The following is a 56,043-nucleotide window of genomic DNA, read 5'->3' as shown; positions in this document are numbered from 1 at the left end:
GACGTGAGCTCGCGAACCGCCTCGGGCACCGTGAACCGTCCGGTCTTGCGGTCCCGGGCCCAGTGCGTCAGGAAGTAGGTCGAGTAGCTGGCGTCGCAGATCATCCCGTAGTGCGCGCCGCCGTCGCCGAGACCGAGCACCACGTCGTCGCGGTGCAGCAGTTCGCCGACCGTGTCCAGCGAGTTGTTCTGCAGGTTGCTGGTCGCGACCAACAGCATGGCCCGGCCCTCGTCGTCGAGCAGCCGGTCGTACGCCTCCTCCATCGGGTCCACGCCGCGGGCGCGGGCGCGGGCGCCGATGCTGGTCGACGGGTCGGGCTCGTAGTCGGGGTCCTCGCCGAGCGGAAAGATCCAGTCCCACATCTGAGCCACGTACAGGATCGGATGCCCCTGGCCGGGCTTGTCGGCCAGGATGCGGGCGCGGACCTCGGGCTTGCGCATCTCGGCGACCCGCTCGGCCAGCGGCAGGTGCGCGATCTCGCGGTAGCTGGGGTAGAGGACGAACGGGTTGGCGGTCAGCTGCAGGCCGATGATCAACCCGATCGGGCGCGGCAGCAGCTGCGCGGTGACGCGGACATCGCCGCCGTCGGCGGAGCTGTTGGCCTTCTCGATCATCGTGATGGCGTCCGGCCACGACGGGTCGCCGGAGTTGGCGACGACGAGGGTGAAGGTGACCGGCAACCCGACGTCCTCGGCGACGTCGAACACCGTCTGCAGCACCGGCTGATAGCCGCCCGACGGGATGTCCGGGACGAACTGCAACAACCCGCCGCCGCCGTCCACGACGCCGCGGGCGATCTCCTCGATCTCCTCGCGGGCGGCCTCGTAACTCGGGATGGGCGAACCACTTTCGGTCTTGTGGATGGTCAGCCGCGACGACGCGAAGCCCAGCGCGCCGACCTCGATCGCCTCCTTGGCCAGCTCGCGCATCTTGGCCAGGTCGTCCTCGGTGGCCGGCTCCCGGTCGGCGCCGCGCTGGCCCATCACGTACACCCGCAGCGGCGAGTGCGGCAGATACGCCGCCACGTCGATGTCGCGCTTGCCTGACTCGAGCGCGTCCATGTATTCGGGGAACGTCTCCCACGTCCACGGCAGGCCGTCGGTCATGACGACGCCGGGAATGTCCTCGACACCGGCCATCACGTCGACGAGCACGTCGTGGTCGGACTGCCGGCAGGGCGCGAAGCCGACCCCGCAGTTGCCCATCACCACGGTCGTCACGCCGTGCGCCGAGGACGGCGTCAGGCGTTCCGACCAGATGGACTGGCCGTCGTAATGCGTGTGCAGGTCGACGAAGCCGGGCGTGACCAGCAGCCCGGTGGCGTCGATCTCCCGCGCGGTGGTCGCTCCGTTGACGTTCCCGACGGCCGCGATGACACCGTCTCGCACCGCCACGTCACCGACGAACGGCTCACCGCCCAACCCGTCGACGATGGTGCCGTTGCGGATGATGAGGTCGTAAGTCATCCAAACAATCTACGACCGTCGCGCTGACTCGTGCCAGGATCTTCCCGTGATCGATCACGTGGGCATCAACTGCGCCGACTACGCCAAATCTCAGCGGTTCTACGACGCGGTGCTGGGGACGCTGGGCTTCTCCCGGCAGCTGGATGTCGGTCGCGCCATCGGCTACGGGCGGGCGGGCAAGCCGACGTTCTGGTCTCGGGCGCGCTGGGCGGGCCCAATCGGGAAGTCCACCTGGCTTTCGAGGCGGCCGACGAGAACGCGGTGCGCGCCTTCTACGAGGTGGCCGTCGAATTGGGCGCCGAGCCGCTGCACGCGCCGCGGCTCTGGCCCGAATACCACCCCGGATACTTCGGGGCCTTCGTGCGCGATCCCGACGGCAACAACGTCGAAGCGGTCTTCCACGGGATCCTCCCGTAGTGTCGCGAACATGGCCAGCACCGACGATGCCGCCGTGTTGCAAGAGCTCCTGCGCGACGCTTTCACCCGGCTGATCGAACACGTCGACGAGATCACCGAGGGGCTGACCGACGAGGTGTCCGGCTACCGGCCGGCCCCGGACGCCAACAGCATCGCCTGGCTGCTGTGGCACAGCGCCCGGATACAGGACCTCCAGCTCGCCGATGTCGCCGCCGTCGAGCAGGTGTGGTTCCGCGACGGCTGGGTGGACCGATTCGGGCTGGACCTGCCGCGCGACGACACCGGTTACGGGCACGGGCCCGGCGACGTGGCCAAGGTGAAGGCGCCCGCTGACCTGCTGTCCGGCTACTACCACGCGGTGCACAAGCTCACCTGCGAGTACGTCGCCGGGGTGACCGCCGAGGAACTGGCCCGCGTCGTGGACACCAACTGGGATCCCCCGGTGACAGCCAGCGCGCGATTGGTGAGCATCATCGACGACTGCGCCCAGCACCTCGGTCAGGCCGCGTACGTGCGGGGGATTGCGTAGATTCGCAGGGGTGCGATTCGCGGCGACCGTGCTGTTGTGGCTCATCACCACGCTAGCGCTGGCGCTGGCGATCCCCGCGGCGTGGACGCAGCTGCATGTGGTTGACGCCGACGGCTACGCCGCGCTGGCGCAGCGCGCGGCCACCGACCCGGCCCTGCAGTCCGCCATGGCGGGCGAATTGACCGCTCGGGCAACGACTCTGGTCACCGAGCATGGCGGGGGCCGTTACCCGCTCGACACTGCCGATGTGCGCGAAGCGGCCGGCGCCTTCACCGCCGGCCCGGACTTTCCGCCGCTGTTCGCCCGGGCGAACCGGGCGGCTCACGGCTGGCTGTTCAGCGATCCGGCGGCCGCCGACAACGGCAACCAGTGGGCGGTCGACGTGGCGCCGATGCTCAGGGACCCCTCGATCCAGCCGCTGCTCAACCGACACAACGTGACGGTGCCCGCGAAAATTACTGTCCCGCTGACCGTTTCGGTGCCGCACTCGTTGCGGCAGGGACGGCTGAGCCCGTTGGCCACCTGGTGCCCCTGGGTGAGCGTGGGTGCGGCGGCGCTGTGCGGTGTCTGCGCGCTGCTCACGCTGGCCGCCGCGCGCCGCCGCGGCAAGGCGCTGAGCAGCCTGGGCGTCTCGGCGCTGCTCGTCGGTGCGGCCGGATGGGCGGGCATCGAGGTCGCCGCGCGTTACTTGAATGCCGCGCTCAACCACACCACCGGCAACGTGCGGGCGGTGGCCGAGGTGATGGCCGGGCACGCCGAAGCCGTTCTGCGCCAATGGCTCAACGTCACGTTGCTCGCCGGTGCCGCCTTGGTCGCACTCGGCGTGGTCGTTGCCATGCTGGGCAGCCTCGCGAAGAAGTCGTGAGCCCGCCGGCTAGCCGAACGTGAACGAGAACACCTGCAGGCCCTTGCTGACCTGCATCTCGAACTGATCGCGATGCGCGGTGTCGTCGGCGACGATCCGGTGCAGCGTGGGTGCCCCGCCGATCGGCGTCGTGGTGGTCTTTCCGTCCCGGGTCACGGCGATGGTGCCGGTTCCCCCGACGACGGCGTAGACGTCCTTCGCGGTGTAGTTCAGCCGGACGGCGGAGTCGTCGCCGTCGGCCGTGACCCCCTGGTCGTCGAGCGTCCAGCGACCGCGCAGGGCGAACTTGTCTTCGGCCAGGTTCGGTGGGTAGCTCAGCGTGGCGGGTCCCTGCTTGTAATCCCCTGTGCCGCCGTAGTTTCCGGATTTGCCGACACCCAGGTAGGTCTCGGGTGTGAGCCTGGTCTGCGGGGTCATGTCGGCGGAGTTCGCCGGTGCGGGCAACCGGGCACCGGGATGGGCGTCGACGAGCAGCGTGCGGATCAGCTTCTCGGTGCCGTCGTAGTCGCCCTCGCCGAACTTGGTATGCCGCACTTGCCCGTTCGCGCCGATCAGGTACTCGGCGGGCCAGTACAGGTTCTGGAAGTTGTTCCATGTCGCGTAGTCGTTGTCCAGCGCGATGGGATAGGTGATGTGCAGGTCCGCGGCGCCGCTGGCCACATTGGCGGGCACCCGCTCGAAGGCGTACTCGGGGGTGTGCACCCCGATGACGAGGAGCCCGTTGTCGCGGTACCGGTTGTACCAGTCGATCACGTGCGGTATGGCGCGCTGGCAATTGATGCACGAGTAGGCCCAGAAGTCGATCAGAATCACCTTGCCGCGCACCGATTCCGGGTCCAGCGGTTTGCCGTCGGGGGTGTTGAGCCACCCGGTGACGCCGGTGAGGGCCGGGGCCGGTCCGCACTGCTGCAGTTCGGCGGAACCGCTCGAACAGTCGCTCAGCGCGCCGTCGATGGTGGTGCCGGGGTGGCTCAGCTGCAGCCCGCCCTGGGTCGAGGGCTGCGCGGGGGCCGGGCCCAGGCTGCGCTCGATATCGTTGGCGCCCAACCTGTTCTGCATGGCCGTCGTGTAGTCGGGCACGGCGCGCTGCAGCATCGCCGGCAGGTTGAACACCAGCGCCACGGCCAGCACGATCATCGCGATCCCGCCGGCGATCTGAATTGCGCGCTGCCGTCGGCGGAACGCGGCCACTCGATCGGCGGCGCGCCGCCCGGCCAACGCGAAGGCCAGCAGCGGCAGCGCGTTGCCGAGGGCGAAGGTCGCGGTCAAGACCAGTGCGCCGGGGCCGATCGACGAGGTGCCGCCGGCCACCACGATGGCGGCCAGCACCGGCCCCGCGCACGGCACATACAGGGCACCCAGCGTCAGTCCTAACCCGAAACCATCTGTCCCGGAACCGATTTGGCGTTGCGGAAAATACGCGAACGGCCGCTCGAGCAGGTGCTGGACGGGCGGGAAGATCAGCCCCACGCCGATCAGTATCAGCACCACCAATGCGGCCCACCGGATCGCGTCCTGCGGCAGGTGCAGCGCCGTCAGCAGCGCGGAACCGATCAACGTGGCCAGGCTGAAGCTGCAGACCAGGCCCGCGATCACCAGGTAGGGCCGGGCCGCGGACCTCACGCCGCGCGCGCCGGCTCGTCCGCTGTCCATGCCGGACAACAGCACGACCGGAAGCACCGGCAGGATGCACGGCGAGATACCGGTGATCAGGCCGCCGAGAAACCCGATCAGGGCGATGGTCTGCACGGGCTATTCGAGACGCCGGGTGATGAGCATGGCTACACCTTTACCTGTTTTGGCGCCCGGCTGTGACCCGCGCACAAATCACGGGACGTGCGTTATGCAAATCACACAACGTGCGTTACGCTCAGCCGGTGGCGCAACTAACATTCCAGCGCGCCCGCACCGAGGAAAAGAAGCGTCAACGTGCGGAGGCCCTCGTGGAAGCCGCACGCTCGCTGGCGCTCGAGGCCGGTGTCGCCTCGGTCACGCTGACAGCCGTCGCCAACCGGGCCGGCATTCATTACTCCGCCGTCCGCCGCTACTTCACCTCGCACAAGGAAGTCCTGCTGCGTCTGTCCGCGGAGGGGTGGGTGCGCTGGTCGACCACGGTGTCGGAGAAGCTGGCGGAGCCGGGCCCCAAGTCGCCGTCGCTAATCGCCGAGACACTGGCCAATGCCCTGGCTGAGGACCCGCTGTTTTGCGACCTGCTGGCCAACCTGCACCTGCACCTCGAACACGAGGTGGACGCTGACCGGGTGATCGAGGTCAAACGGATCAGAACCGCCGCCACGCTGTCGCTCGCCGACTCGATCGAGTGCGCACTGCCGGCGCTTGGGCGTCCGGGATCGCTGGACATCTTGCTGGCCGCGTACTCGCTGGCGGCCACGCTGTGGCAGGTCGCCAACCCGCCGGAGCGCCTCAACGATGCCTATGCCGAGCAGCCGGGAGTGGTCCCCCCGGAGTGGAACCTGGATTTTGCAGCCGCCCTCACTCGCTTGCTGACCGCCACGTGCGTCGGGCTCATCTCGGGGTCGCAATGAACGCAGAGGGGAGGCCGGGGGCTGTGGCTTGGCGGACTGCAACGGTGAATACGGGGAGGACTTGGAGCGCTTATGAGGACGATTGAGCCGACGACGGAGCCGCTTATGACGCAGGGCTCCGCGGGTAGGGAGGGCAACGAGGTCGCTCCGCGGCGCGCTGGGAAAAAGGGGCTCTTGGCGCGTTTCTGGCTGGTACTCACGATCGCCGCTGTAATCGCGCTGTCGGGATTCGTCGTGTACCGGCTGCACGGCGTCTTCGGCGTTCACAAGGGTTCGTTCGGTGGTGGCACCTCGGGCGAGGTCCTCGACGAGTTCAACGCCAAGACCATCACGCTTCAGGTCTGGGGCCCACCGGGCAGCACGGCAACCATCAACTACCTCGACGAAAACTCCCACCCTCAGCAGGCCCTCAACGTTCCCTTGCCCTGGAGCAAAGTATTGAGTTCGACGAAGCCCGGCATCCCGGCAAACCTCGTAGCGCAAGGAGACGGTAGTTGGATCGCGTGCCAGTTCGTGGTGAACAAACACGACGGGAGCGGTGACGTCATCAAGACTCCGAACCGATCAGATCCCAGCCAAACCGTGAACGCCTTCGTCTATTGCCTGGACAAGTCCGCATGAGCGAGCCGGGCGAGGTTCCGCCGCGCGTCGACCAGCCGCTTATCCCGCCGTTCCTGCCGCGGATGATACATCGGCTGGCCCTGCCGATCGTCCTGGTGTGGTTGGGCATCGTGTTCGTTACCAACACCGTGGCCCCGCAGCTGGAGGTCGTCTCCAAGCATCAGGCGGTGTCGCAGAGTCCGACGGATGCGCCCTCGTTCCAATCGTTGATGCACGTCGGATCGACGTTCAAGGAATTCAACTCCGATGCCTCGGCCATGATCGTGCTGGAGGGCAACCAGCCGCTGGGGGCCGAAGCGCACCGCTACTACGACGAGATCGTCAAGCGGGTTGAGCGCGACTCCAAGCACGTTCAGCACGTCCAGGATTTCTGGAGTGATCCGCTGACCGCCGCGGGCTCCCAGAGCCACGACCAAAAGGCGGCGTATGTCCAGGTTTATCTTTCCGGCAGAATGGGCGGCAGCCTGGCCTCCGAGTCGACCGAAGCCGTGCGGAAGATTGTGGACTCGGTGCCCGCACCACCCGGGATCAAAGCCTACGTCACCGGGGCGGGTCCACTGATCGCCGATCAGTCCCACGCGGGTGAGAAAGGCATCGCAATAGTCACCATGGTAACGATCCTGGTGATCATCGTGATGCTGTTGTTCGTCTACCGGTCGGTAAGCACCGTAGTGATCATGCTGACCATGGTTTTCATCGAGTTGGCTGCGGCAAGGGGCGTCGTCGCGACGCTGGGAAATTATGGGATCATGGGGCTGTCCACCTTTGCCAACAATATGCTGGTGTTGTTGGCGATCGCTGCCAGCACCGACTACGCGATCTTTATCGTAGGCCGCTACCACGAGGCACGCGGGTTGGGCGAGACGCGTGAACAAGCGTTCTACACCATGTTTCATGGCACTGCGCATGTGGTATTGGGTTCGGGCCTGACCATCGCCGGCGCGATGTACTGCTTGAGTTTCTGCCGGTTGCCATATTTCCAAACCATGGGCGTGCCCTGCGCCGTCGGGATGCTGGTCGCGGTCTTCGCTGCGCTGACCTTGGGCCCGGCGGTGCTCACGATTGCCACTTTCTTCAAGCTGATGGACCCGAAGCGAAAGTTGCAGACGCGGGGCTGGCGCCGAATCGGGACCGCAGTTGTGCGTTGGCCGGCCCCGATCCTGGCGGTCACAATTGGGATCGCCCTCGTCGGTCTGCTCGCGCTGCCCGGGTACAAGACGGACTACGACACCCGCCACTTTCTGCCGCCGGACACTCCCGCCAACGTCGGCTACGCGGCAGCCGACCGGCACTTCGACCAGGCCCGGTTGAATCCAGAGCTGTTGATGATCGAGACCGATCACGACTTGCGTAACCCAGCTGACTTCCTGGTTCTGGAAAAGGTCGCCAAGGCGGTGTTCCACATCCCCGGCATCGGCCGAGTGCAGACCATCACCCGGCCGCTGGGCACGCCGCTCGACCACAGCACCCTCGGGTTTCAGATGAGTGCCCAGGCCGCAGGGCGGATCCAGACCCAGCACTATCAGGACGAGCAGGCGGCGAATCTGCTCAAGCAGGCGGACGAGCTCCGTAAGACGATGGCAACGCTGCATGAGCAGATGCAGGTAACCCAGGATCTCAGCAACACAACACACGAAACCACCAAGCTCACCAAAGAAACCGTGCACATCACGGAAGCGTTGCGCGACGACATCGCCAACTTCGACGACTTCCTGCGGCCGATTCGTAGCTACTTCTACTGGGAGAAGCACTGTTACGACATTCCGGTGTGCTGGGCGCTCCGGTCGGTCTTCAATGCGCTCGACGGGATCGACCAGGTGGCTGAGAACATTGTGAAGCTCAGCGCGAACCTCGACAAGCTAGATCGCATCCAGCCGAAGCTGGTGGCGCTGATACCGCCGCAGATCGAAAGCCAGCAGCGCAACCTCGACACCATCATGTCGAACTACGCGACCACCATGGGTCTCAACGAACAGGCGAGAGCGCAGTCCGACAACGCCACCGCAGAAGGCGACGCCTTCGACAGAGCGAAAAACGACGACACGTTCTACCTGCCGCCGGAGGCGTTCAAGAGCCCGGATTTCGCCCGGGGTCTCAAACAATTCATCTCGCCCGACGGGCACGCCGTCCGGCTGATCATCTCCCACGAGGGCGACCCGGCGAGTCCTGAAGGTATCAAACACATCGACCCAATCAAGCAGGCCGTGCACGAGGCGATCAAGGGCACCCCGTGGGAGGGCGCCAAGGTTTACCTGGGCGGTACCGCCGCAACGTATAAGGACATGCGCGACGGATCCAACATGGACCTGATGATCGCCGGAATCGCCGCGACCACGTTGATTTTCATCATCATGTTGGTCATCACCCGAAGCTTGGTCGCGGCGTTCGTCATAGTCGGAACCGTGTTGCTGTCACTGGGCGCATCGTTCGGGCTCTCCGTGCTGTTATGGCAGTACATCCTAGGCATCCACCTGCACTGGATGGTGCTAGCCATGGCGATCATCCTGCTGTTGGCGGTCGGGTCCGACTATAATCTGCTGCTGATATCGAGGTTCAAAGAAGAGATCCACGCCGGACTCAAGACGGGTATCATCCGCGCCGTGGCCGGTTCGGGTTCGGTGGTGACCTCAGCCGGTCTGGTGTTCGCCGCGACCATGGCGACGTTCGCGTTCAGCCCGTTGCGTGTCATGGCCCAGGTGGGCACCACGATTGCGCTGGGTCTGCTGTTCGACACGTTGATTGTGCGGTCGTTCATGACGCCGTCGCTGGCCACCTTGCTCGGGCGCTGGTTCTGGTGGCCGCAGCACGTGCGTCCACGGCCGGCCAGCACCATGCTGCGACCGTACGGACCGCGCCGCGCCGTGCGCGAACTCATCCTCAACGACGTCGACGAGCACCCGGCGGGCGGAGTGGTACAGCCGCGCTGATCTTCACCTCACGCGAGTGTCGAGATTCCCGCCGGCGTGAAGAACTGCGGATCGGCTTGTGGGCGTGGGTAAATCACTTCGCGGCGAGAAGTGTCGATGCGGCGTCCGCCTTTATGTCGGTGCAACGCCGGCTTTACGCAGTGGCCGAAGCTCGGCGGTCGCGAGACGCACAACCCGCCACCGCAATGAAGACCAGCGGCTCGTGCGCTAATGCAGACCAGGGGGCGACGCACCGGACAACGATCGGTTGCGGGCGCCGTCAGCGCGATTGCCCGGCCTCAGCCTTGGGGCGGGTCGACCCTGCCCTTGACCGGCCCTGGCCACCCAGGTGGACCAGTCGGCTCGGCCCAGTCCCACACCGACATGTCGCCGGGCGGGTATTGGTTGCAGATATCGGTGGCCTTGGCCACCACGCCCTTGTTGTTCCAGAAGATCTTCATGTGGTTGGGCCAGGCCACCCACAGCGGGTCGGACACGGGCGCATAGAAGTTCTCGGAGTAGTTCCGGCGGTCCTGCGGGGACAGCGAGTAGAACCAGTGCGCCTTGTCGATGGTCGCCTGCTGGACGTTCGGGTGGTTGTCGAAGTCGATCATGTAGCGCTGGTAGTACACCGGGCTGGTGTCCCGGGCGGCCGCCAGAATCTGCTCGGCGTCACACGTGGTGTTGATCATCCGGCGGGGGACCGGGAAGTCCTCCGTGGAATCGGCTACCGCGGTCGACGGAAAGATCGCAGCGGTGATACCCAGAGCAAGGAACGCGGCGCCTGCACGCAGGCCAGTACTCAGCCGAGACATAGCAGTTACGGTAGCACTTTTTGTCCGGCCGGGAACAGTTCCCAGCTCACTGCCAGAATTTGGCTAGCGCATCTCAGTATCAGTCGCGATCAGGGACGATGACGTGGCTGGGATCCGGCCGCAGCTCCGGCGGGGCCTGGCTGTAGTCGCCGAACGGACCGTCGCGGCGCTCGATCGCCGCCCGCACACCGTCGGCTTCGGCGGCCTTGATGAAGGCCAGCGCGTCGGGGGTGTTGCGCATCAGGCCGTCGAGGATGCCGCCCAGCGTCTGGGTGGAGGCCAGCCCCATGTTCTCGTAGGCCTGGTTGACGATCAGCTTCTGGGCCTGCAGCTGCGACAACGGAATCTGCGCAAGCTCGGCGGCGACCTCGGCGACCCGCGCCTCCAGCCGCTCGAACGGCACGGCCTCGTTGATCAACTCGACCTCGGCGGCCTGCACGCCGGTGAGCGGGCGGCCGGTCAGCGAGTGCCACTTGGCCTTGGCCAGGCTGAGCCGGTAGAGCCACATCCCGGTCAGGTATGCCCCCCACATCCTGCTGTAGGGCGTGCCGATCACCGCGTCCTCGCTGGCGATGACGAGGTCGGCGCACAGCGCGTAGTCGCTGGCCCCGCCCACGCACCAGCCATGCACCTGGGCGATCACCGGCTTGGACGCCCGCCAGATGGCCATGAATTTCTGGGTGGGCCCGGTCTCGCGGGCGCTGACCATCGCGAAGTCCTTGCCCGGATCCCATTGCCCGTCGGTCATCATGGACTCGCCCCAGTGCTGGAAGCCGCCGCCGAAGTCGTAGCCGCCGGAAAAGGCGCGGCCCGCGCCGCGCAGCACGATGACCTTGACCGCCGGGTCGCGCTCGGCCAGGCCGATGGCGGCCTCGATCTCGTCGGGCATCGGCGGCACGATGGTGTTGAGCTGTTCCGGGCGGTTCAGCGTGATGGTGGCCACCGGGCCGGCCGTCCTGTACAGCAGCGTCTCGAAGTCACGGGTCGGCATAGCGTCCTTACGGGTCGGGCTGACGGTTTTCCGGTGAGGATGCGTAGATGCGCCCGCCGATCTTGAGATACGGCGTGGTGAGGTACGCCGAGAAGGCGATGATGGCGGCAAACACCGCCGCCGAGAGCACGCCGTTCGGCCAGAGCCGGCCCGTCCCGAACGCAAAACAGACGATGCCGATGATCGCGGTCGCCCAGTAGAACCGGCGTCCGGCGCTGCGGTGCTTGACGAACCGGTACCGCGCCTGCGCCGCTGAGGCCAGGATGAAGATCAGCCCGGTCGCCAGCAGGGTGAGTTCGATGCGTTGGATCGCTGACACATCGACGATCCTATGGCCGCGCGAGCATCTGCCATAGGAACGAGTAGGTCAGCGCGGACTTGAACGCCACCTGCTCGTTGTCCGCCGCGCCGGCATGGCCGCCCTCGATGTTCTCGTAGTAGAAGACGGTATGACCGGCCGCCTCGAGTGCGGCCGCCATCTTGCGGGCGTGCCCGGGGTGCACCCGGTCGTCGCGGGTGGAGGTGGTCATCAGCACCGGCGGGTAGCGGCGTGTCGCCGAAATGTTCTGATACGGCGAGTATTCGGAGATGAAGGCCCAGTCGTCGGGGTTGTCGGGGTCGCCGTACTCGGCGACCCAGGAGGCGCCGGCCAGCAGCAGGTGGTAGCGCTTCATGTCCAGCAGGGGCACGCTGCACACCAGCGCGCCGAACCGCTCTGGATACTGCGTGAGCATGATGCCCATCAGCAGGCCCCCGTTGCTGCCGCCCTGCGCCCCGAGCCGCTCGACGCTTGTGATGCCGCGGTCCACCAAATCCGTTGCGACGGAAGCGAAGTCCTCGGCCACCTTGTGTCGGCCCTCCCGCATCGCCTGGGTATGCCAGCCGGGGCCGTATTCGCCGCCGCCGCGAATGTTGGCCAGCACGTACGTTCCGCCGCGGGCCAGCCACAGCCGGCCCAGCACGCCGCTGTAGCCCGGCGTGTTCGACGATTCGAAGCCGCCGTAGCCATAGAGCAGGGTGGGCGCCGGTCCCTCGGAGGCCTGTGGGCCGCCGGGCCGCACCACGAAGTAGGGGATCGACGTGCCGTCCCGCGATGCGACGAAGTTCTGTGTCACCGAGATGTTTTCGGCATCGAAGAACGCCGGCGCGGACTTGATCTGCTCGAGGCGCCCGTCGTCGGTTCCGCGCATCAGCCGCGACGGCGTGTCGAATCCGCTGGAATCCAGGAAGAATTCGTCGCCGGTGTCGTCGGCGGAGACGACTACCGTGTTCGTCGCGGCGGGAATGCCGGCCACCGGCTCGCGCCGCCAGTCACCGGGCGTGACGATCTCCACGCGGCTGGCCACGTCGACCAGCGAGACGATGAGCAGCCGGTCGCGGGTCCACGCGTAGTGGTTCAGCGCGGTGTGCTCGTCGGGTTCGAACACGACCTGCAATTGCGCCGTGCCGGCGAGGAATTCCTCGTATTTCGCGGCCAGCAGCGACCCGGCGGTGTAGGTGGCCTCGCCCACCGACCAGTCGCTGCGCAGCTCGATCAACAGCCACTCGCGGTGCAGGCTCACACTGGCGTCGGTGGGCGCATCGATGCGGATCAGTTCCGACCCGCGCAGCTCGTAGACCTCCTCGTTCCAGAAGTCCAAGGCCCGGCCGATCAGGGTGCGCTCGAAACCGGGGATGCGGCTGGCGCTCGCCACCACGTTGACGTCGGAACGAGATCCCTCGAAGACCGTCTCGGCGTCGGCGAGGGGGGTGCCGCGGCGCCACCGTTTGACCACCCGCGGATAGCCGGAGTCGGTGAGCGAATCGTCGCCGAAGTCGGTGCCGACCAGCACGGTGTCCGGATCGGCCCAGCTCACCTGCGACTTGGCTTCCGGCAGATTGAATCCGTCGTCGACGAATTCCCTTGTCTCCATGTCGAATTCGCGCACGATCGAGGCGTCGGAGCCGCCGCGCGAGAGGCTGACCAACGCGCGGGTGTATTCCGGATAGATGACGCCGGCGCCGGCCCACACCCATTTCTCGCCGTCGGCCCGACCGAGTTCGTCGACGTCGATCAGCACGTCCCACTCCGGGGAGTCGGTGCGGTAGCTGTCCAGTGTGGTGCGCCGCCACAGCCCGCGGGGGTTGGCCGCGTCGCGCCAGAAGTTGTAGAGGTACTCGCCGCGGCGGACCACGTAGGGGATGCGGGCGTCGGTGTCGAGCACCTCGAGCGCCTCGATGCGCATCCGCTCGAAATTCTCGTCACGAAAGCGCGCCAGCGTCGGCTCGTTACGCGCCCGCACCCAGCCCAGCGCCTCCGCGCCGGTGACATCCTCGAGCCACAGGTACGGATCGTCATTGGTTTCGGGGCCGGCCGGTGCTTGCGACGTCATGGAAGCCATTGTGGCGTCGGCGGTAGTGTGAGGTGAATTACACAGCCGAACGAGGGGTGAGAGCAGATGACTGTTTTCGCACGTCCGGGTTCTGCCGGGGCATTGATGTCGTATGAATCCCGCTACGAGAACTTCATCGGCGGGCAGTGGGTTGCGCCGGCCAAGGGGCGTTACTTCGAGAACCCAACCCCGGTCACCGGCCAGACGTTCTGCGAGGTGGCCCGCTCCGATGAGGCCGACATCGACAAGGCGCTCGACGCCGCGCACGCCGCCGCCCCGGGGTGGGGCAAGACCGCGCCGGCGGAACGGGCCGCGATCCTGAACAAGATCGCCGACCGCATCGAGGAGCACACCGCGGCGCTGGCGGTAGCCGAGGTCTGGGACAACGGCAAGCCGATCCGCGAGGCGCTGGCCGCCGACATTCCGTTGGCCGCCGACCACTTCCGCTACTTCGCCGGGGCGCTGCGCGCGCAGGAGGGCTCGCTGAGCCAGATCGACGACGACACCGTGGCCTACCACTTTCACGAGCCGCTCGGGGTGGTCGGACAGATCATCCCGTGGAACTTCCCGATCCTGATGGGGGCCTGGAAGCTGGCGCCGGCGCTGGCGGCCGGCAACGCGGTGGTGCTCAAACCCGCTGAGCAGACACCGGTTTCGGTGCTCTACCTGATGTCGCTGATCGGCGACCTGCTGCCGCCGGGAGTGGTCAACGTGGTCAACGGGTTCGGTGCCGAGGCCGGCAAGCCGCTGGCGTCGAGCAACCGGATCGCCAAGATCGCGTTCACCGGCGAGACCACCACCGGGCGGCTGATCATGCAGTACGCCTCGCAGAACCTCATCCCGGTCACCCTGGAGCTCGGGGGCAAGAGCCCCAACATCTTCTTCTCCGACGTGATGGCCAAGGCCGACGACTACCAGGACAAGGCGCTGGAGGGCTTCACCATGTTCGCCCTGAACCAGGGCGAGGTCTGCACGTGCCCGTCGCGCAGCCTGGTTCAGGCCGACATCTACGACGAGTTCCTCGAGCTGGCCGCGATCCGCACCAAGGCCGTCCGCCAGGGCGATCCGCTGGACAGCGAGACCATGCTGGGCTCGCAGGCGTCCAACGACCAGTTGGAAAAAGTGTTGTCCTACATCGAGATCGGCAAGGACGAGGGCGCCAAGGTGATCACCGGCGGCGAACGCGCCGAGCTCGGCGGTGACCTGTCCGGCGGCTTCTACATGCAGCCCACCATCTTCAGCGGCAACAACAAGATGCGGGTGTTCCAGGAGGAGATCTTCGGGCCGGTGGTCACCGTGACGTCGTTCGCCGATTACGACGACGCCATCTCGATCGCCAACGACACCCTCTATGGGTTGGGGGCCGGGGTGTGGAGCCGCGACGGCAACACCGCGTACCGGGCCGGGCGCGACATCCAGGCCGGCCGGGTGTGGGTGAACTGCTACCACGTCTATCCCGCCCACGCGGCGTTCGGCGGCTACAAGCAGTCCGGCATCGGCCGGGAGAACCACAAGATGATGCTGGACCACTATCAGCAGACGAAGAACCTGCTGGTGTCCTACTCCGAGAAGGCGCAGGGCTTCTTCTGATGGTTTGTCCCGCCGGGGTGGCCATCACCGCCGCGGCCGCCGAGGTGCTGACGCGGCTGCAGGCCACGCACGGCCCGGTGATGTTCCACCAGTCCGGCGGCTGCTGCGACGGGTCGTCGCCGATGTGTTACCCGCTCGGCGATTTCCTGGTCGGTGACCGTGACGTGTTGCTCGGCGTCCTCGACGTCGGGACAGACGGTGTGCCGGTATGGATTTCGGGTCCGCAGTACGCCGCCCACTATCGCGACAAGCACACCCAACTGGTCATCGACGTGGTGCCGGGCCGCGGGGGCGGGTTCAGCCTGGAGGCCCCCGATGGGGTGCGGTTCCTGTCCCGCGGCCGCGTCTTCAGCGACGACGAACAGGCCGCCCTGGCCGCCGCGGCGGTGATCACCGGCGCGGATTACGAACGCGGTGAACGCCCACCGGCCCGGGGCCCGGTGGTGACCGACGCGGCGTTTCGAACCTGCGCCCCGCGCCGGTAGCCGCAGTACAGTCGAGAAAGTGATCCCCCTTCCGCGTCCCTGGGTGTTGGCCAGCGCCATGCTGATCGGCAGTGCGGTCGGACTTTTGGCGGGCGTGGCGTGCACCGTGGCGACGCACGCCGGCGTCCGCCCCGGCCTCGCCATCGCGTCGGTGGTCGGCATCCCCAGCGTCGCCGGGCTGGCGACGATCCTGTTCTCCGGGCGCCGGTGGGTCACGATGCTCGGTGCGTTCCTGCTGTCGGTGGCGCCGGGCTGGTTCGGTGTGCTCGTCGCCCTGCGGGTGACCGCCGGTGGCTGACGACAAGGACGCCTCGAGCCCCGGCACCGAGGCGTTCGTACCGGACTTCTCCGACGACGACTCCGAGCACACCGGCACCCAATCCTGGGTGCCCGATTTCGACGACGACACCGGCGAGCACCCCGCGGTGCCCGTGCCGGAGCCCGCCGCCGCACCGGCGGGCGCGACGCCCACGCCGGAGGCCGGCGAGCAGGAGCCGCCCGAGCCCGCCGGACCGGTGCAACCGATCAACGTGCCCGGCCGATATCTCTACCTCAAATGGTGGAAGCTGGCCCTGGTGCTGCTGGGCGTGTGGTCCGCGGCGGCGGTGATCGGGCTGGGGTTGTTCTATTGGTGGTATCACTCGGCCGACAAGACCGCGGCGCTGTTCGTGGTCCTGGTCTACGTGGTGGTGTGCATCGTCGGCGGGGTGATGCTGGCGATGACCGAAGGCCGGCCGCTGGTCTCGGCGCTCTCGGTGGCGATGATGTCCGGCCCGTTCGCCGCGCTGGTCGCCGCGGCGCCCCTGTACGGCTACTACCACTGCGAACGAATGGGGCACTGTCTCGTCAGCGTCATTCCGTATTGACGGCTCGCCCGGGCGGCCGTCGGGGGCCATGGCCAACTAGGGTGGGCTCGTGACTTCTCACTATGACGTCGTCGTCCTCGGGGCCGGTCCCGGCGGATATGTCGCAGCCATTCGTGCCGCCCAGCTCGGCCTGTCCACCGCGGTGGTCGAACCGAAGTACTGGGGCGGCGTCTGCCTCAACGTCGGGTGCATCCCGTCCAAGGCGCTGCTGCGCAACGCCGAACTCGCCCACATCTTCACCAAAGAGGCCAAGACGTTCGGCATCAGCGGCGAGGCGACCTTCGACTACGGCGCCGCTTTTGACCGCAGCCGCAAAGTGGCCGAGGGCCGCGTCGCCGGCGTGCACTTCCTGATGAAGAAGAACAAGATCACCGAAATCCATGGCTACGGCCGCTTTACCGACGCCAACACGATCTCGGTCGAGCTCAACGAGGGCGGCACGGAGACCGTCACGTTCGACAACGCCATCATCGCCACCGGCAGCAGCACCCGCCTGGTCCCCGGCACGTCACTGTCGGCCAACGTGGTCACCTACGAGGAACTGATCCTGTCCCGGGAGCTGCCGGAGTCGATCATCATCGCCGGCTGCGGGGCGATCGGCATGGAGTTCGGCTATGTGCTGCGCAACTACGGCGTCGACGTGACCGTCGTCGAGTTCCTGGCGCGCGCCCTGCCGAACGAGGACGCCGAGGTCTCCAAGGAAGTCGAGAGGCAGTTCAAGAAGCTGGGCGTCAAAATCCTGACCAACACCAAAGTCGAGTCCATCTCAGACAACGGGTCCGAGGTGACCGTGGTGGTCAGCAAGGACGGGAACTCACAGGAACTCAAAGCCGCAAAAGTGTTGCAGGCCATCGGTTTTGCACCCAACGTCGAGGGGTTCGGCCTCGAGGCGGCCGGCGTCGCGCTGACCGACCGCAAGGCCATCGGGATCACCGACTACATGCGCACCAACATCGAGCACATCTACGCCATCGGCGACGTCACCGGAAAGCTGCAGCTGGCCCACGTCGCCGAGGCCCAGGGCGTGGTGGCTGCCGAAACCATCGCCGGCGCAGAAACTTTGGCGCTCGGTGACTACCGGATGATGCCGCGCGCGACGTTCTGCCAGCCCAACGTCGCCAGCTTCGGGCTCACCGAGGAGCAGGCCCGCGACGAAGGCCACGACGTGGTGGTGGCGAAGTTCCCGTTCACCGCCAACGGCAAGGCCCACGGCGTGGGCGACCCCAGCGGGTTCGTCAAGCTGATCGCCGACGCGAAATACGGTGAGCTGCTTGGCGGACACCTGGTGGGCCACGATGTCTCCGAACTGCTTCCGGAGCTGACGTTGGCCCAGAAGTGGGACCTGACCGCCACCGAGCTCGCCCGCAACGTGCACACCCATCCGACCATGTCCGAGGCGCTGCAGGAATGCTTCCACGGCCTGACCGGGCACATGATCAATTTCTGAGCCACGAGATATGCGCACCGTCGTCCGTCCTGATGCCGTCGCGGGTGCCGCCGGTGGCCTGGCGACCGGTTATGTCCTGTGGCTGCTGGCCATTTCGAACGGCGACAACTCGACCGCGGGCCAGTGGGGCCCCCTGGTGTTGCTGGCATCGGTGGTGCTGGGGATCGTCGCCGCGCTCTGGGGATTGCGGCAGCGCCGGCGTGGCAAGCGGCCGTGGGCGGCGTTCGCGTTCGCGCTGCCGGTGCTTCCCGTGATACTGACGCTGGCCATCCTCGCCGACGTCTACCTGTAGCTAGCGCGGATGGTCCAGCGGAATCTCGAGCGCTGACATGGTCGCGGCCAGGCCATCGTATTGGCTTGCCAGCAAACAGAATTCGATCAGCTGCCGCCGATCCAGATGGGTGGCCAGCGCCCGCCAGGTCTCGGCGGTGACGGTCCGGTCCTTGACGAACTCATCCGTCGCCGCCAGCAGCGCCTGCTGACGCACGGTCAGGCGGGCGTCGACCGGGTCCAGCTGCTGCGGCCATGCGAAGATCGCGGCCTGCAGCTCGGCGTCCAGGCCGGCCGCCCGCGCCATCCGGCGATGGTGCTGCAACTCGTATTCGCAGGTGCGCAGGTGCGCGACCCGCAGGATCACCAGTTCGGTGTCGATGGTCGGAAGCTTGCCGCGCAGCAGCCGGCCCCCGTAGGCCAACCAGGTCCAGAACAGCAGGCGGCGCTGACCCAGGGTGGTGAACAGGTGCATCTCCGGGGCCCGCACGGTGCGCGCACCGAGCTTGGCGATCACCCAGTTGATGGGCCCGAGTTCGCGCAGCCGCCCCGGCGGGATGCGGCCGTCCGACACGGCGTTCATGCGCCGCTCTCCCCCGCAAGCGGGAGGTGCCCCCGCCTCATCGCTTCGCTCTGCATCGTCGTCGGCGGGTTCACGGTTGGGTCACCAGATAGGGGGACACCGTGCTGCGGTGCTCGTCGAGATCCAGTGCGCGGCCGAGCGCGGGGAATGCGCGCTGGGGGCAGTTGTCGCGTTCGCAGACCCGACAGCCCGCGCCGATGGGTGTGGCCACTGTTCCTGGTTCCCCCGAGACGTCGAGTCCCTCCGAGTAGACCAGCCGGTGAGCGTGGCGAAGCTCGCAGCCCAGGCCGATCGCGAAGGTCTTACCCGGCTGACCATACCGGGCCGCGCGCCGTTCCACGGTGCGGGCCACCCACATGTAGTTGCGGCCGTCGGGCATCTGCGCGATCTGCACCAGGATCTTGCCCGGATTGGCGAAGGTCTCGTACACATTCCACAGCGGGCAGGTGCCTCCGCTGGAGGAGAAGTGAAAACCCGTGGCGGACTGACGTTTTGACATGTTCCCGGCGCGGTCGACCCGGACGAACGAGAACGGCACGCCGCGCATCGACGGCCGCTGCAACGTCGAAAGCCGATGCGCGATGGTCTCGTAACTGATCGAGTAGAACGACGACAGCCGCTCGACGTCGTATCGGAAATTCTCCGCGACGTCGTGGAACTGGCGGTAGGGGAGCACGGTGGCCGCGGCGAAGTAGTTGGCCAGCCCCAGCCGGGCCAGGGTGTGTGACTCGTCGCTGGTGAACTTGCCCTCCTCCACCAAAGTGTCGATCAGATCGCCGAACTCGAGGTAGGCCAATTCGGCGGCCATCTTGAACACCTGCTGCCCCAACGACAGGTGGTTGCTGAATTCCAGCGTCTTGGTCGTGGGGTCGAAGCGGTGCAGCACGGTGTCGCCCAGGTCGATCCGCCGGTTGATGTGCACGCCGTGCACCTCGGTGAGCCGGCGGGTCAGCTCGCGGGCCAGATCGCCGTGGTGCAACCGCATCTTGATGGTCAGGTCCTCGGCGGCGGTGTCCAGCTCGTGCAGGTAGTTCTGCCGTTGGTAGAAGTAGTCGCGCACTTCCTCGTGCGGCATGGTGATCGACCCGCTGCCGCTGCCGTCGGAGTACCGCTCCTCGGTGGCCGCCGCGAGCTGCGCCGTGGTGATCCGGTAGCGCCGGTGCAGGTTGACCACCGCGCGGGCCAACGCGGGATGGGCGCTGACCATCTCGGCGACCTCGGTGGGGTCGACGTCGATGTCCAGGTCCCGGTCCATGGTGACCTCGCGCAGCTCGGCGACCAGCCGGGTGTCGTCCTGCGAGGAGAAGAACGTCGCATCCACCCCGAACACCTCGGTGATGCGCAGCAGCACGGCCACCGTCAGCGGGCGAACGTCGTGCTCGATCTGGTTGAGGTAGCTGGGCGAGATCTCCAGCATCTGGGCCAGCGCGGCCTGGGAGAACCCGCGTTCGTTGCGGAGCTGGCGAACGCGTGACCCGACGAACGTTTTGGACACTTCACCGAGGTTACCGGCGATGCGAAGATGCGGTTCGCAGACTTGGCATCCGTGGCAGTCGCGCCGGGATTGGTGTTCGGCGCACCCCGTTGGCATGATGCGACCGGGGCCGCAGGCCTTAGCCTGGGGTGACCACGAGGAGGAAATGGGGAGCGAGGCCGTGAGCCTGGACAAACAACTGATGCCGGTGCCCGACGGTCACCCCGACGTGTTCGACCGCGAATGGCCGCTGCGGGTGGCCGATATCGATCGCACGGGCCGGTTGCGGCTGGACGCGGCCTGCCGGCACATCCAGGACATCGGGCAGGACCAGCTGCGCGAGATGGGCTTCGAGGAGACCCACCCGCTGTGGATCGTCCGCCGCACCATGGTCGATGTGATCCGCCCGATCGAATTCCAGGACATGCTGCGGTGTCGCAGGTGGTGTTCGGGCACCTCGAACCGGTGGTGCGAGATGCGGGTCCGCATCGACGGCCGCAAGGGCGGGCTCATCGAGTCCGAAGCCTTCTGGATCAACATCAACCGCGACACCCAGATGCCCTCGCGCATCTCCGACGACTTCCTGGCCGGCCTGCACAAGACCACCTCCGTCGACCGGCTGCGGTGGAAGTCGTATCTGAAGCCGGGCAGCCGCGACGACGCGGTCGAGATCCACGAGTTTCCGGTCCGGGTCACCGACATCGACCTGTTCGACCACATGAACAACTCCGTGTACTGGAGCGTCATCGAGGACTACCTGGCCTCCCACCTGGAGCTGATGCAGTTGCCGTTGCGCATCACCATCGAGCACGAGGCGCCGGTGGCGCTGGGCGACAAGCTGGAGATCATCTCGCACGTTCACCCGGCAGGATCCACCGAACAATTCGGTCCCGGGCTGGCCGATCGCACTGTTACAACGCTCACATATGCCGTCGGTGACGAGGCGAAAGCCGTCGCCGCGATCTTTGCTCGCTAACAGGACAAGCGTCCCGGTTAAATTGCGCGTGACCTGCGGCTTTGGGGTTACTGACGGGTAGCTTCTGAAACGGTTAAGTTTGTTCGCGACTTCGCAAGCTTCGCAAAATCGGCCCGTCCCGTTGCTTAAATTGGCAACTGAAACGGGTGGACCGGCCCCTATGAGCTGTGCCATCTTCGAGTTAGCACACCAGCGAAGTTGAGCCGCTAGCTACCGCCGGTGAGGCGTCCGCAACTCAGTAGTGAAGATCGTGAAGGAGCATGCCCAATGTCTGTCGTTGGCACCCCCAAGAGCGCCGAACAGATCCAGAAGGACTGGGACACCAACCCGCGTTGGAAGGGTGTCACCCGGACCTACACGGCCGAGGACGTCGTCGCCCTGCAAGGCACCGTAGTCGAGGAGGCCACCCTGGCCCGGCGCGGCGCCGAGGTGCTGTGGGAGCAACTGCACGACCTGGAGTACATCAACGCGCTGGGCGCCCTCACCGGCAACATGGCCGTGCAGCAGGTGCGCGCCGGCCTCAAGGCCATCTACCTGTCGGGTTGGCAGGTTGCCGGTGACGCGAACCTGTCCGGCCACACCTACCCCGACCAGAGCCTGTACCCGGCCAACTCGGTGCCGCAGGTGGTGCGCCGGATCAACAACGCGCTGTTGCGCGCCGACGAGATCGCCAAGGTCGAGGGCGACACCTCGGTGGAGAACTGGCTGGCGCCGATCGTCGCCGACGGTGAGGCCGGCTTCGGTGGTGCCCTCAACGTCTACGAGCTGCAGAAGGCCATGATCGCCGCCGGTGTGGCGGGATCGCACTGGGAGGACCAGCTGGCCTCGGAGAAGAAGTGTGGTCACCTCGGTGGCAAGGTGCTGATCCCGACCCAGCAGCACATCCGGACCCTGACCTCGGCCCGCCTGGCCGCCGACGTGTGCGACGTCCCCACCGTGGTCATCGCCCGCACCGACGCCGAGGCCGCCACGCTGATCACCTCCGACGTCGACGAGCGCGACCAGCCGTTCATCACCGGTGAGCGGACCAAGGAGGGCTTCTACCGGGTCCGCAACGGCCTGGAGCCCTGCATCGCGCGGGCCAAGGCCTACGCTCCGTTCTCCGACCTGATCTGGATGGAGACCGGCACCCCGGACCTCGAGCTGGCCGCCAAGTTCGCCGAGGGCGTCAAGTCCGAGTTCCCCGACCAGATGTTGGCGTACAACTGCTCGCCGTCGTTCAACTGGAAGAAGCACCTCGATGATTCCACCATCGCGAAGTTCCAAAAGGAGCTTGGCGCAATGGGATTCAAGTTCCAGTTCATCACGCTGGCCGGCTTCCACGCCCTGAACTACTCGATGTTCGATCTGGCCTACGGCTACGCCCGCAACCAGATGAGCGCGTACGTCGAGCTGCAGGAGCGCGAGTTCGCCGCCGAGGAGCGCGGTTACACCGCCACCAAGCACCAGCGCGAGGTGGGTGCCGGTTACTTCGACCGCATCGCCACCACGGTGGACCCGACCTCGTCGACCACCGCGCTGACCGGCTCCACCGAAGAGGGCCAGTTTCACTGAGGACGAGCGGGCTTTGGCCCGCGTGGACGAGGTGAAACCGACGGGTTGCGTCACTGAGGACGAGCGGGCTTTGGCCCGCGTGGACGAGGTGAAACCGACGGGTTGCGTCACTGAGCCCTCGGCGCAAGCCGCGCCCGGAAATTGAGATGAAGTAGCGTAGGCCCCGCCCAGCTGATCCTGGGCGGGGCCTATTGCGGTGCAAGACGATACGGGTTACCGGAGAGAACCGGAGAGAGATCAAGTGAGTGACGCAACGATTCAGCGCGTAGGGGTTGTCGGGGCCGGCCAGATGGGATCCGGCATCGCCGAGGTCTCGGTCCGCGCTGGTGTCGACGTGACCGTGTTCGAGACCACCGAGGCCCTCATCACGGCCGGCCGCAACCGCATCATCAAGTCGCTGGAACGGGGCGTCAGCGCCGGCAAGGTGACCGAGCGCGAGCGCGACCGGGCATTGAGCAAGCTCACCTTCACCACGGACTTGGCGGACCTCGCGGACCGCCAACTGGTCATCGAAGCGATCATCGAAGACGACGCCATCAAGGCGCAGGTGTTCGCCGAGCTCGACCGGGTCATCACCGATCCCGACGCGGTGCTGGCCTCCAACACATCCAGCATCCCGATCATGAAGATCGCCGCGGCCACCAAGAACCCGCAACGCGTGCTGGGTCTGCACTTCTTCAACCCGGTTCCGGTGCTGCCGCTGGTCGAGTTGGTCAGCACGTTGGTCACCGACGACGCCGCCGCCGCGCGCACCGAGGAATTCGCGAGCGCGGTTCTGGGCAAGCAGGTGGTGCGTTGCTCCGACCGGTCCGGCTTCGTGGTGAACGCGCTGCTGGTGCCGTACCTGTTGTCGGCAATCCGCATGGTGGAAGCCGGTTTTGCCACGGTCGAAGACGTCGACAAGGCGGTGGTGGCCGGGTTGTCGCACCCGATGGGCCCGCTGCGGCTGTCCGACCTCGTCGGTCTGGACACCTTGAAGCTGATCGCGGACAAGATGTTCGAGGAGTTCAAGGAACCGCACTACGCGCCGCCACCGCTGTTGCTGCGCATGGTGGAGGCGGGCCGGCTCGGCAAAAAGACGGGCCAGGGCTTCTACTCCTACTGAGCTGCCATCGACTTCGGCGACGCGCCCCGACCGGCCGCCGTGCCGTCGGTTAATATGCTCGCGACAAATAGGACGAAAGGGATGTATCGAGGATGACGAAACTGGAGCCCTATTACGAGGAGTCGCAGTCCATCTACGACGTCTCGGACGAATTCTTCGCGTTATTTCTCGACCCCACGATGGGCTACACCTGCGCCTACTTCGAGCGCGATGACATGACTCTCGAAGAGGCGCAAATTGCGAAGTTCGATCTGGCGCTGGGAAAACTGAACCTCGAGCCCGGGATGACGCTGCTGGACATCGGTTGCGGCTGGGGCGGCGCGCTGAATCGGGCAGTCGAGAAGTATGACGTCAATGTCATCGGAATCACGCTGAGCCGCAATCAGTTTGAGTACAGCAAGAACATGCTGGCCGGATTGCCGACGAGTCGCAACATTGAGGTGCGCCTGCAGGGTTGGGAAGAGTTCGAGGACAAGGTCGACCGGATTGTCACGATCGGCGCTTTCGAAGCGTTCAAGATGGAGCGCTATTCGGCATTTTTCGAGCGCGCCTACGACATCCTTCCCGATGACGGACGGATGCTTTTGCACACCATCTTGACCTACACGCAGAAACAGCAATATGAGCGCGGCGTTTCGATCACGATGAACGATATCCGCTTCGCGCGATTTATTGGCCAGGAGATTTTCCCCGGTGGGCAGCTGCCGGCCCAGGAAGACATTTTCAAATTCGGCGAGGCCGCCGGCTTCTCGGTCGAGCGGGTGCAGTTGCTGCAGAAGCATTACGAGCGAACCCTCAACATTTGGGCGGCCAATCTGGAGGCCAACAAGGAAAAGGCGATCGCCCTTCAGTCCCAAGAGGTCTACGACCGGTACATGCACTATCTGACGGGATGCGAGAACTTCTTCCGCAAAGGCATCACCAATGTGGGGCAATTCACGTTGGTCAAGTAACGCGGGACACGTCAGCCCCGAACGGTGAGCCGTTCGGGGCTGATTGCTTTGCTGAGCCGGTTACTTCTCCAACGTGAACTGGTTGACGTCGGTGTACCCCTCGCGGAACAGCTTCGCGCAGCCGGTCAGGTACTTCATGTACCGGTCGTAGACCTCTTGGGACTGGATGGCGATCGCCTGCTCGCGATTGGCCTCGAGTGCCTCGGCCCACAGGTCCAAGGTCCTGGCGTAGTGCAGCTGCAGCGACTGGACGCGGGTCAGGTCGAAGCCCACGGTCACGCCGTATTCGCCGACGGTCTGCGGCGTCGGCAGCCAGCCGCCCGGAAAAATCTCGGCGAGGATGAACTGCGAGAACTGGACGATTTCGTGGGTCAGCTTCATGCCCTTGGCGCGGGCGTCTTTGAACGACGGCCGAACGATGGTGTGCAGCAACATCACTCCGCCGGGGGGCAGCGCCTCGTAGGCCATCTTGAAGAAGCGGCCGTACCGTTGGCGGCCGAAGTGCTCGAACGCCCCGATCGACACGATCCGGTCCACCGGCTCGTGGAACTTCTCCCAGCCCTCGAGCAGCACCCGCCTGGTGCGGGGGGTGTCCAGCTGGTCGAACGACTCCTGCACGTGCTCGGCCTGATTCTCCGACAGGGTCAGGCCGATGACGTTGACGTCGTATTTCTCGATGGCCCGCCGCAGGGTGGCCCCCCAGCCGCAACCGATGTCCAGCAGCGTCATCCCGGGCTCGAGCTTCAACTTTCCCAGCGCCAGATCGATCTTCGCGATCTGCGCCTCTTCGAGCGTCATGTCGTCGCGCTCGAAGTAGGCGCAGCTGTAGGTCTGCGTGGGATCGAGAAACAGTCGAAAGAAATCGTCGGACAAGTCGTAATGGGCTTGCACGTTTCCAAAATGCGGCGTCAGCTGCACGGACATGTCGAACACGAGCCTTTCTATATGCGGGCGGCAGGGACTGACAACCAAATAACCCCGTTTTGTCCCCCGACGCTCCCCTGCATGCTAATACCTGCGACGGTGCAAGTCGCCATGCCAAGGCGCGTCCTACCCTCACACGGAACGGCCGTAATCCCCAAACGGTCTGGCCGCTGCCCGCGCCTCGTTAGGGGCCGGACCCACCCTCGAGCCCGCGGGGCGGCACGATCGGCGACGGGTGGGGCTCCTCGCGGAACTTTTGCAGCGATCCGCCGACCTCGACGATTCCCTTGAGGGCGTTCCAGCTCAGCATGGTCAGATAGTCGATCAACTCGTCGCGGCTCATCCGCGGGTTGGACATCCAGGAGTGGGTGGCCAGTTGCACCCCGCCGACGATCAGATACGCCCATGGTTCCGCGCCGCCGGTGTCCATCCCGGCTTGTTGCATCCGGCGGCGCATCATCACCGCGAGCATGCGGGCGATGATGCGCTCGGAGTCGGCGAGGACCTTGCTCTTGCTGGCCGAGCTGTTGGCCATCACGAATCGGTACGGCTCGGGTTCGTTCGCGACGGTTTCGACGTACACGCGGATGATCTCGCGCGCCAGGTCGAAGCCGTCGAGGTTGGACGTCAGCGCCGCGGCCATGTTCGGAATCAGGGTGGTCTGGGTGAACCGCATCATCACGGCCGTCGTCAGGTCGTTCTTGTCGACGAAATAGCGGTACAGCACCGTCTTGGAGACCCCGATCTCGGCGGCGATCTCATCCATGCTCAGTGCGCCACCCAGTCGGCGAATCGCGTCGATCGTGCCGTCGACCAGTTCGTTACGACGCTCCACTTTGTGTTGATGCCAGCGCCGCTTGCGCCCGTCCATTTTGACGCTCGCAGCCGTGAATTGCTCTGTCACTGTCGCCGATTTCCCATTCCCTAGACGCCCCCGATCTTACGGCGTGAGGGGTCCGGTTTCTTGCCTGGCCGGGCGTCGGTGAGACGTCGCGAACAGTGTCGTCACACCAATTCGCGGGAAAGATAGATGATGGAGTGGTGGCACATCGAGCCTCGGTGCGAGGCGAAGCGTCCGGCCCGCCGGCGGCGAGGCCCGATTCGGCGACGCCGTTGACCGCCGCGCACCCCGGCCGCGCATCGTTGGCCGAATCCTTCGCCGGCGCCGATCCCGAGGCCGACGCGCAGCGCAGGGTGGCGTTGCGCCGGATGAAGATGGTGGCACTGAGTTTTCTGATCGGTGCCACCGGCGTGTTCCTCGCCTGCCGGTGGGCCCAGGCGCACGCCAGCCCGGGGGCCTGGGTGGGATACGCCGGCGCCGCCGCCGAGGCCGGGATGGTGGGCGCCCTGGCGGACTGGTTCGCGGTGACCGCGCTGTTCCGGCACCCGCTGGGCATTCCCATCCCGCACACCGCGATCATCAAACGCAAGAAGGACCAGCTGGGCGAGGGTCTGGGCACCTTTGTGCGGGAGAACTTCCTGTCGCCGGAGGTGGTGGAAACCAAGCTGCGCGACGCCCAGGTGTCCGGCAGGCTGGGGAAGTGGCTCTCGGAGGCCGCCCACGCCGAGCGGGTGGCCAGCGAGACGGCCACGGTGCTGCGGGTGCTCGTCGAACTGCTCCGCGACGAGGACGTCCAGCAGGTGATCGACCGGATGATCGTGCGCCGCATCGCCGAGCCGCAGTGGGGCCCGCCGGTCGGGCGCGTGCTGGCGACGCTGCTCGCCGAGCACCGGCAGGAGGCGCTGATCCAGCTGCTGGCCGACCGGGCCTTTCAGTGGTCGCTGAAGGCCGGCGAGGTCATCCAGCGGGTGGTCGAGCGCGACTCACCTACCTGGTCGCCGCGCTTCGTCGACCACCTCGTCGGCGACCGCATCCACCGCGAGCTGATGGACTTCACCGACAAGGTGCGCCGCAACCCCGACCACGAATTGCGCCGCTCGGCCACCCGCTTCTTGTTCGACTTCGCCGACGACCTGCAGCATGACCCGGACACCATCGCCCGCGCCGACGCGATCAAAGAGCAGCTGATGGCGCGCGACGAGATCGCCAACGCCGCGGCGACCGCGTGGAAGACGCTGAAACGGCTGGTGCTCGAGGGTGTGGACGACCCGTCGAGCACCCTGCGCACGCGGATCGCCGACACCGTCGTGCGCATCGGGGAATCGCTGCGCGACGACGCGGACCTGCGCGACAAGGTCGACAACTGGCTGGTCCGGGCGGCTCAGCATCTGGTCTCGCAGTATGGGGTGGAGATCACAGCGATCATCACCGACACGATCGAGCGTTGGGACGCCGAGGAGGCCAGCCGGCGCATCGAATTGCACGTGGGCCGTGACCTGCAATTTATCCGGATCAACGGGACCGTCGTGGGGTCGCTGGCGGGTTTGGCGATCTATGCCGTCGCGCAGCTCCTGATCTAGCGGATTTTCTAGCAGTGCTAACAAGTGCTTGCAATAGCAAGCACTTGTAGTAATCTGGTCCGCGTCAAGATCAGTCACGACCAGGAGCACGCCATGACACCCGAGGAGAAGCTCTCCGCCAAGGTGTCCAACGCTGCCTCCGACATGGCCTCCGACATCGGCAGTTTCATCCGTAGCCAGCGTGAACTCGCGCAGGTGTCGGTGCGCCAGCTCGCCGAAAAGTCCGGGGTCAGCAATCCCTATCTGAGCCAGGTGGAGCGTGGGTTGCGTAAGCCCTCCGCCGATGTCCTGAACCAGATCGCGAAGGCCCTCCGGGTTTCCGCCGAGGTTCTCTATGTGCGCGCCGGGATTCTCGAGCCCAGCGACAAAAGTCAGGTGCGGGACGCGATCGTCACCGACACTGCGATCACCGAGCGCCAAAAGCAAATTCTGCTCGACATCTATTCATCGTTCACCCAGCAAAACGAATCGATCCCAGAGGAGTGTCCGACCGAATCCGACTGCGAGTGACCCTCCCGCTTGACCCGGCACCGTAACCAACTGCGCTGGGGTTTTGCGCCACAAAGCGGGCGTGCCACATCGCGGTAGCGAGTTGGTGATGTATAGACGACCGGCCGTCGCGGTTACCCCAAGGAAAGGACCTTCGGGTTCCAGCTGAGTTGCGGAACGACCCACCCCACACTGGCGGCCCCAGTTGCGAAGGAGACGTTTGCACCTAACTTCTCGACCAGACAGCTAATAACACCGAATAACGCCGATAGAAGCAATGAAAGGAAAGACCATGGCGGAAAACACGAACATCGAAGACTTGCGGGCCCCGCTGCTCGCTGCGCTGGGCGCGGCCGACCTGGCCCTGGCCACCGTCAACGACCTGATCGCCGGCCTGCGGGAGCGCGCCGAAGAGACCCGCGCCGAAACCCGGACCCGGGTCGAGGAGCGTCGCGCTCGCCTGACCAAGCTGCAGGAGGACCTGCCCGACCAGTTCACCGAGCTGCGCGACAAGTTCACCACCGAGGAGCTGCGCAAGGCGGCCGAGGGCTACCTGGAGGCCGCGACCAGCCGGTACAACGAGCTCGTCGAGCGCGGCGAGGCGGCCCTGCAGCGGCTGCGTAGCCAGACCGCCTTCGAGGACGCGTCCGCGCGCGCCGAGGGCTACGTGGACCAGGCCGTCGAGCTGACGCAGGAAGCGCTCGGCACCGTCGCCTCGCAGACCCGCGCGGTCGGCGAGCGCGCCGCCAAGCTGGTCGGCATCGAGCTGCCCGGCAAGACCGAAGCAGCCACCAAGAAGGCTCAGAAGGCCGTCAACGCGCCGGCCAAGAAGGCCCCCGCCAAGAAGGCTCCGGCCAAGAAGGCTCCGGCCAAGAAGGCCGCCGCCAAGAAGGTCACCCAGAAGTAAGCACGACACTTCACGACGTTCGGCTCCGAGTCACCTCCGGGTGGCTCGGAGTCGACGTTTTGGCGGGTGCCCGCATACGCTTAAGGCGTGAGCCACCTCGTGGGAACCGTCATGTTGGTCTTGCAGATCGCCGTCTTGGTCACGGCGATCTATGCATTCGTGCATGCCGCGCTGCAACGACCCGACGCCTATACCGCCGCCGAGAAGCTGACCAAGCCGGTGTGGTTACTGATCCTGGGAGGGGCCGTCGCCCTGACATCCATCTTGGGTTTCGTGTTCGGCGTGCTCGGCATGGCGATCGCGGCCTGTGCCGCCGGTGTGTACCTGGTCGACGTGCGGCCCAAACTGCTTGAGATTCAAGGTAAGTCGCGCTAGCGGAATGAAGGTCCTGCTGACGGCGCCGGTCGCGGTGCTCGTCGCTTTGCGCTGCCCGATGCCGCCCGCCGTTGCCGCGCCCGATCCGGGCAGCGGCGCGGTGGACCCGCCCGCCGCGGCCCCGCCCTATATCGACCACACCCAGTGGGCGCAGTGGCAGGGCCGCAGCAGCCTGCGGGTGTTCCCGTCGCCGGCCGGGCGGGCCGCCTCGAGAATTCCCGCGACCACGGCCCTGGCCGACGAGGCCTGGGGCGAGGTGCTGGCCGCCTCCCCGGACGCCGACAGCCCCGGCATGCGCGCGCAGTTCCTGTGCCACTGGCAGTTCGCCGAACTCGCCCAGCCCGGCAAGCTCAGCTGGAACCTGGAGCCGTGGCGCCCGGTCGTCGACGACGCCGAGATGGTCGCCTCCGGCTGCAATCCCGGCGGTCCGGAAGAATCCTTCTGATGGCAACCCAACCGAGCCGAGCGCAGTTGGCGGCGTGCGTCGACCACACGCTGCTCAAACCGGAAGCAACCGACGCCGACGTGGCAGCCCTGGTCGCCGAAGCGGCCGAATGGGGCGTCTATGCGGTATGCGTCTCGCCCTCGATGGTTCCCGCCGCGGTGCGAGCCGGCACCGGCGTGCGGGTGGCCAGCGTCGCGGGTTTTCCCTCGGGTAAGCATCTGCCGGCGGTGAAGGCGCACGAGGCCGCCGTGGCCGTCGCGTCCGGTGCCACCGAAATCGACATGGTCATCGACGTGGGGGCGGCGCTGTCCGGCGACATCGATGCGGTGCGCTCGGACGTCCAGGCCGTGCGCGGCGCCATCGGCGGCGCGGTGCTCAAGGTGATCGTCGAGTCGGCGGCGCTGCTGGCCCTCGCCGACGAGCCCACCCTGGCGCGGGTGTGCCGCGCGGCCGAAGACGGCGGCGCCGACTTCGTCAAGACCTCGACCGGGTTTCATCCGGCGGGCGGCGCATCCGTGCGCGCGGTCGCCCTGATGGCCGAGACCGTCGGTGGACGCCTCGGGGTGAAGGCCAGCGGCGGCATCCGCTCCGCCGCGGACGCGCTCGCGATGCTGGACGCCGGCGCCACCCGGCTGGGGCTGTCGGGCACCCGGGCAGTGCTCGACGGCCTGGGCTGAACCGTCCGGCTAGGCGCTCGCCGTCACAGGTTGGCGAAGCAGGGATCGTTGTCGTTGCCGGTGGGAATGGTGGCGTTGCGCGTCGAGAAGTGGCTTGTCACACCGGTATCGGTGACCTGCACGCTGTCGGCGTGGATCCCAAGCGGGTAGTTCTTGGTCAGGTTCGAGGTGAAGTCGTCCAGCGTCGACTGCACGGACTCCTTGGGCATCGTGAAACCGAGCGCGTTGAAACTGACGATCTGCAGCTGCAACCCGGTGCCCGACACCACCGGCTTGGCCGTGATGTTGTCCAACATGCCCTTCAGCTCGACCGTCCCGTCGGCGGGGTGCGTGGTCACGGTGTTGGTGACGAACGGGCCCAGAACCGGGATGGCGTTCTGGACCGACTGCTTGATGCCGTCGGTGGTCCAGCTGATGGTGGCGTCCAGGGCGCCGATGGTGCCCTTCGAGTTGCCGTTGTCCTTGAGGCGAACGTCGTTGATGTTGATTGAGAGCTTCATGCCCTTGGCATCGCGAATGTTGTTGCCGGCCGTCTGCACCGAGATGTTGGTGTAGTGCTTGGTGGCCTGTTGCCACAGCATCAGGGGCGTCACCCCGAAGGACGCGGTCGCCTGGTCCTTGACCTCGCAGGCCACCGCCTGGGCGACCTTGGTGTCCGCGACGTGGCGCACGTAGAGCTCGGCCCCGATGAGCGCGGCGATGATCAGCGCGAACACGATGACGAAGATCAGCAGGACGGAGACGGGGTCCCGGCCGAAGCGGCGCTTCTTCTTTCCCGGCGTCGCGTCGTCGCCGGGTTGGGCGGCCAGCCGCTCGGTCGGACCGGCGGGCGGCGTCGGCGGGGGCGGGTAGCCGGGCTGCTGCATGTTCGGCTGCGGGGTGCCGAACCGCTCGGTCTGACCCGGCGGGGGACCGGGAGCGGGCGGCGGCGGCGGAACGTGTCCCGGGCCGCCGGTGCTGATCCGCTCGGTCGGCCGCTCGGTGGGCGGCTGGCCGAAGGGTCCCTGGTGGGAGGGACGGGCCCACTTCGACGGGTCCGGGTTCGGTGGTCCTTGTGGGTTCGTCACCCGACCGATTCTGCCCTATCAACCTGAGCAAAGTCCGAGCGGTTGCGCAGGACTGCGATGCTCTTGCGGGCCTCGGTGACCCGGTCGACGTCGACGTCGGCCACCACCAGCTGCGGTTGCGACCCGGCCGACGCGACCACGTCACCGAAGGGGGAGACCACCAGGCTGCCGCCCACTCCGGTCGGTGCCCCCGACCCGGATCCGTCGGCGTCACCGGGATCCGCCTGGCCGGCCGCCGCGATGTAGCTCATCGAATCGAGCGCGCGGGCGCGGGCCAGCAGCGTCCACTGGTCGAGTTTGCCGGGACCGGCGCCCCAGGACGCGCACACGGCGATCACCTGGGCGCCGCGGCGGGCCAGCTCGGTGTAGAGCGCCGGGAAACGAATGTCGTAGCAGACGGTCAGCCCGACGCGAACGCCGTCGACCGTGATCACCACCGGATCGTGTCCCGGCGCGACCGTGCGCGATTCGGTGAAGCCGAAGGCGTCGTAGAGGTGGATCTTGTCGTAGTGGGCGTCCGGTTGGCCGGGATCGTCCGTGCCGGCCGCGATCAGCGTGTTCTTCACCCGCCCGTCGCCGGACGGGGTGAACATGCCGGCGACGACGGTGATGCCGGCGGCGGCCGCGATGCGGCGCACCCCATCGGCCCAGGGCCCGTCGACGGGCTCGGCGACCGGCCCCAGCGGTACTCCGAACCGGCACATGGTCGCCTCGGGAAACACCACCAGCTTCGCGCCGGCGTCGGCCGCCCGGCGGCTGTATTCGTCGACCAGCTGCAGGTTTGCCGCCGGGTCGGTTCCGCTGAGGATCTGCGCCAAGGCGATTCGCATGAGCGCCAGCTTAGGCCCGGCGACCGTCGAAGGCCTCAGGCCGTTTTGGCGATCCACTCCGTGGTGAAGCGCTGTTCGGCGGCGACCAGTTCGGCCAGCCGGGCGCCGATGATGTTCTCCAACTTGCCGCCGATGATCGGGACACGCACCTGGACGGTGGCGCGGAAGGTCAGCCGGGCGCCGCCGGTCTCTGCGAGGGGCTCGAGGACCGCGGTGCCGGCGAGGTTCACCGGCGCATCCACGATCGAACCCACCACCGATCCCGTCGCCGCCCCGCCGGTGACCGGCCCCCACGTCTCCTGGCGCCGAATGCGCAGGTCACCGGCGTGCAGCTGGGTGACCATGCCCGGCAGCTTGTCGCTGCGGATCACCTGCAGCGTCACGACCTCGACGGTGTCCTCGTCCCCGGACTCGCCGCCGACCCGCATCGACTCCAGCGTGGCGACGTCGACGCCGGACCCGGCCAGCCTGGCCCGCCAGTACTCCTCATCGGTGAAGGCGCGATGAACCTCGTCAACACTGCCGTCGTAATCGGCCGACAAGTCGAATGAACGCGGCATAGCAGGTCAGGCTACCGTTACGGGCCATGAAATCCAGCGGTGCCGGTTCGGAGTTCGCCGGCGCGGCGGTGGCCTACGCGGCGCCACTGGCGCCACTGACCACCCTGCGGGTCGGGCCGACCGCGCGCCGCCTGATCACCTGCACCACCAGCGAGCAGGTGATCGCCTCGTTGCGCCGGTTGGACGCCGAAACCGCTGGGGGGCAACGCGATCCGGTGCTGGTGTTCGCCGGTGGCTCCAACCTGGTGATCTCCGACGCCCTGACCGACCTGACCGCGGTGCGGCTGGCCAATGACGGCATCACCGTCGAGGGCCACCTGGTCCGCGCCCAGGCGGGTGCGGTGTGGGACGACGTCGTGGTCACCGCGATCGAGCACGGCCTCGGCGGGCTGGAATGCCTGTCCGGCATCCCCGGCTCGGCCGGGGCCACCCCGGTGCAGAACGTCGGGGCCTACGGCGCCGAGGTCTCCGACACCATCACCCGCGTCCGGGTGCTCGATCGCGCCAGCGGCGAGGTGCGCTGGGTGCGGGGCGGCGAGCTGGGGTTCGGCTACCGCACCAGTGTGTTCAAACGCGGCGGCGCCAGCGGACTCGACATCCCTTCCGTCGTACTGGAAGTCGAGTTCGCGCTGGACGCGTCCGGGCGCAGCGCGCCGTTGCGCTACGGCGAGCTGGCCGCGGAGTTGAACGTGGCCGGCGGCGAGCGCGCCGACCCGCGGGCCGTCCGCGACGCGGTGCTGGCCCTGCGGGCCCGCAAGGGCATGGTGCTCGACCCGGCCGATCACGACACCTGGAGCGTGGGCTCGTTCTTCACCAACCCGGTGGTCGCGCCGGACGCCTACGAGCGGCTGGCCGCCGCCGTCGACGGGCCGGTGCCGCACTACCCCGCCCCCGATGGCGTCAAGCTGGCCGCCGGCTGGCTGGTGGAGCGGGCGGGATTCGGCAAGGGCTACCCGGACGAGGCAACCGCCCGGTGCCGGCTGTCCACCAAGCACGCGCTGGCGCTGACCAACCGCGGCGGCGCCGGCTCGGAGGACGTGATTGCGCTGGCCCGGACCATCCGCGACGGCGTGCAGGCTGTGTTTGGCATCACATTGGTCCCCGAGCCCGTCCTGCTCGGCTGCAGGCTGTAGCCGCTAATTTCGCCGACGCGTGCCCGACCCCGTTTTGTCGTGGCCGGGCTGGCCGATTTTCCCCGGTATCTTTGATTTTCGTGACCCCGTCCAGCGCCCCGCGGCCGTTCAACCGGCGTGCGGCTTTGGCGACCCTGGGGCTGGGGGTGTTCGCCCCCAACGTGTTGGCCGCCTGCGGCGGCACGACGGCGAAGCAGGCCGAGAAGAAGGAACAGCCGGCACCGCAGCTCAAGTACCAGCCGGCCAATGCGACCGAGAACGTGGTGCCCATCGCCCCGGTCAGCGTCGAGGTGCGCGACGGCTGGTTCCAGCACGTCAGTCTGTCGAACTCGGCGGGCAAGGCCGTAGCCGGCGCCTTCAACTCCGACCGCACCGTCTACACGACCTCCGAGCCGCTGGGCTACGACCAGACCTACACGTGGAGCGGCTCGGCCGTTGGGCACGACGGCAAGGCGATCCCGGTGGCCGGCAAGTTCACCACGGTGTCTCCCACCAAGAAGATCGGCGGCGCCTTCCAGCTCGCCGACGGGCAGACCGTGGGGGTCGCGGCGCCGATCATCATCCAGTTCGACGCGCCGATCACCGACAAGGCCGCCGTCGAACGGGCGCTGACCGTCACCACGAACCCGCCCGTCGAGGGCAGCTGGGCCTGGCTGCCCGACGAGGCGGCCGGGGCGCGCGCACACTGGCGCACCCGCGAGTACTACCCGGCGGGCGCCACCGTCAATGTCGAGGCCAAGCTGTACGGCCTGCCGTTCGGCGACAGCGCCTATGGGGCCGAGGACATCTCGCTGAACATCCAGATCGGCCGGCGGCAGGTCGTCAAGGCCGAGGTCTCGTCGCACCGCATCCAGGTGATCCGCGACGAGGGCGTGGTCATGGACTTCCCGTGCAGCTACGGCGAAGCCGACAAGGCGCGCAACGTCACCCGCAACGGCATCCACGTGGTCAGCGAGAAGTACGCCGACTTCTACATGTCCAACCCGGCCGCCGGCTACAGCCACGTCCACGAGCGCTGGGCGGTCCGGATCTCCAACAACGGCGAGTTCATCCACGCCAACCCGGCGAGTGCGGGCGCCCAGGGCAACACCAACGTCACCAACGGTTGCATCAACCTGTCGACGGGCGACGCCGAGCAGTACTTCCAGTCCGCGATGTACGGCGACCCGGTCGAGGTCACCGGCAGCACGATTCAGCTGTCCTACTCCGACGGCGACATCTGGGACTGGGCCGTGGACTGGGACACCTGGGTGGCCATGTCGGCGCTGCCGCCACCGACCGCGCGCCCGCCGTCAACCCAGATCCCGGTCACCGCGCCGGTCACGCCGTCCAACGCGCCGACCCTGTCGGGCACTCCGACCACGTCGACGTCACCGGCCGACACCGGCCCCGCTACCCCTGGCGGTTAAACCGGGAGGTCGTGGCCTGGTCGCGTGGCTTCATCACGATCAGGTCCAGATCGACGTGCGACGGCCGCGAGGCGACGAATCCGATCACCTCGGCCACGTCGTCGGCCACCAGCGGGGTGATGCCGGTGTAGACGGCCTCCGCGCGCTGTTGGTCGCCGTCGAAGCGGACCAACGAGAATTCCGTCTCGACCGCGCCCGGGGCGATCTCGGTCAGCCGGACCGGCTTGCCCAATAGCTCGCCGCGCAGCGTGCGGTGCAGTGCTCCCTGGCCGTGTTTGGCGGCCGTGTATCCGGCGCCGCCGTCGTAAACCTCAAGGGCCGCAACGGAAGTGACGGTGACGATCAGGCCGTCGCCGGAGTCGATCAGCTTGGGCAACAGCGCACGGGTGACCCGCAGCGTGCCGATGACGTTGGTCTCCCACATCCATCGCCAGTGCTCGAGGTCGGCGTCGGCGACCGGCGCCAGGCCCCGGGCGCCGCCGGCGTTGTTGACCAGGACATCGACCCGGTCCACTTTGCTCGCCAATGTTTCGACCGCCGCCTCGTCTGTGACGTCGGCCACAATCGCGGTACCGCCGATTTCACTGGCCAGGGCCTGAATCCGGTCTTCTCGCCGCGCCACCGCGACGACGTGAAAGCCCTGCGCAGCCAGGATTCGGGCGGTTGCTGCACCGATCCCCGAGCTGGCCCCGGTGATTACTGCGACGCGTTCATTCCTGCCAGTTTTAACCATCGAAACAACCTTAATGAACGTGCTAGATTTTTCCTGTGCTCCTCAGCGCCCTGTCCAACACCACCAACACCGCGTGTCTGTGCGCGGCGGGTGTGTGTTGTTGCTGCGCACTCTGCCGCTCCTGACCCAGCCAGGTGTGGCCGAGACGGCCAGCAAAGTTCGGACAACTAAGGACACTCGTGAGCACGAATACCCTCAGCCATACCCATCATTCGGCCGGCCGCGCCGTCGGGCACCTGCCGGGCCACAAGGGCCCCCGCGCGGTGCGGCGGCAGATCGTGCCGCCGGCGCTGAACATCCCCGACTCGGCGGCGGCCTCCGTCTTCCGCGCCGTCCGCCTGCGGGGCCCGGTCGGCCGCGACGTGATCGCCGGCGTCACCTCGCTGAGCATCGCCACGGTCAACCGCCAGGTCATCGCGCTTCTGGAAGCCGGCTTGCTGCGGGAACGCGCCGACCTGGCCGTGTCCGGCGCGATCGGCCGCCCGCGGGTGCCGGTGGAGGTCAACCACGAGCCGTTCGTGACGCTGGGCATCCACATCGGTGCCCGGACCACCAGCATCGTGGCCACCGACCTGTTCGGGCGCACCCTCGACACGGTCGAGACCCCGACACCGCGTAACCCCGCCGGGCCCGCCCTGGCCACGCTGGCCGACAGCGCCCGCCGCTACCTGCGGCGCTGGCATCGCCGGCGGCCGCTGTGGGTGGGGGTCGCCATCGGTGGCACCGTCGACGGCGCCACCGGCCAGGTCGACCACCCACGGCTGGGCTGGCGGCAGGCCCCCGTCGGGCAGGTGCTGGCCGATGCGCTCGGCCTGCCGGTGTCGGTGGCCTCACACGTCGACGCCATGGCCGGCGCCGAGTTGCTGCTGGGCATGCGGCGGTTCCTGCCGAGCTCGCCGACCAGCTTGTACGTCTACGCCCGCGAGACCGTGGGCTACGCGTTGGTGATCGGCGGGCGGGTGCACGTGCCGGCCAGCGGCCCGGGCACCATCGCGACCCTGCCGGCGCAGTCCGAATTGCTCGGCGGCACCGGCCAGTTGGAGTCCACCGTCAGCGACGAAGCCGTCGTGGCCACGGCACGTCAGCAGCGCATCCTGCCGTTCGCCCCGACCCACCGCGCCAGCGGATCGGCCGCCGGCATCGCGGATCTGCTGCGGGTGGCCCGAGCCGGCAACCAGCAGGCCAAGGACCTGCTCGCCGAGCGGGGACGCGTGCTCGGCGAGGCCGTGGCGTTGCTGCGCGACATGCTCAACCCCGACGAACTGGTGGTCGGCGGCCAGGCTTTCACCGAGTATCCCGAGGCGATGGCGCAGGTGGAGGCGGCGTTCCTGGAACGCTCCGTGCTCGGACCCCGCGACATCCGCCTCACCGCCTTCGGCAACCGGGTGCAGGAGGCCGGCGCGGGAACGGTCTCGCTGTCCGGGCTGTACGCCGACCCGCTGGGCGCGATGCGGCGCGCCGGGGCGCTGGACACCCGGCTGCGCGAGGTGGCCGGCGACGAGTCCTCCGCCTGACGCGACGGGTGTCCGGCGCGCGTGGGCTGGCCGGCGAACCATCCTGTAAAGATGACAGGGTGCGCCACGATGACGTTTTCCGGCTGAACGAACCGCGCCGGGTCGCAGTGTTGGCGGTCCACACCTCACCATTGGCCCAGCCCGGTACCGGCGACGCCGGTGGCATGAACGTCTACGTGCTGCAGACCGCGCGGCACCTGGCGCGCCGGGGCATCGAGGTGGAGATCTTCACGCGGGCGACCGCCTCCGCCGACCCGCCGGTCGCGCGGGTGGCACCCGGGGTGCTGGTGCGCAACGTGGTGGCGGGCCCCTTCGAGGGCCTGGACAAATACGACCTGCCCACCCAGCTGTGCGCGTTCGCGGCCGGGGTGTTGCGCGCCGAGGCGTCGCACGAGCCGGGCTATTACGACATCGTGCATTCGCACTACTGGCTGTCCGGGCAGGTCGGCTGGCTGGCGCGCGACCGTTGGGCGGTGCCGCTGGTGCACACCGCGCACACCCTGGCCGCGGTCAAGAACGCGGCGCTGGCGCAGGGGGATTCGCCCGAACCGCCGCTGCGCACCGTCGGCGAGCAACAGGTCGTCGACGAGTCGGACCGGTTGATCGTCAACACCGATGACGAAGCCAGGCAGTTGATCTCGATTCACCACGCCGACCCGCCCCGGATCGACGTCGTCCATCCCGGGGTGGACCTCGATGTGTTCCGCCCGGGCGACCGCAGGGCCGCCCGGGCCGCGTTGGGGCTGCCGCTCGAAGACGACATCGTCGCGTTCGTCGGCCGGATCCAGCCGCTCAAGGCGCCCGACATCGTGTTGCGCGCGGCCGCGAAACTGCCCGGGGTGCGCATCGTGGTGGCCGGCGGGCCCTCCGGTAGCGGCCTGGCCTCCCCGGACGGATTGGTCCGCCTGGCCGACGAACTCGGCATCACCGACCGGGTCACGTTCCTGCCGCCACAGTCGCGCCCGAATCTGGCCACGTTGTTCCAGGCCGCCAATCTGGTTGCGGTGCCGAGTTATTCGGAGTCGTTCGGTCTGGTCGCCCTCGAGGCGCAGGCCTGTGGGACGCCGGTGGCGGCCGCCGCGGTCGGTGGGCTGCCGGTGGCCGTGCGCGACGGCGTGACCGGCACTCTGGTGGCGGGCCACGACGTCGGGCAGTGGGCGGACGCGCTGGGCCGGCTGCTGGCTTTGCCCGCTCCGCAGGCCGATGCCATGGGCCGGGCGGCCGCCGCGCATGCGGCCACGTTCTCCTGGGATCACACCACCGACGCGCTGTTGGCCAGCTATCGGCGCGCGATACGCGAGTACACCACCGAGCGCCGCGGGGTGGGAGCATGAGCCCAGCGGTGACCCAGGTGATCGAGGATGCCCTGCAGGCCAGCGGGCTGAACTACTCGAAACATGCTGGGGCACATGGCGGTCTGCCAGGCCTGGTGGTGGAGCTGCCCGGCGAGCGCAAGCTCAAGACGAACACCATCCTCAGCGTGGGCGAGCATTCCGTGCGGGTCGAGGCCTTCGTGTGCCGCAAGCCCGACGAGAACCACGAAGGCGTCTACCGCTTCATGCTCAAGCGCAACCGGCGCCTCTACGGCGTGGCCTACACGCTCGACAATGTCGGGGACATCTATCTAGTGGGGCGCATGTCGCTGGCGTCGGTGGACGCCGACGAGCTCGACCGGGTGCTCGGGCAGGTGCTCGAAGCGGTGGATTCGGACTTCAATACGTTGCTGGAGTTGGGCTTTCGCTCGTCGATCCAGAAAGAGTGGGACTGGCGGGTGTCGCGCGGTGAGTCGCTGAAGAACCTGGAGGCGTTCGCCCACTTGATCGACGACGATTCGGACTAGCTCCGCGAGCGTTACTCTGACGTGACGCTCGGCGGTCAGCGTCACTCTGGCGTGACACTCGCGACGCCTTAGCCACCCCGTGAGAGACTGACCGGCATGGGTGACACCGCCACGCTGGTACTGCTTCGCCACGGCGAAAGCGAATGGAACTCGCTGAACCTCTTCACCGGTTGGGTCGACGTCGGCCTCACCGAAAAGGGCCGGACCGAGGCCGTGCGCAGCGGCGAGCTGCTGATCGAGAACAACCTGCTGCCCGACATCCTCTACACGTCGCTGCTGCGCCGAGCCATCTCGACCGCGCACCTGGCGCAGGACGCCGCCGACCGGCTCTGGATTCCGGTGCGGCGCACCTGGCGGCTCAACGAGCGCCATTACGGGGCGCTGCAGGGGCTGGACAAGGCCGAGACGAAGGCCCGCTACGGCGACGAGCAGTTCATGGCCTGGCGGCGCAGCTACGACACGCCGCCCCCGCCCATCGAGAAGGGCAGCACCTACAGCCAGGACACCGATCCGCGCTACGCCGACATCGGTGGCGGGCCGCTCACCGAGTGCCTGGCCGACGTGGTCGTGCGCTTCCTGCCGTATTACACCGACGTCATCGTCCCGGACCTGCGCAGCGGCAAGACGGTGCTGATCGTGGCGCACGGCAACTCGCTGCGGGCCCTGGTCAAGCACCTCGATCAGGTGTCCGACGACGAGATCGCCGGGTTGAACATCCCCACCGGCATCCCGCTGCGCTACGACCTGGACGCTGACCTGCGGCCCGTCGTTCCTGGGGGCACCTATCTGGACCCGGAGGCCGCCGCCGCGGGCGCCGCCGCCGTTGCCAGCCAGGGTCAGGCCTGACCCCGGCGCGCACGCGCCGTTGGGCGAGATAAAGGCGATTTAGCCAAACATCGCGTGAACGGGAGCGGAACACCTGTTGCGCAGGGTGTGACTTGTCCGATTTTGGCCTCGTTGCGCTAGGGCAGCGTTCAGGAAGATTTGTAGGATTTGCTATGTGACTGTGTTCTCGGCGCTGTTGCTGGCCGGGGTTTTGTCCGCGCTGACGTTGGCCGCGGGTGTTTTGGTCGGGACCCGGCTATCACCGCGGGCGGTACAACGCCGCCAGCGCGTCGGCATCGAATGGACCGGGATCACCGTCGCGCAGATGCTGCAACGCATCGTGGCCCTGATGCCGCTGGGGGCGGCGGTGGTGGACGCCCATCGCGACGTCGTCTACCTCAACGAACGGGCCAAGGAACTGGGGCTGGTGCGCGACCGTCAGCTCGATGACCAGGCCTGGGAGGCGGCGCAGCAGGCGCTGACCGGCGTCGACGTCGAATTCGACCTGCAGCCGGCGAAACGGTCGGGTGGCCGGTCGGGGCTCTCGGTGCACGGCCAGGCGCGGTTGCTCAGCGAAGAAGACCGCCGGTTCGCCGTGGTCTTCGCCCACGATCAGTCCGATTACGCGCGGATGGAGGCGACCCGGCGGGACTTCGTGGCCAACGTCAGCCACGAGCTCAAGACCCCGGTGGGCGCCATGGCCCTGCTCGCCGAGGCCCTGCTGGCGTCGTCCGACGACTCCGAAACCGTGCGGCGGTTCGCCGAGAAGGTGCTCGTCGAGGCCAACCGGCTCGGCGACATGGTCGCCGAACTGATCGAGCTGTCCCGGCTACAGGGCGCCGAGCGGCTGCCCAACGTCATCGAGGTCGACGTCGACAAGGTTGTCAGCGAAGCGATTTCGCGGCACAAGGTGGGGGCCGACAACGCCGACATCGAGGTTCGCACGGACGCGCCCAGCGGTTTGCGGGTGCTGGGCGACGAGACTCTGTTGGTCACCGCCTTGGCCAACCTGGTGTCCAACGCCATCGCCTATTCGCCGCCGGGTTCGCCGGTGTCGATCAGCCGCCGTCGCCGCGGCGAGAACATCGAGATCGCGGTGACCGACCGCGGCATCGGGATCGCCCTGGAAGACCAGGAACGGGTTTTCGAGCGGTTCTTCCGTGGGGACAAGGCCCGCTCGCGCGCCACCGGTGGCAGCGGGCTGGGCCTGGCCATCGTCAAACACGTGGCGGCCAACCACAACGGCAGCATCGGCGTGTGGAGCAAGCCGGGAACCGGATCGACGTTCACTTTGTCCATTCCGGCGGCAAAGGCGTCTCATCAAGACGATGGTGAATCCGAGCAGTCGCAGGGCCGCGACGTGCGGCCCAACCGCTCACAACGAAAGGAAGAACTAAGTCGATGACCCGCGCGCATGACGATGCAGAGCGTAGCGATGAGGAGGAATCGCGCCGATGACCAGTGTGCTGATCGTGGAGGACGAGGAGTCGCTGGCCGATCCGCTGGCGTTCCTACTCCGCAAGGAAGGCTTCGAGGCCACCGTGGTGACCGACGGTTCGGCCGCGCTCGCCGAGTTCGACCGGGGCGGCGCCGACATCGTGCTGCTCGACCTGATGCTGCCCGGGATGTCCGGCACCGACGTCTGCAAGCAGCTACGTGCGCGGTCCAGCGTGCCGGTGATCATGGTGACCGCTCGCGACAGTGAGATCGACAAGGTCGTCGGCCTCGAGCTCGGCGCCGACGACTATGTGACCAAGCCGTATTCGGCGCGTGAGCTGATCGCGCGCATCCGCGCGGTGTTGCGCCGCGGCGGTGACGACGATTCGGAGATCAGCGACGGTGTGCTCGAGTCCGGCCCGGTGCGGATGGACGTCGAACGCCATGTGGTCTCGGTCAACGGTGACACGATCACGTTGCCGCTCAAGGAGTTTGACCTCCTCGAGTATCTGATGCGCAACAGCGGCCGGGTGCTGACCCGCGGACAGCTGATCGACCGGGTGTGGGGTGCCGACTACGTCGGCGACACCAAGACCCTCGACGTCCACGTCAAGCGGCTGCGGTCCAAGATCGAGGCCGACCCGGCCAACCCGGTGCACCTGGTGACGGTGCGCGGGCTGGGCTACAAGCTCGAAGGCTAGCCCGACGGCAGCGCCGGCGAGTTATTGGTGATCAGGGCCAGCAGTGGACGGGCAGGTGACCGCCGGCAGCACAAGCGTATTGATGACCTGCCGGACGAAATTGGCGTCGACGGCCTGTCCGCCCACGGCCCGTAGCACGCCCATCGCCACGATCACATCGGCGACAAGTAACCAATCGCGGTCGCCGGGTATCTCGCCGCGCTCGGCAGCTTGGGCGAAAATGGCTGACATCACCCGGCGGCCTTTGAAGAGAATCAAATCGTCGAGCGCAGAAGCCAGATCGGGATCCTGAGCAGCTTCCAACGCGACGCGCAGGATCAGGTCATTGGAGATCAGACCGTCGTCGTTGCGGGCTGCGCGCTCGGCGATCACCTCCAGGTCACCCGACAGGCTGCCGGTATCGGGCGGGTCGTCGTCCAATAGATCCGGTCGCCAATAGACCAACGCGTCGGTGATCAGTGCCGTTTTGGATGACCAGCGGCGATAGATGGCGGCTTTACCGACACCGGCCCGTGCGGCGATGTCGTTCATGTTGGTGGCGTCGTAGCCGTGTTCGACGATCATTTCCAAGGCCGCGTCGAGGATTGCGGGATCACGCGACCGGTCCAGGCGCCCGTCGGTACGTTGGCGCAGTTTGGACTGGGATTCGGCCAGGCATTCGGGTCGACCGGCGGTCGACGACGGTGTCGACAGCCGGCCAGACGTTCGGGTGGCATTCATGTGGTTGCGACCTGCGGGATTGGCGCGGTGCTGTCGTCGGAATGCCGTCCAAGACGCGTCCTCTGCACAATTTTGAAGGTGTTCAGCGGCCACCAGAACCAGCGGCCGAGTGCCGCGGCGATCGATGGGGTCATGAACGCACGCACGATCAGCGTGTCGACGATCAGGCCGATGCCGATGGTCATACCCAGTTGGCCGATGACGCGCAGGTCGCTGACGATCATCGACATCATGGTGAACGCGAACACCATCCCAGCCGCGGTGACGACGCGTCCGGTTGCCCCCATGCCGCGGACGATGCCGGTGTTGAGTCCTGCGTGTATCTCCTCTTTGAGGCGCGAGACCACGAGCAGGTTGTAGTCCGAGCCGACCGCCAGCAGGATCACTATGGAGAGCGGGATCACGATCCATTGGACGCCTAAGCCCAGGATGTCCTGCCACAGCAGCACGGACAGCCCGCATGCGGTGCCCAGCGACGCGGCCACCGTGCCGACGATCACCAGTGCTGCGACCAGACTGCGGGTGATAACCAACATGATCGCGAAGATCAGGATCATCGACGCGATGACAGCGATCATCAGGTCGGTTTTGACGCTGTCCTGCATATCGGCGTACATCGATGCGGTGCCGGCAAGGGACACCTTTGCATTGGACAGTGGGGTGTTCTTGATGGCGTCCGCGACGACACCTTTGAGGTCCCGGACGTGGGCGATGCCCTCGGTGGAGGCGGGGTCGCCCTGGTGCGTGATGATGAAGCGGACAGCTTTGCCGTCGGGCGATACGAACATCTTGAGGCCACGGTTGAAATCTGGGTTCTGGAACACATCCGGTGGCAGGTAGAAGAAGTCGTCGTTCTTGGCCTGGTCGAAGTACAGGCCGATCTCGGTCGCGCCCTTGGCCAGTTCCTGTTGCTGGGCCTGGGTGCCGGCCATGGTGCTGTGGGTCGCGATCATGAAGTCGCGCATTTTTGCCATCGAGCTGATGGTGTTCTGCAGCACCGGCAACATCTGCGGCAGCAAATGATCCAAACGATCCAAATCGGTTGTGAGGCCTTGTATTTGGTCGGCGAGTGCGTCGATCCCGTCCAGTGTGTCAAACACCGACCGCAGTGACCAGCAGATCGGGATGTCATAACAGTGCTTTTCCCAATAGAAGTAGCTGCGCAGCGGACGGAAGAAATCCTCGAAATCGGCGATGTTATTGCGCAATTCATTGGTGGTGTCCACCATCTCGTGCGTGCGGCCGACCATGCTGTGCGTGGTTTCGGTCATCTCCTTGGTGATGGTGTACATGCGTTCCATGTTGGCGATCGTCCTGCTCATCTCGTCCGCCTGCTCGAGCATTTGAGCCGAGTTGTCGTTGTTGAATTTCGCGGACTGCAGGGTGCCGGCGTTTTGCGCACCGAGCATGAACGGGATCGAACTGTGCTCGATCGGCGAACCCAGTGGGCGGGTGATGGTCTGCACCCGATCGATGCCCCGCATGTGTGCCACGTTCTTGGCGACCCGGTCGATGACGAGCATGTCCGCGGGATCGCGCAGGTCGTGGTCGGCCTGCAGCATCAACAATTCCGGGTTCATCCGAGCCTGGGAGAAGTGCCGGTCCGCGACGCCCATGGCGAGGTTGGCCGGCATGTTGGCGGGAGTGAACTTCTGGTCGTTGTACTGCGGCACATAGGTCAGCAGGCTGACGAAACCGATGATGGCGACCATGGTGGTCACAAAAATGATGGGGATCGGCCACCGAACGACAGCGGTGCCCACCTTGCGCCAGCCCCGTGCCGAGAGGTCACGTTTGGCGTCGAGCAACCCGAATTTGGACCCCACCGTGAGCATCGCCGGCGCCAGCGTCAGCGCCGCGGCGATGATCACCAAGACCGAAATCGCGCAAGGCAAACCCATGGTGTTGAAATACGGCAGCGTGGTGAAGCTCAGGCACATGGTGGCGCCGGCAATCGTCAAGCCGGAACCCAGAATGACGTGCGAGACACCGTGATAGGACACATAGAACGCGGTTTCGCGATCTAGGCCCTTTGATCTTTCCTCTTGATATCGGCCCAGCAGGAAGATCACATAATCCGTTCCGGCGGCCAGGGCCAGCATGGTTACCATGCTCACCGCGTACGGGGTCAAGCCGATGATTTTCAGGTAACCCGCTGTGGCGGTAACCCCCTGCGCGGCAAAGAGTTCCAGGCCGATGATGACCATGGACACCAGCATCGTCGCGACCGAGCGGTAAATGGCGAGCAGCATCACGATGATGACGGCGACCGACACCAACTCCATCGTCGCCATGCTTTGATGCCCGGCGACGCTGGTATCGGCGTTGAGAACGCTGTTGCCGGCGACGTGGGCCTTGATGCCCGGCGGCGCCGGCACCGAAGCGACGATCTGACGAACAGCGGCTACCGACTCATGGCTCTCACTAGTGCCCTGTGAGCCGTTGAGGAAGATCTGCACGTACGCGGACTTCCCGTCCACACTCTGCGAGCCCGCCGCGGTCAACGGATCACTCCAGAAATCCTGAACGTTCTGCACATGCTGGTGATCGGCCTTCAGCTTGGCGACGATCTCGTCGTAGAACTTGTGCGCGGAATCGCCGAGCTTGTCCTTGCCCTCGAGCACGACCATCGCCGAAGAATCCGAGTCGTACTGCTGAAAGACCTTGCCGATGTTCAGCATCGACCGGTAGGACGGCGCATTGGTCGGACTCATGGGCACCGACCGGCTAGCCGCGACCTCATCGAGGGAGGGGACCAGCATGCCCAGGCCGATCGCCACGAGCACCCAGAACACGATGATCGGCAGCGAGAAGGTCCGGACCATCCGCCCCAAGAACGGGCGATGGGGCTTCGATTGCTGGATGCTCATACGGATTTCACCAAGCAGTAGATGAACGGTTTAACCAAATCGGTGCTGGCCCGGTCGTCGCGCACGTCACCGTCGACCGTGACCCGGCATCGAAGGCCGCTGACGTTTCGGTCACCCTGAGCCATGATGTTGGCCGACATCGACGGCAGCGTCGTCACGATCGTGAATGACCAAGGCAGCGGCGTGTTTTCGACGAGATGGGGTTGACCGTTCTCATCGAGGTAGTTGAGGTTCGCGGTGCCACCGGACCCGGTGATCTCGTACGTTATGTGCTTCGGGTTGAAGTTCGCGGTAATCCCAGACCCCTCCGCTGACTTCGGCGCTCGCGGTCCTCCGAACCCGTGAATCCGCAGGATGGCGTAGGCGCCGAGCGCGGCCACGACCACAAGAAGCATCGGAATCCAGAAGCGCTTCACCAGCCGGTAAACCACTGCATGCCCCCTGCCCCCTTCGCTTCGTTCATTCAAGACACCTGGCATCGAGTCGCCGCGCGTCCGCCACAACGGAACCCGGGTTCCCTGACGAGATCGTAAAAAACCTACCCCATAACGGACGGACGCCACGCCAACGCGGGGGGCACGACATCACCCACGCCGGCCACGGCTGCCTCAAGCGGCGCGATGGGTACGCCGAGGTTCTACGACCGGCCTGCCCGCGAGAGGTTGTCGAAGGCCCCATACGTGCGTTAACCGCCGCCGTCGGCGCAGAGCGCAACGTTCCGGGCGCCGCTGTGATTCAGGTCACCGGAGGGGTATGTTGTGAGTGACTCATGGATTGGGGGCTGCCAATGATCCGAAGGCAGAACCGTGCGGCGATCGCCGGTCCGTCTCCCGCCGCGGGATCATTGATCACCGCTCACCGGCTGTGGGTAAGCCTGCTTTTGCTGCTCTTCATAGCGGGGGTCAGCTCCACCTTTGTGGCCGCGGCTCTCGGGCAGGTGCTCATGGCCATGATCATCGGCCTCATCACCGGCGCGTTCTTCGCCGGCATGGCCAGCTGACCGACCCAGGACGGTCAGGCGTACGGCAGTTCCACGGCTTACCGGCGATGATCGTGAAATGTGCGGGGCTACTCGGCGATGCGGGTGGCCGGGTGCACCGCGATGAGCCCTAACTTGCTGCGGCGCTTGCACATTGCGGCCAGCTCCGAATAGGCCTTGGCGCCCAGCAACTCGGTGAGCTCGTCGGCCAGGCTTTCCCACACCTGCTTGGCGCCGACGTGGGCGGCCGGGTCGCCGGTGCAGTACCAGTGCAGGTCGGCGCCACCGGAACCCCAACCGCGGCGGTCGTATTCGGTGACCCAGGTCTTGAGGATCTCGGTGCCGTCGGGCCGGGTCACCCATTCCTGGCTGCGGCGGATCGGCAGCTGCCAGCAGACGTCGGGCTTCATGGTCAGCGGGGGCACGCCCAGCTTGAGGGCCTTGCTGTGCAGCGCGCAGCCGACACCGCCCGGAAAACCCGGCCGGTTCAAGAAGATGCACGCGTCCTTGTGCTTGCGGGTGCGGTACTGCGGTTGGCCGTCATGCTCGTCGAGCTCCAGATAACCCTTGCGGCCCAAACCTTTTTCGCGGAACTGCCAGTCGGCGTCGGTCAGCTTCTGCACCGCGTCGTCCAGGCGGGCGCGGTCGTCATCGTCGGACAGGAACGCACCGTGCGAGCAGCACCCGTCGTCCGGGCGGCCCTCCACGGTGCCCCGGCACGCCGGAGTGCCGAACACACACGTCCACCGGGAGAGCAGCCAGGTCAGGTCCGCCGCGATCAGGTGTTCGGGGTTGTCGGGGTCGTAGAACTCCACCCATTCGCGGGCGAAATCCAGCTCGACCTCTTGTCCCGGCGCGGGGTGCGAATTCGCCACGCGGTCCACGTTAGACCACGATTCGGGCGATCCGAGCCGCTGACACTCGGGCCCCGTATGGCCGTGATCACGGTGGGTTAACCGGGTCGCGCAAAGCACCGCTTCGAAGGCTTCGTTAGTTTGTTTACGTGCGATTGGGCGTTCTCGACGTGGGCAGCAACACGGTGCATCTGCTGGTGGTCGATGCCCACCGGGGCGGTCACCCGACGCCGATGAGTTCGACGAAGGCCACCCTGCGTCTGGCCGAGGCCACCGACAGCGCCGGCAAGATCACCAAACGCGGTGCCGAGAAGCTGATCTCGACCATCGACGAATTCGCCAAGATCGCCGACAGCTCGGGCTGCGCGGAGCTGATGGCCTTCGCCACGTCCGCGGTCCGCGACGCCGGCAATTCCGACGACGTGCTGAGCCGGGTGCGCAAGGAGACCGGCGTGGAACTGCGGGTGCTCACCGGGGTCGACGAGTCGCGGCTGACGTTCCTGGCGGTGCGCCGGTGGTACGGGTGGAGCGCGGGCCGCATCATCAACCTCGACATCGGCGGCGGCTCGCTGGAGATGTCCAGCGGCGTGGACGAGGAGCCCGAGGTCGCGTTGTCGCTGCCGCTGGGTGCCGGGCGGCTGACCCGCGAGTGGCTGCCCGACGACCCGCCCGGCCGGCGCCGGGTGGCGATGCTGCGCGACTGGCTCGACGCCGAGCTCTCCGAAGCCAGCGTGAACATCCTGGAGGCGGGTAGTCCCGACCTGACGGTGGCGACGTCGAAGACCTTTCGGTCGCTGGCGCGGCTCACCGGCGCGGCGCCGTCGGGCGCCGGACCGCGGGTCAAGCGGACGCTCACAGCAAACGGCCTCAGGCAACTCATATCTTTCATCTCTAGGATGACGACCGCTGACCGGGCAGAACTGGAAGGAGTGAGCGCCGAGCGGGCACCGCAGATCGTTGCGGGTGCTCTGGTGGCGGAGGCAAGCATGCGAGCGCTGTCGATCGAATCGGTGGATATTTGCCCGTGGGCATTACGGGAAGGTCTCATCTTGCGCAAACTCGACAGCGAAGCCGACGGATCGGCCCTCATGGAGCCTTCGGTGCGCAATGCTGGAGGTCAGGTAGTTGATCGGAATCAGAACCGATCGAGAGGCGACAAACCATGACCGGACCGCACTCCGAGACCGAGAGCCCCGGCACTCGGCCCATCTCGGTGGCCGAATTGCTGGCCAGAAACGGAACCATCGGCGCCCCGGCGGTCACCCGGCGGCGCCGCCGCAGGCGCGGCGACAGCGACTCGGTGACCGTCGCCGAACTCACCGGCGAAATCCCGGTGGTCCGCGATGACGACGACGCCGACCACGGCGCCACCGACACGATCGAGGTTGCCGAGCCCGCCCCGGCCGAACCCGCGCCCCGGGACGCCGTCGCCGAGCCGGTAACCACAGACGAGCCCAAAACCCCCTATTGGTCGGAGCCCGAACCGCGCTGGCCCAAGTCGCCGCCGCAGCCCAAGCGGGCGTCGGGGCCCGAGCGCAGCGAATACCCGCGGCCGTTGCCCGACGCCGGCCGGCCCGGCTCGTCCCGCAACGGCACCGGGCAGCCGGGGCAATCCTCCGGGGCCGAGGGCATGAGCCCCGACCCCATGGACCACTACGCCGACGTCCCCGTGGACGTCATGGACTCCGAAGTGCGCGAGGCCGAACCCGCGCTGGAGGACTCCGCGTACGTGCGCTCGTTTTTGCGGTCCGGGGATGCCGAGCTGGACGAGGACGAGGACGCCGAGGGATCGCTGAGCGCCGGCGTGCTGGGCCACGAGGACCTCGATGAGGACCGGCACGCGGACGCGGACCTGGATGTTCACCCGGAGCACGGCAGATTCGACGCGCTGTGGCGCAGTGGCGTGGTTGTGCTGCAGTCGATGCTGGCCGTGGCGTTCGGCGGCGGGTTGTTCGTGGCCTTCGACCAGCTGTGGCGGTGGAACAGCCTGGTGGCGCTGGTGCTATCGGTGCTGGTCATCCTGGGCCTGGTGGCCGGGGTGCGGGTGGTCCGCAAGACCGAGGACATCGCCAGCACGTTGATCGCGGTCGCGGTGGGTGCGCTGATCACCCTGGGACCCTTGGCGCTGTCGTTGCAATCGGGCTAGCGGCAACCGTAGACAGTGCGCCCTGCCATCAAAGTCGGCCTTTCCACGGCTTCGGTGTACCCGTTGCGGGCCGAGGCCGCCTTCGAGTACGCGGCCCGGCTCGGCTATGACGGCGTCGAGCTGATGGTGTGGGCGGAGTCGGTCAGCCAGGACGTCGCCGCCGTCAAGAAGCTGTCGCGGCGCTACCGCGTCCCCGTGCTGTCCGTGCACGCGCCCTGCCTGCTGATCTCGCAGCGGGTGTGGGGCGCCAACCCGGTGCCCAAGCTGGATCGCAGTGTGCGCGCCGCCGAACAACTGGGCGCGCAGACCGTGGTCGTGCACCCGCCGTTTCGCTGGCAGCGGCGCTACGCCGAGGGCTTCAGCGAGCAGGTGGCGGCGCTGGAGGCCTCCAGCGACGTGCTGGTCGCGGTGGAGAACATGTTCCCGTTCCGGGCGGACCGCTTGTTCGGGGCCGGCCAGTCCCTGGAACGGATGCGCAAACGCGGCGGCGGGCCCGGCCCGGCAATTTCGGCGTTCGCGCCCTCCTACGACCCACTCGACGGCAACCACGCGCATTACACGCTGGACCTGTCCCACACCGCGACGGCGGGCACCGACTCGCTGGACATGGCCCAGCGGATGGGTAGCGGCCTGGTCCACCTGCACCTGTGCGACGGCAACGGTCTGCCCGCCGACGAGCACCTGGTGCCCGGGCGCGGCACCCAGCCCACCGCCGAGGTGTGCCAGATGCTGGCCGCCAGCCAATTCGCCGGACACGTCGTCCTGGAAGTGTCGACGTCCAGCGCGCGGTCGGCCAACGAGCGCGAGACCATGCTCGCCGAATCGCTGCAGTTTGCCCGCACGCATCTGCTGCGCTGACCTAGCCAGGAGAAATCCACACATATGAGTGCGTTATTCACCACCGCGATGACGTTGCGGGAGGTCGGCTCCGGCGTGTTCGAGGGCGAACTCGACAAGCGCTGGACCATCGGCCCCAAGGTGCACGGCGGCGCCATGCTGGCGCTGTGCGCCAACGCCGCCCGCACGGTCTGCGGCGGCCCCGCGGACGGCGCCGAACCGGTCCAGCAGCCGGTCGCGGTGTCGGCGAGTTATTTGTGGGCGCCCGATCCGGGGCAGGTGCAGTTGGTGACGTCGATCCGCAAGCGCGGCCGGCGGATCAGCGTCGTCGACGTCGAGCTGAACCAGGGGGATCGCACCGCGGTGCACGCGGTGGTCAACCTGGGCGAGCCCGAGCTTTATCCGGTCGACGGTGCGGCCGGGCCGCTGCTGTCGGCCCACCCGGTGGCCGACGTGATGGCGCCCGAGCCCCCGGACGACATCGAGCCGATCGGGCCCGGGCATCCGCTGGCCGGCCTCGTGCACCTGGGGGAGGGCTGCGACGTGCGGCCGGTGCTGTCGACGATGCAGCCCCGCAGCGACGGGCGCCCGCCGGTGATCCAGATGTGGGCGCGCCCCCGGGGGGTGGCCCCGGACGCGCTGTTCGCGCTCATGTGCGGTGATCTGTCGGCGCCGGTGACGTTCGCCGTGGACCGGACGGGCTGGGCGCCCACGATCCAGCTGACGGCGTTTCTGCGCGGCCTGCCGGCCGACGGCTGGCTGCGCATCATCGCGACCTGCACCGAGATCGGGCACGACTGGTTCGACGAGGACCACACCGTCGTCGACAGCCTGGGCCGCCTGGTGGTGCAGGCCCGCCAGCTGGCATTGGTCCCTGCCGCTCGCTAGCGCGCGAGGTCTGCGATGCTGTCCGGCATGGCAAGAATCGCGATCATCGGTGGCGGCAGCATCGGGGAGGCACTGCTGTCGGGTCTGCTGCGGGCTGGCCGGCAGGTCAAGGATCTGGTGGTGGTCGAGCGGGTTCCCGAGCGCGCCAAGTACCTGGCCGACACCTATTCGGTGCTGATCAGCTCGGTGTCCGACGCCGTGGAGAACGCATCGTTCGTCGTGGTCGCGGTCAAGCCCGCCGACGTTGAGTCGGTGATGGCCGAGATCGCCCGCGCGGCCGGCGCCGCCGAGAGCGACACCGCCGAGCAGGTGTTCGTCACGGTCGCGGCGGGGATCACCATCACCTACTTCGAGTCCAAGCTTCCGGCCGGGACGCCGGTGGTGCGGGCCATGCCCAACGCCGCGGCCCTGGTCGGCGCCGGGGTCACGGCCCTGGCCAAGGGGAGGTTCGTCACCGCGCCCCAGCTCGAGGGCGTCTCGGCCCTGTTCGACTCGGTCGGCGGGGTGCTGAGCGTTCCGGAGGGCCAGATGGACGCCGTCACCGCGCTCTCGGGGTCCGGCCCCGCGTATTTCTTCCTGCTGGTGGAGGCCCTGGTCGACGCCGGCGTGGCGGCGGGCCTGAGCCGCGAGGTGGCCGCCGACCTGACCGCGCAGACCATGGCGGGCTCGGCCGCGATGCTGCTGGAACGCATGGACGCCGACCGGCAGGTGGGGGAGGCCGACGGGCCGGGGCTGCGGGCGGACGCCACCGCGACGCAGCTGCGGGCGACGGTCACCTCACCCGGCGGCACCACCGCGGCCGCCCTGCGTGAGCTGGAACGAGGGGGCCTGCGTGCGGCCGTCGATGCGGCCGTTCAGGCCGCAAAAATGCGCTCTGAGCAGCTAAGAATTACATCAGAGTAATCCAAGTTTTTTGAACTGATTGTCCCCCACCAGTACCAGTAACCCCATTAGTCCCGCTATTCTCCTCTTGTAAGCACGTGTGGGTGCCAGCGGAGGGGAAGCCGCTGGCATGCGCGTGCCTGACACGATTGGGTTGCGATGACGTCTAGTAACGGGCCATCAGCGCGAGATGCTGCAGGTAAGCCACGGGACGCCAGTTCCGTCGACAGCCAGCAGGGCAGGACGCAGTTCCTCACCGTCGCCGAGGTGGCGGCGTTGATGCGGGTCTCCAAAATGACGGTGTACCGGTTGGTGCATAACGGCGAGCTGCCCGCGGTCCGGGTGGGCCGGTCCTTCCGGGTGCACGCCAAGGCCGTCCACGACATGCTCGAGACGTCGTACTTCGACGCCGGCTGACCTGAAACCGTGCCGCTCGCGGGCGGCATTCAGGCTCCGCCGTCGCGCGGCGATCGGCCGACGCCGGTTTGGTGTTCGGTGCGTTCCGCCGGGTAAAGTGTCTGGGTCCAATCTTTGAAGCAGGTCACGGTCAGATAGCGGAGTTCATGGGTTCAGTAATCAAGAAGCGGCGCAAGCGTATGTCGAAGAAGAAGCACCGCAAGCTGCTGCGTCGCACCCGGGTGCAGCGCAGAAAACTCGGCAAGTAACCGCGTCCGCGGCATAGTGCCGCGATCTCGACTGGCCGCTAGGCTGTTCGGGTGGATCCGTCGAATGGGGAGAACACCGGGCCGGGCGACACCGCCGGCAACACGGTGCATTACCCCAAGATCGTGCTGGTCACAGGTGCCTGCCGGTTCCTGGGTGGGTACCTGACGGCCCGGCTCGCGCAGAACCCGATGATCAAAGGGGTCATCGCGGTGGATGCGATCGCCCCGAGCAAGGACATGCTGCGCCGGATGGGGCGCGCCGAGTTCGTCCGCGCCGACATTCGAAATCCCTTCATAGCCAAGGTGATTCGTAACGGCGACGTCGACACGGTGGTGCACGCGGCGGCCGCGTCCTACGCGCCGCGGTCCGGCGGTACCGCCGCGTTGAAAGAGATCAACGTGATGGGCGCGATGCAGCTGTTCGCGGCCTGCCAGAAGGCGCCCTCGGTGCGCCGGGTGGTGCTCAAGTCGACGTCGGAGGTGTACGGGTCGAGCGCGCACGACCCGGTGATGTTCACCGAGGACAGCACCAGCCGTCGCCCCTTCCGCGACGGTTTCGCCAAGGACAGCCTCGACATCGAGGCCTACGCGCGCGGATTGGGACGGCGCAGGCCCGACATCGCGGTGACGATCCTGCGGTTGGCCAACATGATCGGCCCGGCGATGGACACCACGCTGTCGCGTTATCTGGCCGGGCCTTTGGTGCCAACCATGTTCGGCCGCGACGCGCGATTGCAGCTGCTGCACGAGCAAGACGCGCTGGGCGCGCTGGAGCGCGCGGCGATGGCCGGCAAGGCGGGAACGTTCAACATCGGCGCCGACGGCATCATCATGCTGTCGCAAGCGATCCGGCGGGCCGGCCGGATTCCTTTGCCCGTACCGGGTTTCGGCGTCTGGGCCCTGGATTCGTTACGGCGCGCAAATCGTTACAACGAGATCAGTCGGGATCAGTTTGATTACTTGAGTTATGGCCGCGTCATGGATACCAGCCGAATGCGCTCAGAACTTGGCTTCCAACCGAAATGGACGACGGCAGAAGCATTTGACGACTATGTTCGCGGCCGAAGCCTGACTCCCATTATCGACCCACATCGGGTACGCTCCTGGGAAGGTCGCGCCATATCCCTGGCCCAGCGCTGGGGTAGCCGAAATCCAATTCCGTGGGGTGGGGTCAGGTAGGTATCGTGGCGGGTGAAACCAGAGCGAATGTCATTCCACTGCATACGAATCGGGGTCGGGTAGCGGCGCGTCGGAGAGCCGACCAACGAGCGGAGTCCGCTCGCCAACATCCTTCGTTGCTGTCGGATCCGAATGGCCGCGCGTCCGCCGAGCAGATCGCCGCGGTGGTTCGCGAGATCGACGAACACCGCCGCGCCGCCGGCGCCGCGGCCGCCGATGCACCGCTGAATGATCTGGCGCAGCGCGTCGCCGCCGTTGCCGGGTTCCTGCGCCAGCGCATCACCGGTGACTACAGCGTCGACGAGTTCGGTTTCGACCCGCACTTCAACAGCGCGATCGTGCTGCCGTTGCTGCGGGTGTTCTTCCGGAACTGGTTCCGGGTCGAGGTGAGCGGGATCGAGAACCTGCCGGCCGAGGGCGCCGCGCTGGTGGTCGCCAACCACGCCGGCGTGCTGCCATTCGACGGGCTGATGCTCTCGGTGGCCGTGCACGACGAGCACCCCGCGCAGCGCGAGCTGCGACTGCTCGCCGCCGACATGGTGTTCGACCTGCCGGTTGTCGGCGAGGCCGCCCGCAAGGCGGGCCACACCATGGCCTGCACGACGGACGCGCACCGATTGCTCGCCGCCGGCGAGCTCACCGCCGTCTTCCCGGAGGGCTACAAGGGGCTGGGTAAGCGCTTCGAGGACCGCTACCGGCTGCAGCGATTCGGCCGCGGCGGGTTCGTGACGGCCGCGCTGCGGACCAAGGCGCCGATCATTCCCTGCTCGATCATCGGGTCCGAGGAGATCTACCCGATGCTCACCGACGTCAAGCTGCTGGCTCGGCTGTTCGGGCTGCCGTATTTCCCCATCACGCCGCTGTTCCCGCTGGCCGGGCCCCTCGGCCTGGTGCCGCTGCCGTCG

The 56,043-nt window shown here is 67.0% G+C and carries 57 protein-coding genes and 1 pseudogene (2 of these 58 only partly in view); 40 read left to right on the top strand and 18 right to left on the bottom strand.

Translation table 11 applies throughout. The features are described 5' to 3' along the window. Positions 1-1,466, bottom strand: partial view of an N-acyl-D-amino-acid deacylase family protein gene (locus tag AC5Y5B_RS02485; protein WP_112631647.1) — the 5' portion only. 277 nt of this gene lie to the left of the window's left edge; only the first 1,466 of its 1,743 coding nucleotides appear in the window; its start codon is at positions 1,464-1,466; its stop codon lies off the left edge, out of view. A gap of 46 nt (positions 1,467-1,512) precedes the next feature. Here AC5Y5B_RS02485 and AC5Y5B_RS02480 point away from each other — a divergent pair. From AC5Y5B_RS02480 to AC5Y5B_RS02470, 3 genes and pseudogenes are all read left to right on the top strand, one after another. Continuing rightward, positions 1,513-1,883 (top strand): annotated as a pseudogene (locus tag AC5Y5B_RS02480) (VOC family protein). A gap of 10 nt (positions 1,884-1,893) precedes the next feature. Further along, the gene (locus tag AC5Y5B_RS02475) at positions 1,894-2,412 is read left to right on the top strand and encodes a mycothiol transferase (protein WP_112631646.1); all 519 of its coding nucleotides are present in this window, start codon (positions 1,894-1,896) and stop codon (positions 2,410-2,412) included. Between the two features lie 10 nt (positions 2,413-2,422). Continuing rightward, complete coding sequence (locus AC5Y5B_RS02470) at positions 2,423-3,277, top strand: hypothetical protein (protein ID WP_112631645.1); 855 nt, start codon at positions 2,423-2,425, stop codon at positions 3,275-3,277. A 9-nt stretch (positions 3,278-3,286) separates the two neighbouring features. Here AC5Y5B_RS02470 and AC5Y5B_RS02465 read toward each other — a convergent pair whose 3' ends face one another. Beyond that, on the bottom strand, positions 3,287-5,026 hold the full coding sequence (locus tag AC5Y5B_RS02465; protein ID WP_500003228.1) for a cytochrome c biogenesis protein DipZ: 1,740 nt from the start codon (positions 5,024-5,026) through the stop codon (positions 3,287-3,289). Positions 5,027-5,136: 110 nt separating this feature from the next. Here AC5Y5B_RS02465 and AC5Y5B_RS02460 point away from each other — a divergent pair, with 110 nt between their 5' ends. The 3 genes from AC5Y5B_RS02460 to AC5Y5B_RS02450 all read left to right on the top strand — a co-directional run bounded on the left by AC5Y5B_RS02460 (position 5,137) and on the right by AC5Y5B_RS02450 (position 9,371). Next, positions 5,137-5,823: a TetR/AcrR family transcriptional regulator gene (locus tag AC5Y5B_RS02460; protein ID WP_112631643.1), complete on the top strand. Its 687-nt coding sequence runs from the start codon at positions 5,137-5,139 to the stop codon at positions 5,821-5,823. A 72-nt stretch (positions 5,824-5,895) separates the two neighbouring features. Continuing rightward, positions 5,896-6,444 (top strand): MmpS family transport accessory protein, encoded by a 549-nt coding sequence (locus tag AC5Y5B_RS02455; RefSeq protein WP_112631642.1) that lies wholly within the window; start codon positions 5,896-5,898, stop codon positions 6,442-6,444. Then, a complete protein-coding gene (locus AC5Y5B_RS02450; protein WP_112631641.1) occupies positions 6,441-9,371 on the top strand; it encodes an MMPL/RND family transporter in 2,931 nt (976 codons plus the stop codon). Before AC5Y5B_RS02455 ends, AC5Y5B_RS02450 begins: the two co-directional genes overlap by 4 nt. Before the next feature lie 278 nt (positions 9,372-9,649). Here the strand turns inward: AC5Y5B_RS02450 and AC5Y5B_RS02445 are convergent, their stop codons facing one another. The 4 genes from AC5Y5B_RS02445 to AC5Y5B_RS02430 form a co-directional block, all read right to left on the bottom strand. Then, a complete protein-coding gene (locus AC5Y5B_RS02445) occupies positions 9,650-10,165 on the bottom strand; it encodes a DUF5078 domain-containing protein (protein ID WP_112631640.1) in 516 nt (171 codons plus the stop codon). Between the two features lie 79 nt (positions 10,166-10,244). Further along, a complete protein-coding gene (locus AC5Y5B_RS02440) occupies positions 10,245-11,156 on the bottom strand; it encodes a crotonase/enoyl-CoA hydratase family protein (protein ID WP_112631639.1) in 912 nt (303 codons plus the stop codon). Positions 11,157-11,163: 7 nt separating this feature from the next. After that, on the bottom strand, positions 11,164-11,475 hold the full coding sequence (locus AC5Y5B_RS02435; RefSeq protein ID WP_112631638.1) for a hypothetical protein: 312 nt from the start codon (positions 11,473-11,475) through the stop codon (positions 11,164-11,166). A 10-nt stretch (positions 11,476-11,485) separates the two neighbouring features. Next, positions 11,486-13,528, bottom strand: a complete 2,043-nt coding sequence (locus tag AC5Y5B_RS02430; RefSeq protein WP_500003220.1) for a prolyl oligopeptidase family serine peptidase — start codon at positions 13,526-13,528, stop codon at positions 11,486-11,488. 66 nt (positions 13,529-13,594) lie between these two features. Between AC5Y5B_RS02430 and exaC the strand changes: the two genes are divergently transcribed. The 6 genes from exaC to AC5Y5B_RS02400 are packed head-to-tail and all read left to right on the top strand — an operon-like array spanning position 13,595 to position 18,208. Beyond that, positions 13,595-15,118, top strand: coding sequence for an acetaldehyde dehydrogenase ExaC (gene exaC / locus AC5Y5B_RS02425; protein ID WP_112631636.1), 1,524 nt, complete (start codon positions 13,595-13,597; stop codon positions 15,116-15,118). Next, a complete protein-coding gene (locus AC5Y5B_RS02420) occupies positions 15,118-15,603 on the top strand; it encodes a DUF779 domain-containing protein (RefSeq protein ID WP_112631635.1) in 486 nt (161 codons plus the stop codon). The genes exaC and AC5Y5B_RS02420 overlap by 1 nt, the downstream gene beginning before the upstream one ends. Positions 15,604-15,622: 19 nt before the next feature. Further along, positions 15,623-15,901, top strand: a complete 279-nt coding sequence (locus tag AC5Y5B_RS02415; protein WP_205869020.1) for a putative holin — start codon at positions 15,623-15,625, stop codon at positions 15,899-15,901. Further along, positions 15,894-16,469: a hypothetical protein gene (locus tag AC5Y5B_RS02410; protein WP_500003215.1), complete on the top strand. Its 576-nt coding sequence runs from the start codon at positions 15,894-15,896 to the stop codon at positions 16,467-16,469. Before AC5Y5B_RS02415 ends, AC5Y5B_RS02410 begins: the two co-directional genes overlap by 8 nt. A 49-nt stretch (positions 16,470-16,518) precedes the next feature. Then, complete coding sequence (gene lpdA, locus AC5Y5B_RS02405; protein WP_500003211.1) at positions 16,519-17,916, top strand: dihydrolipoyl dehydrogenase; 1,398 nt, start codon at positions 16,519-16,521, stop codon at positions 17,914-17,916. 10 nt (positions 17,917-17,926) lie between these two features. Continuing rightward, positions 17,927-18,208 (top strand): hypothetical protein, encoded by a 282-nt coding sequence (locus AC5Y5B_RS02400; protein ID WP_112631632.1) that lies wholly within the window; start codon positions 17,927-17,929, stop codon positions 18,206-18,208. Here AC5Y5B_RS02400 and AC5Y5B_RS02395 read toward each other — a convergent pair whose 3' ends face one another. Then, entirely contained in the window at positions 18,209-18,769 is a 561-nt protein-coding gene (locus tag AC5Y5B_RS02395) for a carboxymuconolactone decarboxylase family protein (protein WP_112631631.1), read from the bottom strand. Positions 18,770-18,839: 70 nt separating this feature from the next. Next, positions 18,840-20,264, bottom strand: a complete 1,425-nt coding sequence (gene ramB, locus AC5Y5B_RS02390) for an acetate metabolism transcriptional regulator RamB (protein ID WP_112631630.1) — start codon at positions 20,262-20,264, stop codon at positions 18,840-18,842. 160 nt (positions 20,265-20,424) lie between these two features. Between ramB and AC5Y5B_RS02385 the strand changes: the two genes are divergently transcribed. The 4 genes from AC5Y5B_RS02385 to AC5Y5B_RS02370 all read left to right on the top strand — a co-directional run bounded on the left by AC5Y5B_RS02385 (position 20,425) and on the right by AC5Y5B_RS02370 (position 24,831). Next, complete coding sequence (locus AC5Y5B_RS02385; RefSeq protein ID WP_112631735.1) at positions 20,425-21,219, top strand: acyl-[acyl-carrier-protein] thioesterase; 795 nt, start codon at positions 20,425-20,427, stop codon at positions 21,217-21,219. Between the two features lie 267 nt (positions 21,220-21,486). Then, entirely contained in the window at positions 21,487-22,773 is a 1,287-nt protein-coding gene (gene aceA, locus AC5Y5B_RS02380) for an isocitrate lyase (RefSeq protein ID WP_112631629.1), read from the top strand. A 241-nt stretch (positions 22,774-23,014) separates the two neighbouring features. Further along, positions 23,015-23,878 (top strand): 3-hydroxybutyryl-CoA dehydrogenase, encoded by an 864-nt coding sequence (locus AC5Y5B_RS02375; protein ID WP_112631628.1) that lies wholly within the window; start codon positions 23,015-23,017, stop codon positions 23,876-23,878. Between the two features lie 92 nt (positions 23,879-23,970). Further along, entirely contained in the window at positions 23,971-24,831 is an 861-nt protein-coding gene (locus AC5Y5B_RS02370; RefSeq protein ID WP_500003204.1) for a cyclopropane mycolic acid synthase family methyltransferase, read from the top strand. 60 nt (positions 24,832-24,891) lie between these two features. Here AC5Y5B_RS02370 and pcaA read toward each other — a convergent pair whose 3' ends face one another. Both pcaA and AC5Y5B_RS02360 read right to left on the bottom strand, forming a co-directional pair. Next, a complete protein-coding gene (gene pcaA, locus AC5Y5B_RS02365; RefSeq protein WP_112631734.1) occupies positions 24,892-25,755 on the bottom strand; it encodes a cyclopropane mycolic acid synthase PcaA in 864 nt (287 codons plus the stop codon). A 184-nt stretch (positions 25,756-25,939) separates the two neighbouring features. Further along, complete coding sequence (locus tag AC5Y5B_RS02360) at positions 25,940-26,626, bottom strand: TetR/AcrR family transcriptional regulator (RefSeq protein WP_430917863.1); 687 nt, start codon at positions 26,624-26,626, stop codon at positions 25,940-25,942. Between the two features lie 167 nt (positions 26,627-26,793). Between AC5Y5B_RS02360 and AC5Y5B_RS02355 the strand changes: the two genes are divergently transcribed. From AC5Y5B_RS02355 to deoC, 6 genes are all read left to right on the top strand, one after another. After that, positions 26,794-28,176, top strand: coding sequence for a DUF445 domain-containing protein (locus tag AC5Y5B_RS02355; protein WP_112631625.1), 1,383 nt, complete (start codon positions 26,794-26,796; stop codon positions 28,174-28,176). 93 nt (positions 28,177-28,269) lie between these two features. Further along, complete coding sequence (locus AC5Y5B_RS02350; protein WP_112631624.1) at positions 28,270-28,686, top strand: helix-turn-helix domain-containing protein; 417 nt, start codon at positions 28,270-28,272, stop codon at positions 28,684-28,686. A gap of 271 nt (positions 28,687-28,957) precedes the next feature. Further along, positions 28,958-29,572 carry a heparin-binding hemagglutinin HbhA gene (gene hbhA, locus AC5Y5B_RS02345; protein WP_112631733.1) on the top strand — a complete coding sequence of 205 codons (615 nt, stop codon included), beginning with the start codon at positions 28,958-28,960 and terminating at the stop codon, positions 29,570-29,572. 87 nt (positions 29,573-29,659) lie between these two features. Next, on the top strand, positions 29,660-29,947 hold the full coding sequence (locus AC5Y5B_RS02340) for a DUF2516 family protein (protein ID WP_067103121.1): 288 nt from the start codon (positions 29,660-29,662) through the stop codon (positions 29,945-29,947). A gap of 4 nt (positions 29,948-29,951) precedes the next feature. Beyond that, positions 29,952-30,392, top strand: a complete 441-nt coding sequence (locus AC5Y5B_RS02335; protein WP_112631623.1) for a DUF2599 domain-containing protein — start codon at positions 29,952-29,954, stop codon at positions 30,390-30,392. After that, positions 30,392-31,069 (top strand): deoxyribose-phosphate aldolase, encoded by a 678-nt coding sequence (gene deoC, locus AC5Y5B_RS02330; RefSeq protein WP_112631622.1) that lies wholly within the window; start codon positions 30,392-30,394, stop codon positions 31,067-31,069. The genes AC5Y5B_RS02335 and deoC overlap by 1 nt, the downstream gene beginning before the upstream one ends. Before the next feature lie 23 nt (positions 31,070-31,092). On the opposite strand, the gene AC5Y5B_RS02325 is transcribed toward deoC, so the two are convergent. The 3 genes from AC5Y5B_RS02325 to AC5Y5B_RS02315 are packed head-to-tail and all read right to left on the bottom strand — an operon-like array spanning position 31,093 to position 33,526. Continuing rightward, positions 31,093-32,136 (bottom strand): LmeA family phospholipid-binding protein, encoded by a 1,044-nt coding sequence (locus AC5Y5B_RS02325; protein WP_205869019.1) that lies wholly within the window; start codon positions 32,134-32,136, stop codon positions 31,093-31,095. Next, on the bottom strand, positions 32,133-32,966 hold the full coding sequence (locus AC5Y5B_RS02320) for a carbon-nitrogen hydrolase family protein (RefSeq protein ID WP_112631621.1): 834 nt from the start codon (positions 32,964-32,966) through the stop codon (positions 32,133-32,135). Before AC5Y5B_RS02320 ends, AC5Y5B_RS02325 begins: the two co-directional genes overlap by 4 nt. A 35-nt stretch (positions 32,967-33,001) precedes the next feature. After that, positions 33,002-33,526: a DUF2505 domain-containing protein gene (locus tag AC5Y5B_RS02315; protein ID WP_112631620.1), complete on the bottom strand. Its 525-nt coding sequence runs from the start codon at positions 33,524-33,526 to the stop codon at positions 33,002-33,004. A 26-nt stretch (positions 33,527-33,552) separates the two neighbouring features. Between AC5Y5B_RS02315 and AC5Y5B_RS02310 the strand changes: the two genes are divergently transcribed. Next, positions 33,553-34,659, top strand: a complete 1,107-nt coding sequence (locus AC5Y5B_RS02310) for a UDP-N-acetylmuramate dehydrogenase (RefSeq protein WP_112631619.1) — start codon at positions 33,553-33,555, stop codon at positions 34,657-34,659. A gap of 71 nt (positions 34,660-34,730) precedes the next feature. Next, a complete protein-coding gene (locus AC5Y5B_RS02305; protein ID WP_112631618.1) occupies positions 34,731-36,068 on the top strand; it encodes a L,D-transpeptidase in 1,338 nt (445 codons plus the stop codon). On the opposite strand, the gene AC5Y5B_RS02300 is transcribed toward AC5Y5B_RS02305, so the two are convergent. Beyond that, positions 36,052-36,801 (bottom strand): SDR family oxidoreductase, encoded by a 750-nt coding sequence (locus tag AC5Y5B_RS02300; RefSeq protein ID WP_112631617.1) that lies wholly within the window; start codon positions 36,799-36,801, stop codon positions 36,052-36,054. The genes AC5Y5B_RS02305 and AC5Y5B_RS02300 overlap by 17 nt on opposite strands. A gap of 236 nt (positions 36,802-37,037) precedes the next feature. Here AC5Y5B_RS02300 and AC5Y5B_RS02295 point away from each other — a divergent pair, with 236 nt between their 5' ends. The 6 genes from AC5Y5B_RS02295 (at position 37,038) to regX (ending at position 43,118) form a co-directional block, all read left to right on the top strand. Next, positions 37,038-38,315, top strand: coding sequence for an ROK family protein (locus tag AC5Y5B_RS02295; protein ID WP_205869023.1), 1,278 nt, complete (start codon positions 37,038-37,040; stop codon positions 38,313-38,315). Positions 38,316-38,374: 59 nt separating this feature from the next. Next, on the top strand, positions 38,375-39,649 hold the full coding sequence (gene mshA, locus AC5Y5B_RS02290; RefSeq protein ID WP_112631615.1) for a D-inositol-3-phosphate glycosyltransferase: 1,275 nt from the start codon (positions 38,375-38,377) through the stop codon (positions 39,647-39,649). After that, on the top strand, positions 39,646-40,155 hold the full coding sequence (locus AC5Y5B_RS02285; protein ID WP_112631614.1) for a type III secretion system chaperone family protein: 510 nt from the start codon (positions 39,646-39,648) through the stop codon (positions 40,153-40,155). The genes mshA and AC5Y5B_RS02285 overlap by 4 nt, the downstream gene beginning before the upstream one ends. A gap of 96 nt (positions 40,156-40,251) precedes the next feature. Next, on the top strand, positions 40,252-41,001 hold the full coding sequence (locus AC5Y5B_RS02280) for a phosphoglyceromutase (RefSeq protein WP_112631613.1): 750 nt from the start codon (positions 40,252-40,254) through the stop codon (positions 40,999-41,001). A 154-nt stretch (positions 41,002-41,155) separates the two neighbouring features. After that, complete coding sequence (locus AC5Y5B_RS02275) at positions 41,156-42,385, top strand: sensor histidine kinase (protein ID WP_112631612.1); 1,230 nt, start codon at positions 41,156-41,158, stop codon at positions 42,383-42,385. Between the two features lie 49 nt (positions 42,386-42,434). Further along, positions 42,435-43,118: a two-component sensory transduction protein RegX gene (gene regX / locus AC5Y5B_RS02270; RefSeq protein ID WP_007768263.1), complete on the top strand. Its 684-nt coding sequence runs from the start codon at positions 42,435-42,437 to the stop codon at positions 43,116-43,118. 21 nt (positions 43,119-43,139) lie between these two features. Here the strand turns inward: regX and AC5Y5B_RS02265 are convergent, their stop codons facing one another. The 3 genes from AC5Y5B_RS02265 to AC5Y5B_RS02255 are packed head-to-tail and all read right to left on the bottom strand — an operon-like array spanning position 43,140 to position 47,187. Further along, complete coding sequence (locus AC5Y5B_RS02265) at positions 43,140-43,838, bottom strand: TetR/AcrR family transcriptional regulator (protein WP_112631611.1); 699 nt, start codon at positions 43,836-43,838, stop codon at positions 43,140-43,142. Next, a complete protein-coding gene (locus AC5Y5B_RS02260; protein WP_112631610.1) occupies positions 43,835-46,708 on the bottom strand; it encodes an MMPL/RND family transporter in 2,874 nt (957 codons plus the stop codon). The genes AC5Y5B_RS02265 and AC5Y5B_RS02260 overlap by 4 nt, the downstream gene beginning before the upstream one ends. Beyond that, positions 46,705-47,187: an MmpS family transport accessory protein gene (locus AC5Y5B_RS02255; protein WP_112631731.1), complete on the bottom strand. Its 483-nt coding sequence runs from the start codon at positions 47,185-47,187 to the stop codon at positions 46,705-46,707. Before AC5Y5B_RS02255 ends, AC5Y5B_RS02260 begins: the two co-directional genes overlap by 4 nt. Positions 47,188-47,477: 290 nt before the next feature. On the opposite strand from AC5Y5B_RS02255, the gene AC5Y5B_RS02250 reads away from it, so the two are divergent. Continuing rightward, the gene (locus tag AC5Y5B_RS02250) at positions 47,478-47,708 is read left to right on the top strand and encodes a hypothetical protein (protein ID WP_112631609.1); all 231 of its coding nucleotides are present in this window, start codon (positions 47,478-47,480) and stop codon (positions 47,706-47,708) included. A 68-nt stretch (positions 47,709-47,776) separates the two neighbouring features. Here AC5Y5B_RS02250 and AC5Y5B_RS02245 read toward each other — a convergent pair whose 3' ends face one another. Next, on the bottom strand, positions 47,777-48,571 hold the full coding sequence (locus AC5Y5B_RS02245; RefSeq protein WP_112631608.1) for a DUF3109 family protein: 795 nt from the start codon (positions 48,569-48,571) through the stop codon (positions 47,777-47,779). 119 nt (positions 48,572-48,690) lie between these two features. Between AC5Y5B_RS02245 and AC5Y5B_RS02240 the strand changes: the two genes are divergently transcribed. The 9 genes from AC5Y5B_RS02240 to AC5Y5B_RS02200 form a co-directional block, all read left to right on the top strand. Next, positions 48,691-49,707 (top strand): Ppx/GppA family phosphatase, encoded by a 1,017-nt coding sequence (locus AC5Y5B_RS02240; RefSeq protein ID WP_007768252.1) that lies wholly within the window; start codon positions 48,691-48,693, stop codon positions 49,705-49,707. Continuing rightward, positions 49,704-50,687 (top strand): Rv0497 family membrane protein, encoded by a 984-nt coding sequence (locus AC5Y5B_RS02235; RefSeq protein ID WP_112631607.1) that lies wholly within the window; start codon positions 49,704-49,706, stop codon positions 50,685-50,687. The genes AC5Y5B_RS02240 and AC5Y5B_RS02235 overlap by 4 nt, the downstream gene beginning before the upstream one ends. Before the next feature lie 15 nt (positions 50,688-50,702). After that, a complete protein-coding gene (locus AC5Y5B_RS02230; protein WP_112631606.1) occupies positions 50,703-51,545 on the top strand; it encodes a sugar phosphate isomerase/epimerase family protein in 843 nt (280 codons plus the stop codon). A 24-nt stretch (positions 51,546-51,569) separates the two neighbouring features. Further along, positions 51,570-52,412, top strand: a complete 843-nt coding sequence (locus AC5Y5B_RS02225; RefSeq protein WP_112631605.1) for a thioesterase family protein — start codon at positions 51,570-51,572, stop codon at positions 52,410-52,412. Between the two features lie 27 nt (positions 52,413-52,439). Then, positions 52,440-53,315 (top strand): pyrroline-5-carboxylate reductase, encoded by an 876-nt coding sequence (proC, locus tag AC5Y5B_RS02220; protein ID WP_205869018.1) that lies wholly within the window; start codon positions 52,440-52,442, stop codon positions 53,313-53,315. Between the two features lie 138 nt (positions 53,316-53,453). Then, entirely contained in the window at positions 53,454-53,711 is a 258-nt protein-coding gene (locus AC5Y5B_RS02215; protein WP_040629292.1) for a cell division/environmental response transcriptional regulator, read from the top strand. Between the two features lie 146 nt (positions 53,712-53,857). Then, positions 53,858-53,959 carry a 30S ribosomal protein bS22 gene (locus AC5Y5B_RS02210; RefSeq protein WP_003402602.1) on the top strand — a complete coding sequence of 34 codons (102 nt, stop codon included), beginning with the start codon at positions 53,858-53,860 and terminating at the stop codon, positions 53,957-53,959. Between the two features lie 51 nt (positions 53,960-54,010). Further along, a complete protein-coding gene (locus tag AC5Y5B_RS02205; RefSeq protein WP_112631603.1) occupies positions 54,011-55,138 on the top strand; it encodes an SDR family oxidoreductase in 1,128 nt (375 codons plus the stop codon). Next, positions 55,120-56,043: the 5' portion of a lysophospholipid acyltransferase family protein gene (locus AC5Y5B_RS02200; RefSeq protein ID WP_205869017.1), read on the top strand. The gene runs 165 nt beyond the window's last position; 924 of the gene's 1,089 nt are visible here — the first part of the coding sequence; the start codon lies at positions 55,120-55,122; its stop codon lies beyond the right edge, outside the window. Before AC5Y5B_RS02205 ends, AC5Y5B_RS02200 begins: the two co-directional genes overlap by 19 nt.

The sequence above is a fragment of the Mycobacterium sp. NGS33 genome, from assembly GCF_059812885.1.
This window is presented reverse-complemented; position numbering and strand designations above follow the sequence as displayed.

Coding starts and splice junctions, on each gene's coding strand:
- AC5Y5B_RS02255 (WP_112631731.1), bottom strand. CDS start 47,187: ATGCCAGGTGTCTTGAATGAACGAAGCGAAGGGGGCAGGGGGCATGCA.
- AC5Y5B_RS02430 (WP_500003220.1), bottom strand. CDS start 13,528: ATGACGTCGCAAGCACCGGCCGGCCCCGAAACCAATGACGATCCGTAC.
- AC5Y5B_RS02350 (WP_112631624.1), top strand. CDS start 28,270: ATGACACCCGAGGAGAAGCTCTCCGCCAAGGTGTCCAACGCTGCCTCC.
- aceA (WP_112631629.1), top strand. CDS start 21,487: ATGTCTGTCGTTGGCACCCCCAAGAGCGCCGAACAGATCCAGAAGGAC.
- AC5Y5B_RS02360 (WP_430917863.1), bottom strand. CDS start 26,626: ATGGACGGGCGCAAGCGGCGCTGGCATCAACACAAAGTGGAGCGTCGT.
- AC5Y5B_RS02445 (WP_112631640.1), bottom strand. CDS start 10,165: ATGTCTCGGCTGAGTACTGGCCTGCGTGCAGGCGCCGCGTTCCTTGCT.
- AC5Y5B_RS02320 (WP_112631621.1), bottom strand. CDS start 32,966: ATGCGAATCGCCTTGGCGCAGATCCTCAGCGGAACCGACCCGGCGGCA.
- AC5Y5B_RS02420 (WP_112631635.1), top strand. CDS start 15,118: ATGGTTTGTCCCGCCGGGGTGGCCATCACCGCCGCGGCCGCCGAGGTG.
- AC5Y5B_RS02235 (WP_112631607.1), top strand. CDS start 49,704: ATGACCGGACCGCACTCCGAGACCGAGAGCCCCGGCACTCGGCCCATC.
- AC5Y5B_RS02395 (WP_112631631.1), bottom strand. CDS start 18,769: ATGAACGCCGTGTCGGACGGCCGCATCCCGCCGGGGCGGCTGCGCGAA.
- hbhA (WP_112631733.1), top strand. CDS start 28,958: ATGGCGGAAAACACGAACATCGAAGACTTGCGGGCCCCGCTGCTCGCT.
- AC5Y5B_RS02280 (WP_112631613.1), top strand. CDS start 40,252: ATGGGTGACACCGCCACGCTGGTACTGCTTCGCCACGGCGAAAGCGAA.
- AC5Y5B_RS02260 (WP_112631610.1), bottom strand. CDS start 46,708: ATGAGCATCCAGCAATCGAAGCCCCATCGCCCGTTCTTGGGGCGGATG.
- AC5Y5B_RS02310 (WP_112631619.1), top strand. CDS start 33,553: ATGAAATCCAGCGGTGCCGGTTCGGAGTTCGCCGGCGCGGCGGTGGCC.
- AC5Y5B_RS02370 (WP_500003204.1), top strand. CDS start 23,971: ATGACGAAACTGGAGCCCTATTACGAGGAGTCGCAGTCCATCTACGAC.
- AC5Y5B_RS02210 (WP_003402602.1), top strand. CDS start 53,858: ATGGGTTCAGTAATCAAGAAGCGGCGCAAGCGTATGTCGAAGAAGAAG.
- AC5Y5B_RS02250 (WP_112631609.1), top strand. CDS start 47,478: ATGGATTGGGGGCTGCCAATGATCCGAAGGCAGAACCGTGCGGCGATC.
- AC5Y5B_RS02215 (WP_040629292.1), top strand. CDS start 53,454: ATGACGTCTAGTAACGGGCCATCAGCGCGAGATGCTGCAGGTAAGCCA.
- AC5Y5B_RS02265 (WP_112631611.1), bottom strand. CDS start 43,838: ATGAATGCCACCCGAACGTCTGGCCGGCTGTCGACACCGTCGTCGACC.
- AC5Y5B_RS02400 (WP_112631632.1), top strand. CDS start 17,927: ATGCGCACCGTCGTCCGTCCTGATGCCGTCGCGGGTGCCGCCGGTGGC.
- regX (WP_007768263.1), top strand. CDS start 42,435: ATGACCAGTGTGCTGATCGTGGAGGACGAGGAGTCGCTGGCCGATCCG.
- deoC (WP_112631622.1), top strand. CDS start 30,392: ATGGCAACCCAACCGAGCCGAGCGCAGTTGGCGGCGTGCGTCGACCAC.
- AC5Y5B_RS02335 (WP_112631623.1), top strand. CDS start 29,952: ATGAAGGTCCTGCTGACGGCGCCGGTCGCGGTGCTCGTCGCTTTGCGC.
- exaC (WP_112631636.1), top strand. CDS start 13,595: ATGACTGTTTTCGCACGTCCGGGTTCTGCCGGGGCATTGATGTCGTAT.
- AC5Y5B_RS02315 (WP_112631620.1), bottom strand. CDS start 33,526: ATGCCGCGTTCATTCGACTTGTCGGCCGATTACGACGGCAGTGTTGAC.
- AC5Y5B_RS02285 (WP_112631614.1), top strand. CDS start 39,646: ATGAGCCCAGCGGTGACCCAGGTGATCGAGGATGCCCTGCAGGCCAGC.
- AC5Y5B_RS02300 (WP_112631617.1), bottom strand. CDS start 36,801: ATGGTTAAAACTGGCAGGAATGAACGCGTCGCAGTAATCACCGGGGCC.
- AC5Y5B_RS02455 (WP_112631642.1), top strand. CDS start 5,896: ATGAGGACGATTGAGCCGACGACGGAGCCGCTTATGACGCAGGGCTCC.
- proC (WP_205869018.1), top strand. CDS start 52,440: ATGGCAAGAATCGCGATCATCGGTGGCGGCAGCATCGGGGAGGCACTG.
- pcaA (WP_112631734.1), bottom strand. CDS start 25,755: ATGTCCGTGCAGCTGACGCCGCATTTTGGAAACGTGCAAGCCCATTAC.
- AC5Y5B_RS02475 (WP_112631646.1), top strand. CDS start 1,894: ATGGCCAGCACCGACGATGCCGCCGTGTTGCAAGAGCTCCTGCGCGAC.
- AC5Y5B_RS02440 (WP_112631639.1), bottom strand. CDS start 11,156: ATGCCGACCCGTGACTTCGAGACGCTGCTGTACAGGACGGCCGGCCCG.
- AC5Y5B_RS02450 (WP_112631641.1), top strand. CDS start 6,441: ATGAGCGAGCCGGGCGAGGTTCCGCCGCGCGTCGACCAGCCGCTTATC.
- AC5Y5B_RS02225 (WP_112631605.1), top strand. CDS start 51,570: ATGAGTGCGTTATTCACCACCGCGATGACGTTGCGGGAGGTCGGCTCC.